Origin of the sequence: Enterococcus canis NBRC 100695, from assembly GCF_001544375.1 — a bacterium.
GTDB lineage: Bacteria > Bacillota > Bacilli > Lactobacillales > Enterococcaceae > Enterococcus_H > Enterococcus_H canis.
Genome location: NZ_BCQJ01000007.1, coordinates 1 through 57396, shown reverse-complemented (window position 1 = coordinate 57396; position 57396 = coordinate 1). Strand labels below are relative to the sequence as shown.

62 protein-coding genes (1 of these 62 only partly in view) are annotated in these 57396 nt (G+C 41.1%); 45 read left to right on the top strand and 17 right to left on the bottom strand.

What is annotated here, in order from left to right; translation table 11 throughout:
- The 19 genes from rplX to ECA01S_RS10525 all read left to right on the top strand — a co-directional run.
- On the top strand, window positions 1-27 hold the final stretch of the coding sequence (gene rplX / locus ECA01S_RS10610) for a 50S ribosomal protein L24 (RefSeq protein ID WP_067395142.1). It extends 285 nt beyond the left edge of the window; the window shows 27 of its 312 coding nt (coding positions 286-312); the start codon falls outside the window, past its left edge; it ends in the stop codon at window positions 25-27.
- 27 nt (window positions 28-54) lie between these two features.
- Window positions 55-594, top strand: a complete 540-nt coding sequence (rplE, locus tag ECA01S_RS10605; RefSeq protein ID WP_067395139.1) for a 50S ribosomal protein L5 — start codon at window positions 55-57, stop codon at window positions 592-594.
- A gap of 18 nt (window positions 595-612) precedes the next feature.
- On the top strand, window positions 613-798 hold the full coding sequence (locus ECA01S_RS10600) for a type Z 30S ribosomal protein S14 (RefSeq protein ID WP_002288673.1): 186 nt from the start codon (window positions 613-615) through the stop codon (window positions 796-798).
- Window positions 799-830: 32 nt separating this feature from the next.
- The gene (rpsH, locus tag ECA01S_RS10595; protein ID WP_067395135.1) at window positions 831-1229 is read left to right on the top strand and encodes a 30S ribosomal protein S8; all 399 of its coding nucleotides are present in this window, start codon (window positions 831-833) and stop codon (window positions 1227-1229) included.
- Between the two features lie 30 nt (window positions 1230-1259).
- Window positions 1260-1796 (top strand): 50S ribosomal protein L6, encoded by a 537-nt coding sequence (rplF, locus tag ECA01S_RS10590; RefSeq protein ID WP_067395132.1) that lies wholly within the window; start codon window positions 1260-1262, stop codon window positions 1794-1796.
- 90 nt (window positions 1797-1886) lie between these two features.
- Window positions 1887-2243, top strand: coding sequence for a 50S ribosomal protein L18 (gene rplR / locus ECA01S_RS10585; RefSeq protein ID WP_082703295.1), 357 nt, complete (start codon window positions 1887-1889; stop codon window positions 2241-2243).
- A gap of 20 nt (window positions 2244-2263) precedes the next feature.
- Window positions 2264-2764, top strand: a complete 501-nt coding sequence (rpsE, locus tag ECA01S_RS10580) for a 30S ribosomal protein S5 (RefSeq protein WP_067395126.1) — start codon at window positions 2264-2266, stop codon at window positions 2762-2764.
- Window positions 2765-2778: 14 nt separating this feature from the next.
- Complete coding sequence (gene rpmD, locus ECA01S_RS10575; RefSeq protein WP_067395123.1) at window positions 2779-2958, top strand: 50S ribosomal protein L30; 180 nt, start codon at window positions 2779-2781, stop codon at window positions 2956-2958.
- A 42-nt stretch (window positions 2959-3000) separates the two neighbouring features.
- Complete coding sequence (gene rplO, locus ECA01S_RS10570) at window positions 3001-3441, top strand: 50S ribosomal protein L15 (protein WP_067395120.1); 441 nt, start codon at window positions 3001-3003, stop codon at window positions 3439-3441.
- Window positions 3441-4739 carry a preprotein translocase subunit SecY gene (gene secY, locus ECA01S_RS10565; RefSeq protein ID WP_067395117.1) on the top strand — a complete coding sequence of 433 codons (1299 nt, stop codon included), beginning with the start codon at window positions 3441-3443 and terminating at the stop codon, window positions 4737-4739. Before rplO ends, secY begins: the two co-directional genes overlap by 1 nt.
- A gap of 56 nt (window positions 4740-4795) precedes the next feature.
- Window positions 4796-5440 carry an adenylate kinase gene (locus ECA01S_RS10560; RefSeq protein ID WP_067395114.1) on the top strand — a complete coding sequence of 215 codons (645 nt, stop codon included), beginning with the start codon at window positions 4796-4798 and terminating at the stop codon, window positions 5438-5440.
- Window positions 5441-5620: 180 nt separating this feature from the next.
- Window positions 5621-5839, top strand: a complete 219-nt coding sequence (infA, locus tag ECA01S_RS10555) for a translation initiation factor IF-1 (RefSeq protein WP_067395111.1) — start codon at window positions 5621-5623, stop codon at window positions 5837-5839.
- A gap of 31 nt (window positions 5840-5870) precedes the next feature.
- Window positions 5871-5987 (top strand): 50S ribosomal protein L36, encoded by a 117-nt coding sequence (gene rpmJ / locus ECA01S_RS13910; protein ID WP_002288710.1) that lies wholly within the window; start codon window positions 5871-5873, stop codon window positions 5985-5987.
- 18 nt (window positions 5988-6005) lie between these two features.
- On the top strand, window positions 6006-6371 hold the full coding sequence (rpsM, locus tag ECA01S_RS10550; RefSeq protein WP_067395108.1) for a 30S ribosomal protein S13: 366 nt from the start codon (window positions 6006-6008) through the stop codon (window positions 6369-6371).
- A gap of 27 nt (window positions 6372-6398) precedes the next feature.
- Complete coding sequence (rpsK, locus tag ECA01S_RS10545) at window positions 6399-6788, top strand: 30S ribosomal protein S11 (protein WP_067395105.1); 390 nt, start codon at window positions 6399-6401, stop codon at window positions 6786-6788.
- Between the two features lie 82 nt (window positions 6789-6870).
- Complete coding sequence (locus ECA01S_RS10540; RefSeq protein WP_067395102.1) at window positions 6871-7809, top strand: DNA-directed RNA polymerase subunit alpha; 939 nt, start codon at window positions 6871-6873, stop codon at window positions 7807-7809.
- A 25-nt stretch (window positions 7810-7834) separates the two neighbouring features.
- Window positions 7835-8215 (top strand): 50S ribosomal protein L17, encoded by a 381-nt coding sequence (rplQ, locus tag ECA01S_RS10535; RefSeq protein WP_067395098.1) that lies wholly within the window; start codon window positions 7835-7837, stop codon window positions 8213-8215.
- Between the two features lie 244 nt (window positions 8216-8459).
- The gene (locus ECA01S_RS10530; protein WP_067395095.1) at window positions 8460-9797 is read left to right on the top strand and encodes a DUF1576 domain-containing protein; all 1338 of its coding nucleotides are present in this window, start codon (window positions 8460-8462) and stop codon (window positions 9795-9797) included.
- A complete protein-coding gene (locus tag ECA01S_RS10525) occupies window positions 9763-10098 on the top strand; it encodes a hypothetical protein (protein WP_067395092.1) in 336 nt (111 codons plus the stop codon). The genes ECA01S_RS10530 and ECA01S_RS10525 overlap by 35 nt, the downstream gene beginning before the upstream one ends.
- Window positions 10099-10224: 126 nt before the next feature.
- On the opposite strand, the gene ECA01S_RS10520 is transcribed toward ECA01S_RS10525, so the two are convergent.
- Window positions 10225-11376, bottom strand: a complete 1152-nt coding sequence (locus tag ECA01S_RS10520) for an ROK family transcriptional regulator (RefSeq protein WP_067395089.1) — start codon at window positions 11374-11376, stop codon at window positions 10225-10227.
- Between the two features lie 158 nt (window positions 11377-11534).
- Between ECA01S_RS10520 and xylA the strand changes: the two genes are divergently transcribed.
- Genes xylA through ECA01S_RS10505 form a run of 3 tightly spaced genes read left to right on the top strand, consistent with a single transcriptional unit; the run spans window position 11535 to window position 14704 of the window.
- Entirely contained in the window at window positions 11535-12842 is a 1308-nt protein-coding gene (gene xylA / locus ECA01S_RS10515; RefSeq protein ID WP_067395086.1) for a xylose isomerase, read from the top strand.
- 22 nt (window positions 12843-12864) lie between these two features.
- Window positions 12865-14382: a xylulokinase gene (xylB, locus tag ECA01S_RS10510; protein ID WP_067395083.1), complete on the top strand. Its 1518-nt coding sequence runs from the start codon at window positions 12865-12867 to the stop codon at window positions 14380-14382.
- On the top strand, window positions 14372-14704 hold the full coding sequence (locus ECA01S_RS10505; protein WP_373277556.1) for a PTS sugar transporter subunit IIB: 333 nt from the start codon (window positions 14372-14374) through the stop codon (window positions 14702-14704). Before xylB ends, ECA01S_RS10505 begins: the two co-directional genes overlap by 11 nt.
- A 57-nt stretch (window positions 14705-14761) precedes the next feature.
- Here the strand turns inward: ECA01S_RS10505 and ECA01S_RS10500 are convergent, their stop codons facing one another.
- Genes ECA01S_RS10500 through ECA01S_RS10490 form a run of 3 tightly spaced genes read right to left on the bottom strand, consistent with a single transcriptional unit; the run spans window position 14762 to window position 18740 of the window.
- Window positions 14762-16321, bottom strand: coding sequence for a response regulator (locus ECA01S_RS10500; RefSeq protein ID WP_067395078.1), 1560 nt, complete (start codon window positions 16319-16321; stop codon window positions 14762-14764).
- 1 nt (window position 16322) lies between these two features.
- Window positions 16323-17753, bottom strand: coding sequence for a sensor histidine kinase (locus ECA01S_RS10495; RefSeq protein WP_067395075.1), 1431 nt, complete (start codon window positions 17751-17753; stop codon window positions 16323-16325).
- Between the two features lie 9 nt (window positions 17754-17762).
- On the bottom strand, window positions 17763-18740 hold the full coding sequence (locus ECA01S_RS10490; protein WP_067395071.1) for an ABC transporter substrate-binding protein: 978 nt from the start codon (window positions 18738-18740) through the stop codon (window positions 17763-17765).
- A gap of 294 nt (window positions 18741-19034) precedes the next feature.
- Between ECA01S_RS10490 and chvE the strand changes: the two genes are divergently transcribed.
- From chvE to truA, 8 genes are all read left to right on the top strand, one after another.
- The gene (gene chvE, locus ECA01S_RS10485; RefSeq protein WP_067395068.1) at window positions 19035-20138 is read left to right on the top strand and encodes a multiple monosaccharide ABC transporter substrate-binding protein; all 1104 of its coding nucleotides are present in this window, start codon (window positions 19035-19037) and stop codon (window positions 20136-20138) included.
- A 123-nt stretch (window positions 20139-20261) separates the two neighbouring features.
- Window positions 20262-21794: a multiple monosaccharide ABC transporter ATP-binding protein gene (mmsA, locus tag ECA01S_RS10480; protein ID WP_067395065.1), complete on the top strand. Its 1533-nt coding sequence runs from the start codon at window positions 20262-20264 to the stop codon at window positions 21792-21794.
- A gap of 1 nt (window position 21795) precedes the next feature.
- Window positions 21796-22998: a multiple monosaccharide ABC transporter permease gene (mmsB, locus tag ECA01S_RS10475; protein WP_067395062.1), complete on the top strand. Its 1203-nt coding sequence runs from the start codon at window positions 21796-21798 to the stop codon at window positions 22996-22998.
- A gap of 12 nt (window positions 22999-23010) precedes the next feature.
- On the top strand, window positions 23011-23343 hold the full coding sequence (locus ECA01S_RS10470) for a PTS sugar transporter subunit IIB (protein WP_067395059.1): 333 nt from the start codon (window positions 23011-23013) through the stop codon (window positions 23341-23343).
- Between the two features lie 411 nt (window positions 23344-23754).
- Complete coding sequence (locus tag ECA01S_RS10465; RefSeq protein WP_067395236.1) at window positions 23755-24594, top strand: energy-coupling factor ABC transporter ATP-binding protein; 840 nt, start codon at window positions 23755-23757, stop codon at window positions 24592-24594.
- Window positions 24570-25433 (top strand): energy-coupling factor ABC transporter ATP-binding protein, encoded by an 864-nt coding sequence (locus ECA01S_RS10460; RefSeq protein WP_067395055.1) that lies wholly within the window; start codon window positions 24570-24572, stop codon window positions 25431-25433. The genes ECA01S_RS10465 and ECA01S_RS10460 overlap by 25 nt, the downstream gene beginning before the upstream one ends.
- Complete coding sequence (locus ECA01S_RS10455; RefSeq protein WP_067395052.1) at window positions 25430-26227, top strand: energy-coupling factor transporter transmembrane component T family protein; 798 nt, start codon at window positions 25430-25432, stop codon at window positions 26225-26227. The genes ECA01S_RS10460 and ECA01S_RS10455 overlap by 4 nt, the downstream gene beginning before the upstream one ends.
- Window positions 26228-26287: 60 nt before the next feature.
- Window positions 26288-27088: a tRNA pseudouridine(38-40) synthase TruA gene (gene truA, locus ECA01S_RS10450; RefSeq protein WP_067395049.1), complete on the top strand. Its 801-nt coding sequence runs from the start codon at window positions 26288-26290 to the stop codon at window positions 27086-27088.
- 113 nt (window positions 27089-27201) lie between these two features.
- Here the strand turns inward: truA and ECA01S_RS10445 are convergent, their stop codons facing one another.
- Genes ECA01S_RS10445 through ECA01S_RS10435 form a run of 3 tightly spaced genes read right to left on the bottom strand, consistent with a single transcriptional unit; the run spans window position 27202 to window position 29026 of the window.
- On the bottom strand, window positions 27202-27582 hold the full coding sequence (locus ECA01S_RS10445; protein ID WP_067395046.1) for a P-II family nitrogen regulator: 381 nt from the start codon (window positions 27580-27582) through the stop codon (window positions 27202-27204).
- Between the two features lie 2 nt (window positions 27583-27584).
- Window positions 27585-28346, bottom strand: a complete 762-nt coding sequence (locus ECA01S_RS10440) for a DUF1538 domain-containing protein (RefSeq protein ID WP_067395044.1) — start codon at window positions 28344-28346, stop codon at window positions 27585-27587.
- The gene (locus ECA01S_RS10435) at window positions 28343-29026 is read right to left on the bottom strand and encodes a DUF1538 domain-containing protein (protein WP_067395041.1); all 684 of its coding nucleotides are present in this window, start codon (window positions 29024-29026) and stop codon (window positions 28343-28345) included. Before ECA01S_RS10435 ends, ECA01S_RS10440 begins: the two co-directional genes overlap by 4 nt.
- Before the next feature lie 110 nt (window positions 29027-29136).
- Between ECA01S_RS10435 and ECA01S_RS10430 the strand changes: the two genes are divergently transcribed.
- Window positions 29137-29784, top strand: coding sequence for an HAD family hydrolase (locus tag ECA01S_RS10430; protein WP_067395037.1), 648 nt, complete (start codon window positions 29137-29139; stop codon window positions 29782-29784).
- Window positions 29785-29869: 85 nt separating this feature from the next.
- Here the strand turns inward: ECA01S_RS10430 and proC are convergent, their stop codons facing one another.
- The gene (proC, locus tag ECA01S_RS10425) at window positions 29870-30646 is read right to left on the bottom strand and encodes a pyrroline-5-carboxylate reductase (protein ID WP_067395034.1); all 777 of its coding nucleotides are present in this window, start codon (window positions 30644-30646) and stop codon (window positions 29870-29872) included.
- Between the two features lie 134 nt (window positions 30647-30780).
- Between proC and mprF the strand changes: the two genes are divergently transcribed.
- From mprF to lysS, 3 genes are read left to right on the top strand one after another with little or no spacing between them, the layout of a single operon-like run.
- Window positions 30781-33354 (top strand): bifunctional lysylphosphatidylglycerol flippase/synthetase MprF, encoded by a 2574-nt coding sequence (gene mprF / locus ECA01S_RS10420; protein WP_067395031.1) that lies wholly within the window; start codon window positions 30781-30783, stop codon window positions 33352-33354.
- Window positions 33355-33356: 2 nt separating this feature from the next.
- Window positions 33357-35324, top strand: a complete 1968-nt coding sequence (locus tag ECA01S_RS10415) for an ABC1 kinase family protein (RefSeq protein WP_067395028.1) — start codon at window positions 33357-33359, stop codon at window positions 35322-35324.
- A 15-nt stretch (window positions 35325-35339) separates the two neighbouring features.
- Window positions 35340-36878 carry a lysine--tRNA ligase gene (gene lysS, locus ECA01S_RS10410; RefSeq protein WP_067395025.1) on the top strand — a complete coding sequence of 513 codons (1539 nt, stop codon included), beginning with the start codon at window positions 35340-35342 and terminating at the stop codon, window positions 36876-36878.
- Between the two features lie 36 nt (window positions 36879-36914).
- Here the strand turns inward: lysS and ECA01S_RS10405 are convergent, their stop codons facing one another.
- A complete protein-coding gene (locus tag ECA01S_RS10405; protein WP_067395022.1) occupies window positions 36915-38390 on the bottom strand; it encodes a helix-turn-helix domain-containing protein in 1476 nt (491 codons plus the stop codon).
- Between the two features lie 201 nt (window positions 38391-38591).
- Window positions 38592-39938 carry a branched-chain amino acid transport system II carrier protein gene (gene brnQ / locus ECA01S_RS10400; RefSeq protein WP_067395019.1) on the bottom strand — a complete coding sequence of 449 codons (1347 nt, stop codon included), beginning with the start codon at window positions 39936-39938 and terminating at the stop codon, window positions 38592-38594.
- A 164-nt stretch (window positions 39939-40102) separates the two neighbouring features.
- On the opposite strand from brnQ, the gene ECA01S_RS10395 reads away from it, so the two are divergent.
- Entirely contained in the window at window positions 40103-40756 is a 654-nt protein-coding gene (locus ECA01S_RS10395; RefSeq protein ID WP_071858981.1) for a TMEM175 family protein, read from the top strand.
- 50 nt (window positions 40757-40806) lie between these two features.
- On the opposite strand, the gene argH is transcribed toward ECA01S_RS10395, so the two are convergent.
- Window positions 40807-42189: an argininosuccinate lyase gene (argH, locus tag ECA01S_RS10390; RefSeq protein WP_067395016.1), complete on the bottom strand. Its 1383-nt coding sequence runs from the start codon at window positions 42187-42189 to the stop codon at window positions 40807-40809.
- A gap of 11 nt (window positions 42190-42200) precedes the next feature.
- Window positions 42201-43412 (bottom strand): argininosuccinate synthase, encoded by a 1212-nt coding sequence (locus ECA01S_RS10385; RefSeq protein ID WP_067395013.1) that lies wholly within the window; start codon window positions 43410-43412, stop codon window positions 42201-42203.
- A 173-nt stretch (window positions 43413-43585) separates the two neighbouring features.
- On the opposite strand from ECA01S_RS10385, the gene ECA01S_RS10380 reads away from it, so the two are divergent.
- From ECA01S_RS10380 to rpsI, 3 genes are all read left to right on the top strand, one after another.
- Window positions 43586-43978, top strand: a complete 393-nt coding sequence (locus ECA01S_RS10380; protein ID WP_067395010.1) for a hypothetical protein — start codon at window positions 43586-43588, stop codon at window positions 43976-43978.
- A gap of 166 nt (window positions 43979-44144) precedes the next feature.
- Window positions 44145-44573 carry a 50S ribosomal protein L13 gene (rplM, locus tag ECA01S_RS10375; protein WP_082703296.1) on the top strand — a complete coding sequence of 143 codons (429 nt, stop codon included), beginning with the start codon at window positions 44145-44147 and terminating at the stop codon, window positions 44571-44573.
- Between the two features lie 15 nt (window positions 44574-44588).
- The gene (rpsI, locus tag ECA01S_RS10370) at window positions 44589-44981 is read left to right on the top strand and encodes a 30S ribosomal protein S9 (RefSeq protein WP_067395005.1); all 393 of its coding nucleotides are present in this window, start codon (window positions 44589-44591) and stop codon (window positions 44979-44981) included.
- A 22-nt stretch (window positions 44982-45003) separates the two neighbouring features.
- Here rpsI and ECA01S_RS10365 read toward each other — a convergent pair whose 3' ends face one another.
- The 5 genes from ECA01S_RS10365 to ECA01S_RS10345 form a co-directional block, all read right to left on the bottom strand.
- Window positions 45004-46299, bottom strand: coding sequence for a site-specific integrase (locus tag ECA01S_RS10365; RefSeq protein WP_067395002.1), 1296 nt, complete (start codon window positions 46297-46299; stop codon window positions 45004-45006).
- Between the two features lie 65 nt (window positions 46300-46364).
- The gene (locus ECA01S_RS10360; protein WP_060815436.1) at window positions 46365-46640 is read right to left on the bottom strand and encodes a helix-turn-helix transcriptional regulator; all 276 of its coding nucleotides are present in this window, start codon (window positions 46638-46640) and stop codon (window positions 46365-46367) included.
- Between the two features lie 39 nt (window positions 46641-46679).
- Window positions 46680-47525, bottom strand: a complete 846-nt coding sequence (locus ECA01S_RS10355; RefSeq protein ID WP_067394999.1) for a rolling circle replication-associated protein — start codon at window positions 47523-47525, stop codon at window positions 46680-46682.
- A 204-nt stretch (window positions 47526-47729) separates the two neighbouring features.
- A complete protein-coding gene (locus ECA01S_RS10350; RefSeq protein ID WP_016173370.1) occupies window positions 47730-48080 on the bottom strand; it encodes a hypothetical protein in 351 nt (116 codons plus the stop codon).
- A gap of 370 nt (window positions 48081-48450) precedes the next feature.
- Window positions 48451-49299 carry a helix-turn-helix domain-containing protein gene (locus ECA01S_RS10345; protein WP_067394997.1) on the bottom strand — a complete coding sequence of 283 codons (849 nt, stop codon included), beginning with the start codon at window positions 49297-49299 and terminating at the stop codon, window positions 48451-48453.
- A 201-nt stretch (window positions 49300-49500) separates the two neighbouring features.
- On the opposite strand from ECA01S_RS10345, the gene ECA01S_RS10340 reads away from it, so the two are divergent.
- The 7 genes from ECA01S_RS10340 to ECA01S_RS10300 all read left to right on the top strand — a co-directional run.
- Window positions 49501-50022 carry a hypothetical protein gene (locus tag ECA01S_RS10340; RefSeq protein WP_016173372.1) on the top strand — a complete coding sequence of 174 codons (522 nt, stop codon included), beginning with the start codon at window positions 49501-49503 and terminating at the stop codon, window positions 50020-50022.
- A complete protein-coding gene (locus tag ECA01S_RS10335) occupies window positions 49985-50692 on the top strand; it encodes an ATP-binding cassette domain-containing protein (protein WP_016173373.1) in 708 nt (235 codons plus the stop codon). The genes ECA01S_RS10340 and ECA01S_RS10335 overlap by 38 nt, the downstream gene beginning before the upstream one ends.
- Window positions 50682-51608: a hypothetical protein gene (locus ECA01S_RS10330; RefSeq protein ID WP_067394994.1), complete on the top strand. Its 927-nt coding sequence runs from the start codon at window positions 50682-50684 to the stop codon at window positions 51606-51608. Before ECA01S_RS10335 ends, ECA01S_RS10330 begins: the two co-directional genes overlap by 11 nt.
- Window positions 51609-51882: 274 nt before the next feature.
- Window positions 51883-52095 carry a hypothetical protein gene (locus ECA01S_RS10325; protein ID WP_016173375.1) on the top strand — a complete coding sequence of 71 codons (213 nt, stop codon included), beginning with the start codon at window positions 51883-51885 and terminating at the stop codon, window positions 52093-52095.
- Window positions 52096-53539: 1444 nt separating this feature from the next.
- The gene (locus tag ECA01S_RS10310; RefSeq protein ID WP_067394991.1) at window positions 53540-55324 is read left to right on the top strand and encodes a retron Ec67 family RNA-directed DNA polymerase/endonuclease; all 1785 of its coding nucleotides are present in this window, start codon (window positions 53540-53542) and stop codon (window positions 55322-55324) included.
- Window positions 55325-55627: 303 nt separating this feature from the next.
- Window positions 55628-56812 carry a hypothetical protein gene (locus ECA01S_RS10305; RefSeq protein WP_244874966.1) on the top strand — a complete coding sequence of 395 codons (1185 nt, stop codon included), beginning with the start codon at window positions 55628-55630 and terminating at the stop codon, window positions 56810-56812.
- A 68-nt stretch (window positions 56813-56880) separates the two neighbouring features.
- Window positions 56881-57396: super-infection exclusion protein B (locus ECA01S_RS10300; RefSeq protein ID WP_067395234.1), on the top strand; the 516-nt coding region annotated here is incomplete at its 3' end.

Here is a 57396-nt window from a genome sequence, read left to right as displayed (position 1 = left end):
AAAACCGGTGAAGTTCTAGATAAATAATAACTAATGGAAGGAGGGGCTTATTCGATGAACCGCCTGAAAGAAAAATATTCTAAAGAAGTAATTCCATCATTAATGGAAAAATTCAACTACAGTTCAGTTATGGAAGCACCAAAAGTTGAAAAGATCGTAATCAACATGGGTGTGGGCGACGCTGTATCTAATGCTAAAAACTTAGATAAAGCAGTTGAAGAATTGACATTGATCACAGGTCAAAAACCAATGATCACCAAAGCTAAAAAATCTATCGCGGGTTTCCGCTTACGTGAAGGTATGCCAATCGGCGCGAAAGTTACTTTACGTGGCGAACGCATGTATGAATTCCTAGACAAATTAGTCACAGTTTCTCTTCCTCGTGTGCGTGACTTCCACGGTGTGAGCAAGAAAGCATTCGACGGACGCGGTAACTACACTTTAGGGATCAAAGAACAGTTGATCTTCCCAGAAGTAGACTATGATTTAGTCGACAAAGTACGCGGAATGGATATCGTTATCGTAACAACAGCTCAAACAGACGAAGAATCTCGCGAATTGTTGTCACAATTAGGCATGCCATTCCAAAAATAAAAAAAGGAGGCGAACTACGTGGCTAAAAAATCAATGATTGCTAAAAACAAACGCCCTGCTAAATTCTCAACACAGGCTTACACTCGTTGCGAACGTTGCGGACGTCCACATTCAGTTTATCGTAAATTTCATCTTTGCCGTATTTGCTTCCGCGAACTTGCCTATAAAGGTCAAATTCCCGGCGTGAAGAAAGCTAGCTGGTAAACAATACTCGCATAAAGGAGGTAAATAGTTCAATGGTCATGACAGATCCAATTGCAGATTTTCTAACACGCATTCGTAATGCCAACATGGTAAAACACGAATCATTAGAAGTACCTGCATCTAAAATCAAACGTGATATCGCTGAAATCTTGAAACGTGAAGGTTTCGTCCGCGATGTTGAATATATCGAAGATGACAAACAAGGCATCATCCGCGTATTCTTGAAATACGGGAAAAATGACGAGCGTGTTATCACAAACTTAAAACGTATCTCTAAACCAGGTCTGCGCGTATACGTGAAAGCAGACGAAGTACCTAAAGTATTGAACGGTTTAGGTATCGCAATGATCTCTACTTCAGAAGGTGTTGTCACTGATAAAGAAGCTAGAGCAAAAAACATCGGCGGCGAAGTACTCGCTTACGTATGGTAATTTTATAACTACACAAGGAGGTGTCTTTCAGTGAGCCGTATTGGGAATAAAATCGTCGTTTTACCTGCAGGTGTTGAAGTAACACAAAACGGAAACGATGTAACAGTTAAAGGACCAAAAGGTGAATTGACACGTACTTTCCCTGCTGAGATCAAGATGAACATCGAAGGCAGCGAAGTAACATTCACTCGTCCAGACGACAGCAAAGAAATGAAAACAATCCACGGCACGACTCGTGCAAACTTCAACAACATGGTTGTTGGTGTTAGCGAAGGGTTCCAAAAAGCTTTGGAATTGATCGGGGTCGGTTACCGTGCGCAATTACAAGGTACTAAACTTGTATTGAACGTTGGGTACTCTCACCCAGTTGAAATCGTAGCACCAGAAGGTATTACGATTGAAGTTCCTGCGAATACACAGGTAATCGTTAAAGGATCTAATAAAGAAGTTGTAGGCGAAGTTGCAGCGAACATTCGTGGCACTCGTCCGCCAGAACCTTATAAAGGTAAAGGTATCCGCTATGTTGGCGAATACGTACGCCGTAAAGAAGGTAAAACTGGTAAATAATAATCGTCGTCAGCACAGGCAAGTGATTGCCTGGCCGCTGTCTGTACGATCTGCGGCCTAAGGGCTAGCACTAATAAAGAGGTGACAATTGTGATTACAAAACCAGATAAAAACAAAACACGTCAAAAGAGACATCGTCGTGTACGTAACAAAATCTCTGGTACTGCTGAGTGCCCACGCTTGAACGTTTTCCGTTCTAACAAAAACATCTACGCACAAGTAATTGATGACGTAGCGGGTGTGACGCTAGCAAGTGCCTCTACCTTGGATAAAGAAATTTCAGGTGGAACAAAATCCGAAACTGCCGCAGCTGTTGGGAAACTAGTAGCAGAACGCGCTGCTGAAAAAGGAATTAAGGAAGTAGTCTTTGACCGTGGTGGATACCTTTACCATGGCCGCGTAGCCGCTTTAGCTGAAGCTGCACGTGAAAATGGACTAGAATTTTAGGAAAAGGAGGACACCATACAATGGCTTATATTGATCCAAAACATTTGGAATTAGAAGACCGCGTTGTTGCCATCAACCGCGTAACAAAAGTTGTTAAAGGTGGACGTCGTCTACGCTTTGCTGCTCTTGTGGTTGTAGGAGACAGAAATGGTCACGTAGGTTTCGGTACTGGTAAAGCGCAAGAAGTACCTGAAGCTATTCGTAAAGCAATCGAAGACGCAAAGAAAAACTTAATCGAAGTACCGATGGTTGGTTCTACCATTCCTCATGAAGTAATCGGTGTATTCGGCGGCGGCCGCATCCTAATGAAACCTGCAGTAGAAGGTTCTGGGGTTGCAGCTGGTGGACCAGTCCGTGCCGTATTGGAATTGGCTGGCGTGGCTGATATCACATCTAAATCATTAGGTTCAAACACACCAATCAACGTTGTTCGCGCAACTGTTGATGGCTTGAAACAGTTGAAACGTGCTGAAGAAGTTGCACAACTTCGCGGCAAATCAGTTGAAGAATTGATCGGATAAGGAGGACAAACAACATGGCTGAATTAAAAATTACTTTAAAACGCAGCGTTATCGGACGTCCTCAAAACCAACGTGATACTGTTAAAGCGTTGGGTCTAGGTAAAGTGAATACAACTGTAGTGAAACCAGCTAATGATGCAATCAAAGGCATGGTTAAAACTGTTTCTCACTTAGTGGACGTTGAAGAAGTTTAAAAACTTTTTTTAAGCAAGAATTGATTAAGGAGGTGCCAACCTATGAAACTTCATGAATTAAAACCTGCAGAAGGTTCTCGTCAAGTACGCAATCGTGTCGGTCGGGGAACTTCATCTGGTAACGGTAAAACTAGTGGTCGCGGTCAAAAAGGGCAAAAAGCTCGTTCTGGCGGTGGTGTACGTCTTGGATTCGAAGGGGGTCAAACGCCTTTATTCCGTCGTTTACCAAAACGCGGCTTTACAAATATCAACCGTAAAGAGTACGCTATCGTGAACTTGGATGTTTTGAATCGTTTTGAAGACGGTGCAGAAGTTACTCCAGTTACATTAGTTGAAGCTGGCTACGTGAAAAACGAAAAAGCTGGAATCAAAGTACTTGCTACTGGTGAATTGAACAAGAAATTAACTGTTAAAGCAGCTAAATTCTCCAAAGCAGCTGAAGAAGCAATCGTTGCTGCTGGTGGTTCAATCGAGGTGATCTAATGTTCAAACTGCTGAAAGAAGCATTCAAAGTCAAAAACATTAGGTCTAAAATTTTGTTTACAGTCTTTATTCTGTTCGTTTTCCGCTTAGGGGCCCAAATTACGGTACCTGGAGTGGATGCGACGGGATTGAGTGGACTAAGTGAATTGCCGTTTTTCAACATGCTGAACATGGTCAGCGGTAGTGCTATGCAAAACTTCTCTGTTTTTGCCATGGGGGTTTCCCCTTACATCACTGCTTCTATCATTATCCAACTCTTGCAGATGGATATCGTGCCGAAGTTTGTTGAATGGTCAAAACAAGGGGAAGTTGGACGGAAGAAATTGAATCAAGCGACACGCTATTTGACCCTGGTCTTAGCGTTTGTGCAATCTTTAGGGATCACCGCTATGTTCAATAATTTCAGCCAGCTCGGTATCGTTGAGAACCCAACTGCTATGACTTATATCGTTATCGGGATCGTTTTGACCGGTGGGACGATGTTTGTTACCTGGTTAGGGGAGCAGATCACTGAGAACGGAATCGGAAATGGTGTTTCTATGATCATCTTTGCTGGGATCATCTCTCGTTTGCCGCAAAGCATCAAAGAGATTTACGAAGATTACTTCGTGAATATCGATCCAAGTGATATCTGGAAATCTGTTATTTTTGTGGTTGTCTTGCTAGTTGCCATTCTTGCGATCATTACGGTCGTAACGTACGTTCAACAAGCAGAACGCAAAATTCCGATCCAATATACTAAACGCGTTGCCGGCGCGCCTACAAGCAGTTACTTACCATTAAAAGTAAATGCCGCTGGGGTTATCCCGGTAATCTTTGCCAGTTCATTGATCGCAACACCAAACGCGATTCTGCAATTTGTTGGTCGTAATTATCAAGGTGAAGGCTGGTATCAAGTGATGCAACAGATCTTCAACTATAATACGATTCCCGGTGCCACGATCTACACTGTGTTGATCGTAGCGTTCACGTTCTTCTACGCGTTCGTTCAAGTGAATCCGGAAAAACTTGCAGAGAACCTGCAAAAACAAGGAAGCTATATTCCAAGTGTTCGTCCAGGAAAAGGCACAGAAGAGTACGTATCCGCATTATTAATGCGTTTAAGTACAGTCGGTTCAATTTTCTTGGGGTTGGTTGCTTTGCTGCCAATCATTGCTCAAATGATTTGGAACTTGCCTCAATCAATCGGTTTAGGCGGAACCAGTCTTTTGATCGTAATCGGGGTAGCCTTGGAATCAGCAAAACAACTAGAAGGTTTAATGCTGAAACGTCAATACGTTGGCTTTATCAATAAGTAAGAAGCGTGTGTTGAGGTTTATGCCTCAGCACCATTCTCACATTAGGAGGGAAAGAGATGAACCTCATTTTAATGGGACTTCCTGGTGCCGGGAAAGGGACGCAAGCTGAAAAAATTATTGATGCTTACGGAATCCCTCATATCTCGACTGGGGATATGTTTCGGGCGGCAATGGCCAACGAAACAGAATTAGGATTAAAAGCTAAATCTTATATGGATCAAGGCGCTTTGGTACCTGACGAAGTGACGAATGGTATCGTGAAGGAACGCTTAGCCGAACCGGACACAGCCAAAGGATTCTTATTAGATGGTTTTCCAAGAACGTTGAACCAAGCAAAAGCGTTAGATGAGATCTTGAGTGAGCTGAACAAAGGGATTGACGCAGTCGTTAATATCCACGTAGCGGAAGAGATCTTAGTGGAACGTTTAGCAGGACGTTTCATGTGTCGCAATTGTGGGGCTACTTACCATAAAATCTTCAATCCACCGACTGAAGAGGGCACATGTGATCGTTGCGGCGGCCACGAGTTCTATCAAAGAGAAGATGATAAACCTGAGACGGTCAAAAATCGCTTGGCAGTCAACATCGAAAGCAGTGCGCCAATCCTTGAGTATTATGAAGCGCAAGGCTTGCTGAAAACGATCGATGGTGATCGTGATATCGATGAGGTCTTTCAAGAAGTGAAAACAATCATTGAATAGTCAGCGCACAACTCTTGAACCGCCAAACTCACTCTTGCGAAGTTAGAACAATTGTGGTAAAATGTTTCAGTCCGACTTCTACTGTTTTCGGACGAGTCGTTTAAGAATTTCAGGTGGGGACAGAGGTTTCCGCCGTTTTATCGTGTGAAAATGCGAAACAAAACCAAGGAGGTACTGTGCGTGGCAAAAGATGATATGATTGAAATCGAAGGTACAGTCGTCGAAACTTTGCCGAATGCAATGTTTAAAGTTGAACTGGAAAACGGACACGTCGTGTTAGCTCACGTATCAGGGAAAATCCGAATGCACTACATTCGTATCTTGCCTGGTGACAAAGTGACAGTTGAACTGTCGCCTTATGATCTAACTCGTGGTCGGATTACTTATCGCTTTAAATAATTGTACTCCGTAAAATCAGGGAGGTATTATCATGAAAGTAAGACCATCAGTAAAACCAATGTGCGAACATTGTAAAGTAATTCGTCGTAAAGGACGCGTTATGGTGATTTGCCCAGCAAATCCAAAACATAAACAACGTCAAGGATAATTGGAGGTGTAACAGCATATGGCTCGTATTGCAGGAGTAGATATTCCTCGTGATAAACGCGTAGTAGTTTCTCTTACTTACATTTACGGTATCGGAAATACTAGTGCGAAACAAATTCTAGCGAACGCTGGCGTTTCTGAAGACGTCCGTGTACGTGACTTAACTAACGAACAAACTGATGCTATCCGTGCGGAAGTGGACAAATTGAAAGTTGAAGGGGATCTTCGTCGCGAAATCAACTTGAACATCAAACGTCTGATGGAAATCGGTTCTTACCGTGGTATCCGTCACCGTCGTGGTTTGCCAGTTCGTGGACAAAATACTAAAAACAACGCGCGCACTCGTAAGGGTCCAGCTCGTACCGTAGCAGGTAAGAAAAAATAATTCCTAAGTGAAGGAGGTTAGAACTTCATGGCAGCAAAAAAAGTTAGTCGTAAACGCCGTGTGAAAAAGAATATTGAATCAGGTGTGGCTCACATTCATTCAACATTCAACAATACAATCATCATGATCACAGACGTACATGGAAATGCAATTTCATGGTCATCTGCTGGTTCATTAGGTTTTAAAGGAAGCAAGAAGTCTACACCATTTGCCGCTCAAATGGCTGCAGAAGCTGCAACAAAAGTCGCAATGGAGCATGGACTTAAAACTGTCGATGTAACAGTAAAAGGCCCTGGTTCAGGACGTGAAGCAGCAATTCGTTCATTACAAGCAACAGGACTTGAAGTGACTGCAATTCGTGACGTGACTCCAGTTCCTCACAATGGATGCCGCCCTCCAAAACGCCGTCGTGTTTAATGAGTGCCACTCATTTTGAGTTGAAAAGGATTTTCGTCATTAAACCAGACGCTTTTCGTTTTGAAAGGGGTATAAGATAAGAATGATTGAATTTGAAAAACCAAGAATCGCCAAAATTGATGAAGATAGAGATTATGGCAAGTTCGTCGTAGAACCACTTGAGAGAGGTTATGGGACTACTTTAGGTAATTCTCTACGTCGTATTTTATTGTCTTCTTTGCCAGGGGCAGCGATCACCAATATTCAAATCGATGGTGTCCTTCATGAATTTTCAACCGTAAAAGGTGTTCGTGAAGATGTGGCGCAAATCATTTTGAATATCAAAGGTCTTGCTTTGAAATTATACGCACAAGAAGAAAAAACCCTTGAAATCGATATTACAGGGCCAGCTACTGTAACTGCCGGCGATATTATCGTAGACAGTGATGTAGAGATCTTAAATAAAGATTTATATCTTTGTACCGTTTCTGAAGGCGCAACCTTCCATGCACGCTTGACTGTTAAACCAGGCCGCGGGTATGTGCAAGCGGACGAAAATAAAACAGAAGATATGCCAATTGGTGTATTGCCTGTTGACTCCATCTATACGCCAGTTCGCCGTGTGAACTACCAAGTGGAAAACACTCGTGTAGGGAACCGTCAGGACTTTGATAAATTAACGATGGAAATCTGGACAGATGGTTCGATCATTCCACAAGAAGCATTAAGTCTTTCTGCTAAAATCCTAACTGAACATTTGGATATCTTCGTAAACTTGACTGATGAAGCGAAAAACGCTGAAATCATGGTAGAGAAAGAAGAAACGCAAAAAGAAAAAATGTTGGAAATGACGATTGAAGAACTTGATTTATCAGTTCGTTCATACAACTGTCTAAAACGAGCAGGAATCAATACTGTTCAAGAATTAACTAATAAATCTGAACCAGAAATGATCAAAGTACGTAACTTAGGACGTAAATCACTTGAAGAAGTGAAGTCTAAATTACACGATCTTGGTTTGGGTCTACGTAAAGACGATTAGTATTTGACGAAGGAGGGAAATCAGCGTGAGTTATCGTAAATTAGGGCGCACATCTAGCCAACGTAAAGCGATGTTGCGTGATTTAACAACTGATCTGATTATCAACGAACGTATCGTGACGACTGAAGCACGTGCTAAAGAAGTTCGTTCAACTACAGAAAAAATGATTACTTTAGGTAAACGTGGCGATTTGCATGCTCGTCGTCAAGCGGCTGCATTCGTACGTAACGAAGTTGCAAGTGTACGTGAAGAAAACGAAGAAGTTGTGATCGAATCTGCATTGCAAAAATTGTTTAACGACTTAGGACCCCGCTATGCGGAACGTCAAGGTGGTTACACTCGCATTTTGAAAACTGAACCACGTCGCGGCGATGCTGCACCGATGGTTGTTATCGAATTTGTTTAAAACTCTATCCCATCACTTTATGTAACTTAGAGTGTTATGATGTTGGAGCCCTCGCTCCGAGTCTAGCTCTGCGCGACTCTCCGGAACTCTCCGGAGAGTACGCACTCATCATAAAGTGTTTTTTATTTCCTGGCGTTCGATAGTCGAACGGCTTTTTTTTATATTCCAAATACATATCGTTATTTGCAGGCCTGTATTGACGTTAGCTTATCCTTTTCTGTATAGTTAAAGAGGAGGTGAATCTATGTCAGAAAGACCTGTTATTTTTTTACACGTTGAGAAGCGTCAGTTACCGCAAAAAGTCAATTACCTGTTTGCGTATAGTGTGGCATTATTTCTAATGACACTGGGCTTGCTAACCGATCCTTTGCCAGAAGTGCTGGCAGGTTTTGGGCGTATTTTAACGTCGCCAAGTCAGTTATTTACTGACTTTATTGCTTTAGGGAATCTTGGTAGTGCTTGTTTTAATAGCGGCTTATTGATGTTGATTAGTATTTTACTGATTCAACGACAACACGTTCATCTGACGGGGCCGTTATATGCGGGGATCTTTACAGTTGCGGGTTATTCTTTCTTTGGCAAGAATCTATATAATTCGATTCCAATTATGCTAGGAGTCTATTTGTATGCGCGCTACATGAAAAAGCCGTTTGCTCATTACTTATTAGTATCGCTATTTGGCAGTGCGTTATCGCCGGTAGTCAGTTTTATTACCTTTGGTCTAGGCTTACCCTTGGCTTGGGGTGTTGCCTTAGGTTATCTCGCCGGTATTTTGATTGGTGCATGCTTACCACTTTTGGCGGCGCAGTTTTTGCACTTTCACCAAGGCTTTACCCTCTATAATGTTGGCTTTACTTCGGGTATTATTGCCATGTTTTTTACCGGTTTTATCCGTATGTGCAGTGTGGAAGTCACTAATCAAAATATTATTTCCTCAGATGCCCATGAATTTCTATTAGTATTGTCGCTATGTGCCTTTTTTGGTATGCTCCTGTTGGGCCTAGCCTTAATGTTTAAGCTTAGGACGCCTTGGCGTAATTTACAGACGATTTTAAACAGTTCGGGAAAGCTGATGACAGACTTTGTTGTGATTGCCGGTCTTGGTCCTACGCTAGTTAATATGGCGCTAATGGGCTTCTTGCTGTTGGGGTACGTCTTAGTTGTCCAAGGCACCTTAAGCGGTCCGGTCATTGGCGCCTTGCTATCAGCAGTGGGGTTTAGTGCGTTTGGGAATCATATCAAAAATAGTTTACCGGTTTTGATTGGTGTTTTTTTGGTTTCGACTTTTACGAGCTTTCACGATGTCAATCAAACAGGGGTTTTAGTAGCTGCAATTTTTGCTACGAGTTTAGCTCCTATCAGCGGGTACTATGGCAGTATTTATGGCGTGATTGCTGGGGTGTTACATATGACGTTGGTTTTCAACGTAGGCTATTTACATGGCGGCTTGAATCTGTATAACAATGGATTCTCTAGCGGTTTTGTCGCTGGCTTTTTAGTCCCATTATTAGATAATTTTACGCAAGTTGGAAGGGAAAAACGAATACGTGGAAAAAGAGATCTCAAGGAAAATCGTGGATGAGCTGCTGACTTATTATTATATGCATGATATTCAGGAAATCAAAATTGGTATTAGTTTCTTGTCAGAGGGGCTATATATCGAGTTACAAGGGGAAACGCCAGCTCCACCAGAAGATATGGCCGAATTCTCAGCTAGCCTACAGGTGCCGCGAGAAGCCTATTTAGAGGAGTATTATTTAGAAATGTTAGGAGATATCCATCATGAACGAGAAAATTATCATGTTTTAGGCTCCTTAATTGATGATGTGGAACTCTTTTTCGATGAACCGATATTTGCGGTGAAGGTATTTCGTCGAGGCTAGCAGTAACCAGGTCAATCAATAGATTTAATCCAAAAACCACCACAGCGAGATCCATAGGATTTGCTGTGGTGGTTTTTTGGGGCTTAAAAAACAGTGTTATTCTTGGCATAAGTTTATCAGTCTTGCTTAGTTCAACTTCAATTTTTGGATATTGAGAAAATTTTGCGCCGATACAGCAAAAGCACCGTAAAGTGTGGCTTTATCTTCTAAGTGGGTGTTACGAACAATAATATCTTTTGAGAAGCGACTCTTTAAGTCTTTGCTGACCATCTCTACCATTGCGGGAATGCGTCGATAAAGAGAACTGTTGATTACGACGATATCAGGATCATAGAGCATGGCAATATTATTGATACCGATACTCAATAACGAGGCATTTCGTCGGAGCAATTGTAAGGCCTCTGGATCTTCCTTTTGGACATAGCTTAGTAAGATCTCTGAGTTGACATAATCAAGTCCCTTTAACGCCGCAAATTCATCATAGGTGACCTTGTTAGAGGCGTATTGCTCTAGACAGCCGTGATTGCCGCAAGGACAGGGCCGACCTTCTGGATAAAGAATAGAGTGACCAATCTCGCCTGCTTGTCCGTGCTTGCCCAATTGCAGACGCCCCGCTTCGACAATACCTGCCCCAATCCCGCTATGGATACTGATGCTAACTAAACTTTGATATTGGGAAGAAAAAGTGTATTCACCTAAAGCTGCTAAGTTCGCTTCATTATGAACAAAAATCGGAAAGTCGTAAAGATTTTGTAGTTCTTTCTGCAGATCTAAATGGTCTAAATCATAATATGGGGTAAAAATTGGCAAGTCGCGATGAACTACCCCGTGGATCGCGATGGTCATTCCCACAATTCCATGTGGGGTATTCGGCTGCAGATCTTGAAAATGGTGGATGGTTTCTTGGATTTGGGCCACGATATTCGCAGATGTTACCGGTATCCGGCGCTTGGAAACAGTTCCTACAACCGTACCGTCAATATAAGCAAGCATTGCTTCGATATAGTTGTAGCCTAAGTCAAACGCAATGACTAAAGCTGCTTGCCGGTTAAAAGTCAGCATGATAGGCTTGCGACCGCCAGCATTAGAAGCATCACCAACTCGAGTCTCTAAAATTAATTCGTCTTCCATTAGTTTTTTCGTGATTGCTGAAACAGAAGCCTTGTTCAAGCCAGTTTTGACAGAAACCTCGGCACGGGAGATTTCCTTTTGATCAATAATTGTTTTGAGAATGTTCGCTTCATTTTGTTCGCGAATCGTATATTTACTTGAGATCATAGCGTGTAGTCCTTTCGTTTGCTCTATTGTCATTGTATTCTAATAAAAATTATTTTGAAAGCGCTTGACAAGTGTTTTTTTCTAGATTATATTATCCTTGTAAGTTAGTTTATCGTACTAATCAACTAAAAACAAGTGAAATTTAGGAGGAAGAAAGAATGAGTTATTTTCCAAAGGTCGACAAAATCAAATTTGAAGGGGTAAAATCGGATAATCCATTCGCATTTCGTCATTACAACCCTGAAGAAGTCATTATGGGCAAAACAATGAAAGAGCATTTACGCTTTGCTGTGGCTTATTGGCATACCATGACCCAAGACGGTTCAGATCCGTTTGGTAAACCTACGAACATCCGCACCTGGGAAGGCAGCACGCCAATGGAAACAGCAAAAAATCGGGTGGAAGCTTTCTTTGAAATCCTAGAAAAATTAGACGTAGAATATTTCTGTTTCCATGATGTTGATATCGCGCCAGAAGGTGAATCTTTAGAGGAATTCTTCCAAAATATTGATGAAATCACAGACCTAATTAAAGAAAAAATGGATCAAACGGGTATTAAGTTATTGTGGAATACAGCAAATATGTTCTCACATCCCCGTTTTGTGAATGGTGCTGCTTCTTCGAATAATGCGGACGTATTCGCATACTCTGCTGCACAAGTGAAAAAAGGCTTGGATGTTAGTAAAAAATTAGGCGGCCAAAACTATGTTTTCTGGGGTGGTCGTGAAGGTTACGAATCATTATTGAATACGGATATGAAATTTGAACAAGATAATATCGCACGTTTGTTCAAAATGGCCGTTGCGTATGGCGAAAAAATTGGTCATAAACCACAGTTCTTGATTGAACCAAAACCAAAAGAACCTTCAAAACATCAATACGACTTCGATGCGGCGACTACGATGGCATTCATTCAAAAATATGATTTAGAAGGTGACTTCAAACTTAATTTAGAAGCTAACCACGCAACGCTAGCTGGTCATACTTTTGAGCATGAATTGAACGTTGCTCGCAGCTATGATGCATTAGGGTCAATCGATGCCAACCAAGGGGATATGTTACTTGGCTGGGATACGGACGAATTCCCAACAAACATCTATGATACAACACTAGCTATGTATGAAATTTTAGAAAATGGCGGTATCGCACCTGGCGGTATCAACTTTGACTCAAAAGTTCGTCGTTCTTCTTTTGAAATGGATGATTTATTGCTGGCACATATTGCTGGTATGGATACTTTCGCTCGGGGCTTGAAAGCAGCAGCAGCTTTGAAAGAAGATCGTTTCTTCGATGATCTTAAAGAAAAACGTTATGCTAGCTACCAAGAAGGCGTTGGCGCAAAAATCGTTGCTAATGAAGAAGATTTAGAATCCTTAACTGAATATGCTTTACAACATGATGATATCAAGAATGAATCTAGTCACTTGGAATTTGTGAAGTCACGTTTGAACGACTATTTAGTGTAATTTGTATACTAGGAGAAGATAGATGGCATATGTATTAGGAATTGATTTAGGAACAAGTTCATTAAAAGGTTTATTGATGAATCAGGCTGGCGATGTTGTAGCGTCAGCTAGCGCGGAATATCCGCTGATTCACCCGAAACCAGGTTATAGCGAACAGGATCCACAAGAATGGTTGAAGGCCTGTGAAATTGTCTTAGACCAGTTACGAAACGATGTTGTCGATTTTACGACTGAACTAGCTGGTATTAGTTTTTCTGGTCAGATGCATAGTCTTGTAGCGTTAGATGAAGAAGAACAAGTTTTACGTAATGCTATTTTATGGAATGATGTTCGCACAACGGCTCAATGCCAAGAGATCATGGATCGTTTTGGCGATGAATTACTAGCTATTACGAAAAATGTTGCCTTGGAAGGCTTCACGTTACCTAAAATTCTATGGCTACAAGAACAAGAACCAGAGATTTGGGCAAAAGTTCGTCATATTTTATTGCCAAAAGATTATTTAGGCTACTGGTTAACCGGGACGATGCACATGGACTACTCTGATGCGGCTGGTACTTTGTTGTTAGATGAAGAAGTAAAAATATGGTCCAACAAAGTTTTACAAGAATTCAAAATCCCGCAAGAAATATTACCAACTTTGATTGATTCAAGTGGTTTTACTGGGGAACTTCGCCCTGAAATCGCGGAACGCTTCGCATTTGAGCAACCAGTAAAAGTCTTTGCTGGCGGAGCAGATAATGCCTGTGCGGCGGTTGGTGCGGGTATTCTAGATAGCGGAACGGGCATGGCCAGTATTGGCACATCAGGTGTCTTTCTTTCTTTTGAAGAAACGGCGGACCAAGATTATCAAGGAAAGCTACACTTATTTAACCATGCGATGAAGGATCGCTTTTATTCGATGGGGGTAACATTGGCTGCCGGGCATAGTCTGAACTGGTTTAAGGACACGTTTGCGCCAAATCAGTCTTTTGAAGATTTACTAAGCGGCATTGACCAGATTACACCGGGAGCAAACGGTCTGCTGTTTACGCCTTATATAGTGGGTGAGCGAACACCGCATGTCGATAGCCAAATTCGAGGCAGTTTTATTGGCATGGATACTAACCACACCTTAAAGCATTTTGCTAAGGCAGTTTTGGAAGGAATCACCTTCTCCTTGAAAGATTCGCAAGTCTTAATGGAAGAAGTAGCTGGCCGGACATTTAAACGCATCGTTTCAGTTGGGGGCGGTGCGAAAAATGCCGATTGGCTTCAGATGCAAGCAGATATATTCAATGCAGAAGTCACTTGTCTGACTGCTGAGCAGGGACCTGGCTTAGGGGCAGCGATGTTAGCAGCAGTTGGGCTAGACTGGTTTGATTCATTAGAAGCCTGTGCGGAAGTTTTTGTGTCATATAAAGAACCCGTTTATCCAATTCCGGAAAATGTCATGGAGTATGAAGATATATACAAACAATATCGAAAAGTTTATCCTGCAACAAAAGATATTTGCCATGCTTTATTGAGTATTGATAGGAGTGAAGATATTGGAATATAAGAATCTTTTATTAATTTGTGCATCGGGAATCACTACGGGTTTACTGGTGAGGAGTATACAAAAAAATATTGAAGCTAGAGATATACCTATACATGTCTACTCAGCGCCTGCAATTATCTCAGAGCAAATAATCAATGATCAAAAAATTGATGGTATCATGATCGGGCCACAAGCTAGATATGAGATAAGTAGACTAGAAGATCTGTTGTCTTTTAAAAAAATTCCTTATAAACTTATTAGTGACGAAAACTATGAGTTATTAAATGGAGCTGGAGTTTTAGAAGAGGGTATGAAAATGTTAAAGATGGAAACTAGTAAATAGCAATGGAAATCAGAGATTTTTAAGAAGCTAGACAGCCTAAACTGTCCAGCTTCTTTTTTAGTTATTCAATTGTTGCCGATATTCTTTTGGTGAGATACCTTGTTTTTTCTTGAATAAAAAACTGAAGTAATTGGGGTCATTGTAGCCAATTTCCATGGCGATTTCCGCTAGTTTTTTATTGGTTTCTTTCAGTAATTCTTTGGCATATTGGAGTCGTTTATCTGTTAGATATTCGATGAAAGTCGTTCCTAGCGACTGAGAGAAAATCGTACTAAAGTGAGCCGGACTGAGGGCTACTTCGTCAGCTACCATGTTGAGAGAAATATCTGGGTCAGTAAAATGTTCATTAATAAAGGCTAATGCTTGGTTGATGACACTTTGATATTTTGCCATGGCGGGATGAATTTTGATTTTCATCAAAGAGCGGATAATCTCTTCTAAAACGAGCTGATAGTAGGAGCGCTGACTGGCGATTGCCACCAATTGTTCCACGTTAGCGAGCTTGGCTTGTAGTTCGGCAGCGACATTGCCTTTTTCGGCTAAGCTTTTCAACTCTGTCAGAATAAAGAAGCGATACATGCGCGTCCGTTCGGGTGTTTCCTGCTCTGTTAAGAGTCGTTGGATAAAGGCATTGGTTTCGTCAGTCCCTAGACTGGCGATTTCTGCGGCTAAATCTAACTTGAAAGGATGGGTAGGGGACAATTCGCCTTCTTTCATGTCATCTTCATAGCTGATAATCTTCTCTGTGCGCAAATTCCCATAGGTGCTGAGAAAATCGCGGGCGATTTCGTAGGAATTGGGAATTTCGCTGACGCGGTCTACTACCGAACCAATGGCGACGGCTAAATCGTCTTGGCTATCCTGCTCTAACTCATGGATCAAAGTTTGTGCTACTTGATAGGCAGTTTCTAAAACAGCTTCTTTAGAGGTATCAAAGATCAAGAATTTGATAAAGCGGGAAGAAACACTGGAAAAAAGTAAGCGATCATCGTCTTGAAACAGAAACTCAAGGTATTCGGTAAAACGTGTATAGTCTTCAAAATTTTGATTGTATTGGTTGTGGGCTAAGAGCACTGTCATTTTTTTACCAATGAAGGATCGTGAAAAAGTCGTGGCTTGTTGCAAAGCTTCTGACATAGAAAGTTCGCCGGAAAACAGGCCATTTAACAGATGGTTTTTCTTCAGCTCTAACACCATTTCTTGTTCAGGTGCTTGGTTAGCTGCTTTTTTCTGTTGGTCCAATAGCTGAACGATTTTTGTCATAGTCTGGGTCAGTTCTTCGTTTTTAATGGGCTTTAATAAGTAATCATCTGCTTGGACTTGGATGGCGACTTTGGCGTATTCAAAGTCATCAAAACCACTAATAAAAACGATGCGGGTCCAGGGCAAGAGTTTGCGGGTCTCTTTGGCTAGTGTTAAGCCATCCATAAAGGGCATTTTAATATCCGTCAAAAGAATGTCGGGGCGAATTTCTGTGATTTCTGCCAACGCCATTTCGCCGTCGCCCGCTTCACCGCTATAACTGATGGGGAGTTGCTCACTTAAAGCTAAAATCTGATTTCGCAAACTGTCGCGAATCAAATGTTCATCTTCTACGATGAAAACCTTATAAGTCACGCTACATTCCTTCTTTCTTTTTTGGGACGGTCAAGGTGATGGTGGTCCCTTTACGATAGGTGCTGTGGACGGCTATTGCGGCGTCTTGACCATAATACAATAGCAATCGCTTATTGACATTATAGAGTCCATAGCCGGTACTAAAATCCGAATCAACGCCTTTAGCCAGTTCTGCTTTGACTTCAGCCAGGCGTTCAGCGGTCATACCGATGCCGTTATCCGTGACAGCAAACTGCATGTTAGCACCTTGACTGGTTCCGATAATTTGGATCAGACCAGCGCGACGCACAAATTTGGTTCCATGGTAAACGGCATTCTCCACCAGCGGCTGCAACACCATCTTCAACAATTGATAGTCCCGCAGTTCGGCATCCACGTCAATGGAATAATCCAGCATTTCCCCATAGCGAATCTTGAGAATCGTCAAATAATCTTGGATGTGTTTTAATTCTCGTTCGACAGGAATCCAGTCCTTCCCTTTGCTTAGAGAAATGCGGAAAAAATCAGAGAGCGCATAGGTCATTTCAGAGGCTTCCTCATATTGTTCTTGTTCAATCAAAGAGACAATGGCGTCTAAACTGTTATAGATAAAATGCGGTGTGATTTGTGCCTGTAAGACCCGCACCTCACTTTGTGCCAGGTGATACTGCTTCAGCGCGTTTTCTTCTAGTAGGCGATTTAGGTCATCAGCCATGGTGTTAAGGCTAACAGTGAGCTGATTCAGCTCCACTGTTGGCGGCGGCTCGATGCGATATAGCAAATGACCGGCGGCTAGTTCTTGAGACATTGTGATGAGCTGGTTTACCGGCTGTTGAATCTGTTCGTTGATAAAATTGCGGTTGCGTCGCACAAAATAGACGATGATGCTGATGATTACCAGCTCTACCAGTGTCAGAATAATCAAGGAGCGAATCATTTCTTGGTTACGGGCACTTGCCATATCAATCTCAACCCGCACAAAGTCAGTTAGGCGGTCAGTGAGCAGGGTCGTCAAAGAATCAATCTCATTCATTATGGCTTCATTTTTGTCGACCGAATTGCCGGCATCAATGTTGGTTAGGATCTGCTGTTGGTAGTCTTGGATTGTATCAATGATGCTGGCGGATACATTTAAGGTACTGATTTCACGAGGTGATTGGATATTTTCACGAATATGGCCAATATCCCGTTGCAGCTCCGTAATAATATTCTCCTCAGAATAATTTTTCACCGGTACCATCCCAAAAACTAAATCCCACATTTCCTCCAAAACCTCTTGGTCGACTTTGGCAACGATTTGATTGGCTTCCTCAATATTGGTTAAGGTTTTTTGATACATATAAATTTGCCGCGTGTACATTAAGACACTGACTGCCAGCGGAATCACGGCCAACAGGAGCATCAATTTGTTCGTTTGGGCAAAAATTTGTTTGATACTCAATGGTGGTTTCATGGCGGCTCCTTAATAGTTTCGTGTTGGGATGCTATCCATATTCTGTTCAGTAAAGACTGATTCGTAGATATAGATTTCTTTTGGCATGCGCTGGTTATTTTCTCCGTAAAAACCAGCAAAGTAGCGATTGATGGTGTTGGCAACGTCAAAGCCCACATCAGGATTACATTCCACAATGCAGTTGACTTGCCCACTACGCAGCTTTTGTACCATATCGTTTTGACCATCAATGGTCACGATGATAATGTCCTTGCCTGGAATTAAGCCGGCCTCTTTGATAGCTTCCATCGCGCCATGAGTCATTTCGTCGTTATGGCTGAATAGAACATCGATCTCATTTAAGTCATGATGTTGGAGATAATCTCTCATTTGGTCCTGGCCCTTCATCCGGATAAAGTCACCATAGATTGTATCCACTACCTGCATCCGCTTATCCCGAGCAATCCATTCGCGAAAACCGGCGGAGCGGAGAATCGTAGGGGAGGCATCGGCTAGGCCTGAAAGCTCTAAAATCCGGATGTCGGGATCATCGCTTTCTTTAAAAAAGTTATTAACGAAAATACCAGCGCGATGCCCTTCGGCTTTGAAGCTGGGACCAATATGCGTTTCGTATAGACTATCATCGCTAATTTGAATCTGACGGTCCACAATAATCACTGGAATCCCGGCTTGTTTAGCTTCCTTTAAGACTGGTTCCCAGCCAGTTTCAGTCAAAGGCGTGAAGACAATCATGTCCACTTTGTAGGCAATAAAGGTCCGAATATCTTGGATTTGGCGTTCTTGATTCATAAACCCATTACGGTATAAAACTTGATAGTGATTTTTTTCCAATTCATTCACGATGGAATGAGTATGAGCTTTGCGCCAGTTGCTTTCTGTACCGGACTGTGAAAAACCAATGATTAGAGGTGGTTCTTCTTCCGTCGTGGATTGAGCACAACCAGTGAAAAAGAGTAAGAGAAGTAAAAGATATTTCAAATATTTCACGAGGAAACCTTCTTTCTACGGGAAACTAAAGCTAATGTAGCCAATCTATTAAAACGCTTGCGGGTCTTTTCTTTCATTATACCGTGGAAAAAGACGAAAACGGCAGCGGACCTAGAAAAAAAGAGTGGAATCGAAAATTTTTCAAGAAAATCGAATAAAATCCAAGTTTTTTTCGCGGCCACCGTTAATTGCGAAAATATTTCTAGATAATTGAATAAAATAATCAATGTTAGCGATTTCAGAAAGCGCTATACTTCGAGATGTAAAGCAATCATACATTATGGAGGGATCAAGATGAAGTTTGGGTTAAAGAAAGCAGCAGTACTAGCGGCAACATTACTAGCAGGTGTCGTGTTGACGGCTTGTGGCGGAGGATCAGATTCTGGTTCAGGTGACGGCGGGGGCGACAAAGGTTATGTGGGAATCGCGATGCCAACGAAATCAGCAGAACGCTGGATCGCCGATGGTAATAACATGGTGGACGAACTGGAAAAATTAGGCTACAAGACAGACTTGCAGTACGGCGAAGATAAAGTTGAAAACCAAGTGGCACAGATTGAAAACATGATCACCAAAGGCGTGGACACTTTAGTTATCGCTTCAATCGACGGCTCGGCTTTGACCGACGTCTTACAAAAAGCTGCCGATGCGGATATCAAAGTCATTGCCTATGACCGCCTATTGATGAACTCAGAACACGTTGACTACTATGCGACTTTTGACAACTTTGGTGTTGGGGTATTGCAGGCTTCTTATATTGAAGACAAATTAGGCTTGAAAGATGGCGAAGGTCCTTTCAACATTGAATTATTCGGGGGCTCACCAGATGATAACAATGCCTTGATTAACTACAACGGGGTAATGTCAATCTTCCAACCGTATATCGATAACGGTAAATTAGTTGTTCCTTCTGGCCAAACCAGCTTTAACCAAATCGCAACATTGCGTTGGGATGGTTCAACAGCCCAAGCGCGGATGGATAACTTATTAAGTGCTAACTACACAGATAAAACTTTAGATGCTGTTTTGTCACCATATGACCCAATCAGTTTGGGTATCATTTCTTCTCTTAAAGGGGTAGGTTATGGTTCAGCTGACAAACCATTACCAATCATTACTGGACAAGATGCAACCATCGCTGGGGTGAAATCTATCATTGCTGGTGAACAAACAGAAACAATCTTTAAAGATACACGAATTTTAGCGAAAAACACGATCGAAATGATCGAAGCCATCAACAATGATGAAGAAGTACCGGTTAATGACACAGAAACTTATGACAACGGCGTAAAAGTTGTGCCAACTTACTTGGCAAATCCAGTTTCTGTTGACAAAGATAACTATAAAGCAGAATTGATCGATACAGACTACTATACAGAAGCAGACTTGAAGGAATAACAGGAGTTGGGTGGGGATCGAAATACTTCGGTCCCTTCCTATCATTCCTATAGACTAAGCAGTTGTTCCGAAGAGCTGCTTAGTCTGTAGGAATCGGTCAGCGGAGAAGAGAGGATGAACAATATGGCAGATTATATTCTGGAAATGAAGGATATCGTCAAGGAATTTTCCGGAGTACGAGCCTTAGACAATGTCAATTTGCGGATTGAACGCGGTGAAATCCACGCGTTGTGCGGTGAAAATGGTGCCGGTAAGTCTACTTTGATGAATGTCTTAAGTGGCTTGTATCCATATGGTAGCTATAGCGGCGATATCATTTATGACGGCGATGTATGTCAGTTTAAAGATTTACGAGACAGCGAGAATAAGGGAATCGTAATTATCCATCAGGAATTGGCGTTAAGTCCGTTTCTTTCTATTAAAGAAAATATTTTCCTCGGAAATGAACAGGCTAAGCATGGCATCATTGACTGGGATATGACGGAAAAGAAAACGGATAATTTATTGAAGACGGTGGGACTGCGTATCAATCCCAATACCTTAGTATCGCAAATTGGGGTTGGTCAACAACAGTTGGTGGAAATTGCCAAAGCCTTTTCGAAATCGGTTCGGCTATTGATTTTGGATGAACCAACCGCCGCCTTGAATGAAGAAGAAAGTGCCAATCTTTTGGAATTAATCAAAGAATTCAAGCATCAAGGAATTACTTCTATTATTATTTCTCATAAATTAAATGAAATCGTTAGTGTCGCTGATCGCATCACGATTTTGCGGGATGGCCAAACGATTGAAACGCTTGAAAACGATGATATCAATGAAGAACGTATTATTCGCGGCATGGTGGGTCGGGACCTAACAAACCGTTATCCAGAACGGCATCCTAATATTGGTGAGGTCTACTTTGAGGTCAAAGACTGGACGGTTCATCATCCGGTGGACAATACCCGTATTATGAATGACAACATCAATGTGAAGATTCGTCGGGGTGAAATTATTGGTATCGCTGGTTTGATGGGCGCAGGACGTACTGAATTTGCCATGAGTGTTTTTGGTCATTCTTATGGTAGTAATATCTCAGGCCAAGTCTTTAAAGAAGGGAAAGAAATTTCCGTTAAAGATGTGCCGACAGCGATTCATAATGGCTTAGCGTATGTTTCTGAGGACCGTAAGGCATTAGGTTTAAACTTATTGATGGATATTCGCGAAAACACGACTATTGCTAGCCTTGGCAAAATCAGTCATGGTGGCGTCTTAGACAAAGAAAAAGAAGTAACGATAGCAGAGGAATATCGGAAGAAGATGCGCACGAAAACCAGCTCTATCTTCCAAAATGTCGGTAGTCTTAGTGGCGGAAATCAGCAGAAGGTCGTCTTATCAAAATGGTTGATGACCCAACCAGATATTCTCTTCTTAGACGAACCAACGCGCGGAATTGACGTTGGCGCTAAATATGAGATTTATACGATCATCGAAGAAATGGCGGCCAGTGGTAAAGCCGTCTGCATCATCTCTTCGGAATTACCGGAGATTTTAGGGATGTGTGACCGAATCTATACAATGAATGAAGGTCGCATGACTGGGGAAGTTATGCGAGAAGATGCTAATCAAGAAATTCTTATGAACTTGATGACCATGGAAGAAGAGGGTGTGGTATAACATGGAAAATACAGACAAATTAACACAAGAGAAAAAAGGTATCAGCCTAAAAGACAAGGCGATGGATATTTTCAGCCGCTATAGTATGGTAATCATTTTAGTGGTACTACTGATTGCGTTTCAGGTAATGACCGATGGGATTTTCTGGCGGCCGTTGAATATTACGAACTTAGTGTTGCAAAATAGTCATATTTTAGTCTTGGCTGCGGGGATGTTGTTAGTCGTATTACTTGGACACGTTGACTTGTCAGTTGGTTCAGTGATGGCCTTTGTCGGAGCGATTGCCGGCATGTTGATGGTAAACAATGGGCTAAGTCCATGGCTAGCAGTGCCATTATGTTTAGTAATCGGTGCTCTGATCGGTGCTTGGCAAGGTTTCTGGGTTGCTTATGTGGGGATTCCAGCCTTTATCGTCACGTTAGCGGGTCTCTTGATGTTCCGTGGGTTAACTCAAGTCGTTTTAGGCGGCCAATCATTGGCACCATTTCCAAGTGCCTTCCAAAAAATCTCAACAGGTTACCTGCCTGACTTCATTGGTGGCGACCATCTGCACTTATTGACCATGGTTTTAGGGATTGCGATTGCGGCAGTCTTAGTAATTGGTCAATGGCGTACGCGGGAACGTCGGAAAAAGAACTTGTTTGAAGTCGAATCTATGAATGCTTTCTTATTTAAAGCTATTTTCACAGGTATTGTCGTGATTGGTGTGACCTATATCTTTGCTGCTTACCAAGGTTATCCAGTTATCTTGATCATCTTAGGGGTGATTGTCGCAGCTTACGGTTTCTTAACGAATAAAACAGTTGCTGGTCGTCAAATCTACGCTACAGGTGGTAATCGTAAAGCCGCAGAATTATCTGGGATCAAAACGAAAAAAATTACGTTCTGGGTATTCGTTAACATGGGTGCCATGGCTGCATTAGCCGGCTTAATCTTAGCGGCTCGTTTGAACGCAGCTACCCCACAAGCCGGAACTTCCATGGAATTGGATGCCATGGCGGCGGTTTACTTCGGTGGCGCCTCAACTTCTGGTGGTATCGGAACTATCATGGGTGCTATCGTCGGTGGTTTGGTAATGGGTGTTCTGAATAACGGGATGTCTATCTTAGGCGTTGGGGTCGATTGGCAACAAGCGATTAAGGGCTTGATCTTACTACTAGCCGTTGTCCTAGATATCTACAACAAGAAGAAGAAAATTTCTTAAGAGGTGAAGATGATGACAGATGATTCTCAAAAAACAATCCTCTTGATCTGTACGGCAGGTATCACCACTGGTCTCTTAGTAAAAAACGTACAGCAGGCGGCGGATGAAAAAAATCTAGACGTGCATGTCTATTCGGCGCCGGCCATCGTAGCGGAGCAGATTATTCAAAATCAGCATGTGGATGCCTTGATGATTGGGCCACAATCAAAATACGAAGTGGCACGTTTGCAAGATTTCCTCAATTACAAAGCTGTTCCCTTCAAGTTGATCTCAAAAGAGGACTACGAAACGTTAGATGGCGAAGCAGTGTTGAAAGACAGCTTGCGTCTACTAGCCGAAAACTGACCAACTCGACCCAAACTTCGTCCTCCTCTGGACGAGTTGGTGAAGATTTGCATAAAAAGCCCCCAATGCTTTAGTAAAAACCGTAGCGACCTAATAGTTGCTGCGGTTTTTATGCGCGTAAATAGGAATGAAAAGAGGTGGAAAAGCTAGCTGTAACTTTCAATTTTGCCAACAGAATGCCTTTTATTAGCGGTCTAAATGAGGTATGATAGTAAGGACTTCAAAATACGAGGCCTTATTACCCCAACGCTGAAAGATCTCGGATCGATTAAGTGTTTTTTTCAGCCTAAAATAGAATGTCTTGACACATTATTTTCTCTGAAAAAAGGACGAAGAAGCAAGGATATTTGAAGAGTAGGGCTTTTTTTGTTACTGTTAGCAGGAATGAAAGAAATGGATGAGGGAATTAGCATGAAACCAATAATCGAATTAAAAGATATTCGCTTTCGTTATCAGCCGGAAGAGCCGGAGTTGGCACTCCATGATGTCTCTTTTACCATTGAACAGGGCGAGTGGATCGCTATTATCGGACATAATGGTTCTGGTAAATCCACTTTAGCGAAAACAATTAACGGCTTATTATTACCAGAAGCCGGGACCATCAAAGTCGGTGGCAAAGAATTGAATGAAACCAACGTTTGGGATATCCGCCGCATGGTGGGGATGGTGTTCCAAAATCCCGATAACCAATTCGTTGGCTCTACAGTAGAAGATGACGTCGCTTTTGGGATGGAAAATCAAGGAATTCCCCGGGAAGAAATGCTAGTGCGGGTCCAAGATGCCTTAGAGCGGGTTCGTATGAGTGATTTTGCGACTCGAGAACCAGCCCGCCTATCAGGTGGTCAAAAGCAACGGGTAGCGATTGCTGGGGTGGTGGCGTTGCGTCCCGACATCATCATTTTGGATGAAGCCACTAGTATGCTGGATCCGGAAGGCCGGGCAGAAGTAATCGACACCATTCAGAAAATCAAAGAAGAAAGTAATTTGACGGTCATTTCAATCACTCATGATATTGATGAGGCGGCCAATGCCAATCGCATCTTGGTGATGCGCCAAGGTCAGTTAGTCGGCCAAGGTACACCTAAGGAAATCTTTTCAGCTGGCGAAAAGCTGATTGAATTGGGCCTAGATCTGCCATTTCCAGAAAAGCTGAAGATTGCGCTAAAAGAACGTGGGATTCAAGTTCCCAATGAATATTTGACAGAAGAAGGGATGGTGGATTGGTTATGGACATCCGTTTTGAACAAGTAGATTTTACCTATCAACCTAACACCCCTTTTGAACAACGGGCTTTGTTTGAAATCGATATGGAAATCAAAGACGGCTCCTATACCGCCATCGTAGGGCATACTGGCAGTGGTAAGTCGACATTGCTGCAACACTTGAATGCCTTGGTGAAACCTACTAAAGGTAATGTGTATATTGGTGATCGGCAAATTACACCAGAAACCGATAATAAGAATTTAAAACCGATTCGTAAAAAAGTCGGCATTGTCTTTCAGTTTCCAGAAGCGCAGCTTTTTGAGGAAACCGTAGCAAAAGATATCGCCTTTGGACCTAAGAATTTTGGGGCTACTGAGGAAGAAGGCCGGGCTTTGGCAGAGAAAATGCTAGGGCAAGTTGGGCTAGATGAAAGTTATCTTGACCGTTCACCTTTTGATCTTTCCGGTGGTCAAATGCGCCGAGTGGCTATCGCCGGTGTTTTAGCGATGGAACCAGAAGTCTTAGTCTTAGATGAGCCGACAGCGGGCCTTGATCCCCAAGGTCGTAAGGAAATGATGGAAATGTTTTGGCGTCTCCATGAAGCGGGTATGACCATCGTCTTAGTGACCCATTTAATGGATGATGTGGCTAATTTTGCCGACTATGTCCTTGTTTTAGAAAAGGGTCGTATCGTAAAAAAAGGCACCCCGCAAGAAGTCTTTGCTGATATTCCGTGGTTGAAGGAAAAACAGCTGGGTGTGCCAACAGCCGCAAACTTTGCAGAAAAGTTGCTGGCCAAAGGCTTCCAGCTAGATGTTTTACCCTTAACAGCTGACGCGCTAGCTGACGCCATCGTAGCGCAACAGGAAGCGGGTGAGCGGCTATGATGAATAAATTGATCTTTGGTCGCTACATCCCTGGTGACTCATTGATTCACCGGTTAGATCCACGGGCTAAATTATTAGCCAGCTTTTACTTTATCGGGATCATCTTCTTGGCCAATAATTGGCAAACCTATGCCATGTTGTTTGTCTTTACCATGGTAGCAGTTGCTCTTTCTAAAATCAGTATCAAGTTCTTTATACGCGGCTTGCGACCACTCTTGTGGTTGATTCTTTTCACCGTGGCTTTGCAGATTCTCTTTACCCGCGGGGGTGAGGTCATTTGGGAGTGGGGTATCATCAGCATCACTCAATTTGGGCTGGTAAATGGTGCCTTTATCTTCTGTCGTTTCGTCTTGATTATCTTCATGTCGACACTCTTGACCTTAACGACACCGCCTTTGGATTTGTCAGACGCCATTGAGTATATTCTGCGACCCTTAAAAGTGGTCCGGTTCCCCGTCCATGAAATCTCCCTAATGTTATCGATTGCCTTGCGTTTTGTGCCGACACTGATGGATGAAACCGAGAAAATCATGAATGCGCAACGGGCGCGGGGGGTAGACTTTGGTGAAGGCAATCTGATTCAAAAAATGAAGGCTGTCGTACCGCTGTTGATTCCATTATTTGTCAGCAGTTTCAACCGGGCAGAAGATTTGGCAACGGCCATGGAAGCCCGCGGTTATCAAGGCGGCGAAGGCCGCTCTAAGTATCGTATCTTAGAATGGCACGGCCGTGATACGATCGTGGTGTTGGTTTATGCTTGCTTAACAGTCGCCTTAGTGTGGCTTAGAAATTAGAAATCAAGAATCGTGATCAAGCTGGTCTTGATCACGTTCTTTTTATGAGGAGGAAATGACATGCCCCGCTATAAAGCAATCATTGCCTATGATGGCACCTTGTTTCATGGCTTTCAGCGCCAGCCCAATGGCCGTACCGTCCAAGAAGAGCTGGAGAAAACTCTGACCCGCATGAACCATGGCGAGGTGATTCAAGTCCATGGCTCCGGTCGTACCGACGCCCATGTTCATGCGGCTGGTCAAGTAATCCACTTTGATTACCCAGAGACCCGGGATTTGGAACGAATGCGTTACGCGCTAGATACTCAATCACCTGAGGATATTGCCGTCAAAAGTGTGACCATCGAAGACGAAACCTTTCATGCTCGCTACTTTGTTACTGGTAAAACCTATCAGTTTATCGTAGATATCGGCAAGCCCCGTAATCCCTTTACTCGTAACTATGCCAGCTTTTATCCCTATCCCTTGACAATCGAGCGGATCCAGCAGGCCTTACCACATTTCCTAGGGACCCATGACTTTACCACTTTTTGTGCATCGGGTAGTTCGATTGAAGACAAAGTCCGCACGATCTGGCAGGCAGACCTTGAATATGATGAAAGCCAGCAGCGCTTGATTTTTACTTTTCGGGGTGACGGCTTTTTGTATAAGATGATTCGGATTATGGTGGGCACCTTGTTGAAAATCGGGAATGGGCGTATGGACCCAGACAGTATCCCACTTATTTTGGAGCAAAAGAATCGCAACCTAGCGGGACCTACAGCTAGTCCAGAAGGTTTGTATTTGATGGAAGTAGAATATGATCCGGACCGTTTGGCGGAAAAACTAGCCCGCTATGGGAAGCAAGAAGCATCAGAATAAAAAAGAAAAAAGTGGGACATAACTCAAAAAGTTATGTCCCACTTTTTTCCTATCCGAATACACGGTGGAAGCAGAAACAACAGCTATACGCATACAGTTACTGCTTATTTGCTTTAGGCTTTATTTTCATCTAACAGATCATCCAGTTCCACCACTTGGCTATATTGATCGATTTTAGTGATGCCAATGACTTTGGCTAAATCAATGACAAAGGCAATACCATTGCCGGCTTGCCCAATCTTTAGACCGTCACCAATGACTTTCAGCATCGTATTGGTGAGACTCTCTGGCACTAGCGTCAAAACGATATCCTTTTCAGGTTCAATCTCTAGACCTAAAAAGCGGCCAACATCATGGACGCCAGAGCCGCGGCCATGTAAAATCGTGCCACCACTAGCGCCAGCCTCCTTGGTTAAGTCAACGACATCACCGCCATTGCCGCCATCCACGATGGTGACGATTAATTCTAAATTCAATGCTACTGGTCTATTCATAATTACTCCCCTCTTAACTGTTGACGCGCTTTTGCGTCGCGTTCATCTTTCTTTTTATAAATGTAGCCTAAAGCCATGGTAGATAATATCGGTGTTAAGGCAATCATGGCGACAACGCCGAAACCATCAATCATGGGATCACGCCCTTCGATTTGCGCGGCAATTGAGACACACATGGACAAGATAAAAGTCGAACACATCGGTCCGGTGGCAACACCGCCATTATCAAAGGCCATGGCTAAAAACATTTTGTCGACTTTGCGTCCCAATATAAAAACAAGCAGGTAGCCAGGTATCAGGAAATAATACAGTGAAAAGCCGGCTAACAAACGCCACATGGACAAGGCGACGGCCACGCCAATCCCAATCGCCACAACCGCCAAGAGGACCTTGGAGCGAATCCGTCCTTCGCTGATTTCTTCCACCTGTTTAACCATTACATGAATTGCGGGTTCGGCAAAGCCGACTAAAAAGCCCATCACAAAACCAATTGGAATCAGAATATAGTTATGTTCCAAGGCTGCGATTGCTGCCCCTAGGTGTCGGCCAACGGGTACATAGGCAATGTTGACGCCGTGAAGAAATAAAATCAAGCCTACTAACGTGATAGCGAAACCAATCATAATCTTCAAAAAGCGGCGTTTTCGCAATTTAAAACTGGTAAAGTTCAAAATAACAAAAATCAAGACAATCGGGGCGACTGCTAAAACGACTTCCCAAACGACGGTGCCAAAACCGGCAAAGATCTCCTGCAAAAGATTCACTGGAAGATCACCCCTAACAACATGACTGCTAAAACAGGACCCAGTGAGGCTACGCCCACCATCCCAAAGCTGTCATTTTCATTTTTCCGCTGTTTGATCATACTCGTGACCCCAATTGCTAACGAAAGCATAAAGGGTACCGTGATGGGACCCGTTGTAACGCCACCAGCATCAAAGGCGATGGGCATAAATTCAGGACTGGTTAAAAACGAGGCGATAAAGACCACGCCGTAGCCAATCAGCATCATGTAATAATACGACATCCGAAAAACAATCCGTAAGAGGGCAATTGCTAGAAAGATCCCGGTACCGACACTTACGACCCCAATCAAGAGGGTCCGGGTAATGGCACCTTCTGAGATCTCGTTGACTTGCTGCGCCAAGACTTGGACTGAAGGCTCGGCAATGGTAATCACGATTCCAATCGCAAAGCCTAAGCCGATAATGATCCCCAAGTTTTTCTTTTTAACCATAAATTTTCCGACTAAATCACCAACCTCCATCATGGAATGGTCTGCCCCAAACAGGAACAGCGTCATTCCCACGACCATGATCGCAGCCCCCACTAGAAAGCTGATCATATCGTCCCGAGATAATGGCGCGAAAATAAAGGTCATTAAAATAATGAGCACCGTCATTGGCGCGATGGAAACAAAGACATCTTGAAAATTTTTCCGCATACATCCTCCTCCTTCTATTATTAAGTATACCGAAAAAACCGTTTTCTGGCGAATCGCTTTCAGATCGTCATTCGTTAGCAGTTGTGATAGGATGGACGAGAGGTGATTCGATGAAAGCAGTGATTTTTGATATGGATGGGGTTTTAGTTGATTCGGAATATACATTTTTACAATCCAAAACCGAGCTACTACGAGATGCGGGCTACCCCCAGGATATTTCTTATCAATATCAATTTATGGGGACAACGTTTGAATTTATGTGGCAAAAAATGAAAGAAGAACTAGGTTTGCCAGCTAGTGTGGCTACCTATATTGAAGAAATGAATCGTCGTCGTGAGGTCATGATGGCCCGTGACGGCATCAAGCCGATTCAGCATGCTCAAGACCTAGTCAAGCGTTTAAATGCAGCGGGTATTCCTTTGGCGGTGGCCTCGTCATCACCTAAAAAGGAGATTTTACGCGCCTTGACTGAACTGGGTCTAGTAACGGATTTTCAGTATTTGGTGAGTGGTGAAGAGGTGGCACATTCCAAGCCGGCACCAGATGTTTTTCTAGCTGCTGCCCAGCAATTAGGGATTGCACCAGCCGATTGTTTAGTCTTTGAAGATACGCGTAATGGCAGTTTAGCAGCTAAGGCAGCTGGCATGTACTGCATTGGTTTTGCTAATCCCGACTATCCAGCACAAGATTTAAGTGCGGCCGATCAAGTCGTAACCAGCTTTAAAGAGTTAAAGGTGGTTGACTTAGTAGAGCTTTAAAACTTGCTGTGGACCTTACCTAAAAAATAAACGACCTTCATCTGGCAAGGCGGCAGTGCCGTCAGCTGATGGAGGTCGTTTTTTATTATTGCATTTCTTGATCTTTTGCGATAGTGGCGCTAACCGCATCAATCACAGTGGCCACCAAGCCAGAACGTTCTAAGGAGACCACGCCAGCCACGGTGGTACCACCAGGAGAAGAGACCTTATCCACCAAATCCCAAGGGGAATCGGTTCCTGCTAAGACCATCTTACCACTGCCTAAGACTGCATGAGCCGCGATTTCAGTCGCGGTTTTTTTAGGGAGACCATGTAAGACAGCGGCACGGGCTAATGCGTCAATGAACATATAGACAAAAGCTGGGGCGCTGCCGGCGATGCCAATAAACGTGCTGAAATCTTTTTCAGCTAGCGGATAGACGCGGCCCACACTTTCAAAGATACCAGTTACGGTAGCGAGTTGTTGTGGGGCCACCGTTTCATCGCCACAAATTGCCGCCGTACCTTCACCGACTACCGCATTGACGTTAGGCATTACGCGAATATAGGCAAACTGGGGGGCAGCTGCTTTTAGCTGCCCTAAGGTAACCCCAGCGGCAATCGACACCATCAAAGCCTGTGCAGATGCTAAACTACCTAACACCTGTGGAATAATGGCGGGCTTCACTGCTAAAATCACGATATCACAGTTTGCGGCTAATTCTTCATGGGACGCGGCGGCATGGACGGGACGCGTCGCCGCATATTCCTGACTACGGGCAAAAGAAGAGCCGGAAATCCAGATATCGGCGGGGCCTTTTGCTAATAAGCCATCAATAATGGCACTGGCCATATTGCCGGTACCAATAAATCCAATTTTCATAAAATTCCTCCTAAGTTCAAGCTTATTTGTTTAGCATAGCCACAAATGTAGCAGAAGACAAGCAGAAGGCATGGTTTTAGTGGAAATAAATGGCGCTTTCCGCTACCATTAAGGTGAGTTGAGGGAGAGAACAGATGATGAAAACAATTAAAAAAATCGCGACGTGGTATCAACAGCATAGTCTCTTGGTAAAGGTGATTTTTTTCGCCTCGATCATGGTCTTTGTGGTGAACCAAGTCGCCCATATTGCCGCAGATATTAGCTGGTCGGATGTGAAAAGCACGTTTGCGGAGCAAGGTTGGGGCCACCTCTTGTTAATGGCGCTGATGGGCGCTTTAGCGGTCACCCCCATGATGTTATATGACTATGTCGCCTTGCGAGTCTTTGAAGAGCAGGGACGCAGTCCATTACCTAGAAAAACGTTTTTCTTGTCAGCCTGGATTACCAATACCATTAATAATCTGGCGGGTTTTGGTGGTTTGGTAGCGGCAACTTTGCGGGGCAATTACTATGGTGGGGAAGTGCCTCAAAAGAAGGTGGTTGCGACTGTCTCCAAAATCGCACTTTTTCTATTAAGCGGTCTATCTTTACTGTGCCTTTTAGCCCTAGGTTTCTTGTATACCGGGCAAGCGACGGCAGCTAGCCAATACACGCTATGGCTGTGGGGCGGAGCGGCTTATGCGCCATTATTACTGTTGTTTATCCAATTTCGCCAAAAGGGCTTGTTTGCCGATTTTCTGCCAAAGGGTCGGTGGTTGTTATTATTTGCCTCTTTAGGGCAATGGTTGGGGGCTTTTTTAAGTTTTGCCGCTATTGGCACCTTAATGGGCAACGGCCAAGCACTCCGGGGGATTTTCCCCTTGTTTGTGGCGGCATCCTTAATTGGGATGCTGACGATGGTCCCTGGGGGCGCCGGCACCTTTGATGTCTTAATGATTGTCGGCCTAAGCCAATTAGGGATTCGCCAAGATGTGGCAGTGGTCTGGCTCCTGTTTTACCGCATCTTTTACTATTTATTGCCATTTTTCAGTGGCTTACTATTGTTTCTGCACCAAACCAGTATCCGTCTGAATCGTCTTTTAGATAATCTGCCGCGGCTTTTTACGCAGAAAACCGCCCATGCTTTATTAGTCACCGCTTTATATCTGGCGGGAATCACCATGGTGTTATTATCGGCGGTCACTAATTTATCGACTTTGAGTCAGGTTTTTGCTTGGCTGACTTCCTACACTTTTAATTTTTTGGATCAGACGCTGAATATTATGGTGGGAATTTTACTCTTAGGTCTCGCGCGGGGCATTGCTGCTAAAGTCAAAAAGGCCTATTGGCCCACCGTTTTAGTACTAGCTTTTAGTATTGGCAACACGATTTTACATACCCGTTCATGGCAGCTGATTTTGCTGTACAGCGTCCTTTTGATTGCAGTCTTTTATTCGCGTAAAGAGTTGTATCGAGAAAAATTTGTCTACTCCTGGGGTGCCCTCTTAGTGGATGGTCTGCTGTTTGGCTTTCTCTTGATTTTATACGGTATTGCTGGCTATCAGAAAAATAACCAATGGGCCGGTAAAATGCTGCTGTTCTTTCCCTCAGATACTGTTTGGTTCTCGGGGTTGATTGGCATCGGTCTTTCCGCGTTAGTGCTAGTGACGCTGTATCAATATTTAACTACCACTGATGAGGTTCTAGGCAATTTTTACGAACCAAGTCGGGTAGCAAGCTTGATTGAACGCTTTGGCGGGACCCGTACTAGTCAATGGTTGACCTTGAAGGATCGTTATTGTTTTTATTACCGGGTCGCTGGTCGCGATCAAGTCTTAATCCCTTATCAGGTAAAAGCCAACAAATGCTTTGTTTTAGGCGATCCTCTAGGCTATACGGCTGATTTTCAAGCCGCTACCTTGGCCTTTTTAAAACAGGCTGACCGTTTAGGCTATCAGCCCGTTTTCTATCAAAGCTCGGAAAGCTACGTCGTACAAGTTCATGATCTAGGCTATCATTTTATGAAAATCGGGACCTTGGGTTACTTGGATCATCGCAGTCCTAAAGCGGATCAGTTCCGCCTTTCTACTGAGAATACCCAAAATCGACAATTAGCCAATCAAGGCTATCAATTCCAGTGGTACCCACAAATTCCCAGTGAATTGATGCCGATCTTACATCAAGTTTCGCTAGCTTATTTGGCTGGCGGTCGGGAAAAGCAGTTTAGTTATAGCCGTTTCCAAGCTAATTATCTTAAAGGGCAAGCCGTTGGTGTCATGCGCTCGCCGGAAAATCAGGTGATTGGCTTTATCACGCCGCGCTTGTGGCAAAATGAAGCAGGTATTGACTTACTGCGGCTAGTACCCACAGCGCCAGCCGGAGCGACTGACTTTCTACTGACCCATTTCTTTGCCGAAATGCAAAATAAAGCCCGAATCGAGGTGGGAACGGCTCCCTTAGCGACAGTCGGCAACAATGAATTTGCCTTTATCCACGAACGATTTGCCCGGATTTTCTACCGGTTTAGTGAACAATTCTATGGTTGGCAAGACCAATATCAGCAGATTGTGCCTTATGTGACGGAATGGGAGTCCTTATATTTGGCGTATCCCAAACATAGCAGTATTCTATTTGTATTCATTCAATTAGTTTTATTGATTGGTCGTGGCGGTAGTGAGCGCCATTCGCTCGTCGCAACGGCCATCAGCGAACTGGGAAGGGAGGGGTGAAGATGAAAAAAGAGGAGCCAGCGACAACACCTTCTGAAAAAGACTTGGCAGAGCCGATTGAAGCGTCTGAGCCAGCTGTCTCAGCTGAGGCAAAAGTAACGCCAGCGAACAACGAGGCAGTTGCAGACACAACCGCTGCAGCCACTACTGAGGAGGAAGCTGCCACTGAAACCACAGCGAAACCGCAGCTAACAGATGCTGAATCGGAGTCAAAAGAGGCACCTAAAGCTGAAAGAACGGCATCGGCGCCTGAAGCAACGACATCAGCTAAGCCCAAAAAGGAGAGTCAACGTTTCCGCGAAATCATGCGGATCATGCGCCAATATAAAATCTTGCCACGGTTAGCCCGTCAAAAAGAGCCGGAACAAGTCCGGAAAGGCTTGGAAGCATTAGGACCAACCTTTATTAAGATCGGTCAAATGTTATCGGTACGAACGGATATCATGTCACCAGAATTTGTGCAAGAATTACAAAAACTGCAAGACAACGTGGCAGTGGATCCACCAGCAGTGGCTAGACAGACGATGGTGCAGGAATTAGGGCGCCCGATTGAGGATGTCTTTCAACAATTTAACGATGTTCCTTTTGCCTCGGCTTCCATTGGTCAGACACACGAAGCGGTGTTAATCAGTGGTGAGCGGGTGGCAGTGAAACTACAACACCCCTCTATCCAAGAAGACATTCGGCTGGACCTATCGCTCTTGAAACGGGCGTTGCCACTGTTAAAAATCGTGCCAGATGGTAATGTAGTTGATGCTAAGGCGGTCGTGGCCGAGGTGGAGCGCTCTTTACTTAGCGAAGTAGACTATGCTCACGAGGCCGCTAATGGCCGTAAGTTTTATGAAGCTAATAATAATTGGGAAATCATTGAAACACCCTATATCTATGAAGAATATTGTACTAGCCGTTTACTCGTGATGGAATTTAAAAAGGGCCGGCCCTTGAATCAATATTTAAGCCATTTAGCGGATGAAGATCCTAAGATTAAACAACAGTTGGGCGATGTATTAGTTCGCAACTTTATTAAGCAGGTGTTTGTTGACGGGTTCTTTCATGCTGATCCCCACCCAGGGAATCTTTTGATTCGCTCGGCTGATCCGTTAAAACGCAATGGCAAAGACCATCCAGACCTATTGTCGTTAGCTTTTCGCAAAGGCCGTGAAAAGCCGGTACCTTACCGCCTAGTCTATCTTGATTTTGGCATGATGGGTCGCTTAGATCAGCAGATGGTTACCAAACTAAGCCAAGTCATTACGAGCCTTTATTTCAAAAATATGCGGGATACTGGAGCGGCTATCTTAGCTATTTGTCAGCGAACCGGTCCAGTAGATGAAGAAAACTTTATCGGTGAATTGGCGACTTTTTTAGAGGAATACTATAATTTGCCGATTGGCCAGATGGACTTTCAACTGATGTTTATGCGCATGATCGATATTTGTAGCCGTAATAATCTCCGTATGGATTCAGCTGTCACCATGCTGATTAAAGCATTTGCTACTTTGGAAGGGGTCGTGGAGCAGTTGGATCCCGAATTATCCATGGTTCAAGTAGCGATTCCCTTTGCCCAAATGTATTTACAAGAAAAATTTGACTGGCAGTCCTTCGTCCGTGATGTCGGCTGGCAAGCGTTAGCCACCGGTAAATCATTGCCGAAGCTCCCTGAACGAGCCGTGTCGGCTTTAGACACCTTTAATGCCGGTCAGGCGCGTTTGAATATCGAGGTCAAGCAGAAGGATGAGTTGTTTGACGGAGCGGAACGTTTAGTGAACCGCTTAGTCGCCGGCTTAGTTTTAGCGGCGGTGATTATGGGTTCCTCTATGCTAGTGGAGTTTAGTCCAGACCCCACCAGTCGTTTTGCGACTAAATTAGGACTGTTTGGTTATGGTATCTCACTTTTAACCATTATTGGTTTGGTGGGACGGGCTTTATGGAAACGTTGGCAGAACTGGCGTAAACGCCGCCGCTTTTAAGAAGGAGGAGACGCGATGCATTGGGCATTTGAAGCAGCACAAAAAATCATTTCACGACAACCAGACGCAGAGCACTATACTTGTGCCTCAGGGGTTAGTCCCTCAGGCTATGTTCATGTTGGAAACTTCCGCGAAATCGCCACGACTTTTTTCGTGACAGAGGCCTTGAAGGCTTTAGGCAAAGAGCCGCGATTTATCCTATCTTGGGACGACTACGACCGTTTACGGAAAATCCCTCACAACGTCACGGGTGTCGATCCTGATGCCATTGGCCTGCCTTATACGAAAATCCCTAGTCCAGATCAACAGGCGGCGTCTTACGGGGCTTATTTTGAAGCCCAATTTGAAGCGGGCTTACGGAAATTAGGGATTCAACCAGCATACATTTATGAGACGCAGTGTTATGAAGGCGGGGTGTATGATGAGGCCTTGAAACATATCATGGACGAGCGCTTGGCGATTTATGATATTATTGCCCGTTTCCGGACAGAGGCGCCGGACGCGGCGGAGCGGGCCGCCTATTACCCCATCTCACTCTACTGTGATACCTGCGGTCATGACAGTACCGTGATTGAAGACTATGATTCAGAAACATCTTCTATTCACTATCATTGTACCCGTGGCCATAGCGGTACGCAGCAAATCGGTCAGGGGCAACGCATTAAACTCCATTGGAAGGTTGATTGGCCAATGCGGTGGCGTTATGAACAAGTTCAATTTGAGCCAGGTGGTAAGGATCACTCTTCTAAAAATGGCAGCTTCGATGTCGCCAAAGCCATTGCCAAGGAGCTATTTGATTACGAGGCACCGGTCTACGAGCCGTATGATTTTGTAAATATCAAAGGGTCACATGCGAAGATGTCTAGCTCTGTCGGCAATATTTTAACGTTAGACGAGCTGTTATCTGTGTATACTCCAGAAGTCGTCCTTTATTTGTACGCTAAATACCAACCGCGAGCGACCTTTGATTTAGGCTTAGATGAAGATGTTTTGCGTAATTATGCCGCCTATGAACAACTGCGGCAACAGGTGGCGGCAGGTCAAGCAGATGAAAACTTGACCCAGACCTTCCAATTAACCGGCGGTGACGGAGCAGCTAGTCTGAGCTTTAGTCATGTGGTAAGTCTGCTGAGCTTGACCGGCAATGACCAGACTGCCGTCGCCGAGCTTTTGACAAAAGAAGGCCAAGCTGAAGCAGAAATTCAAGAATTATTACCAAGAGCCGCCTATTGGCTAACCCACTATGCACCAGAGCGGGTGGCTACGATTCGGGAAACCTTTGATCAGACAACCTATGATACCTTAACGCCGGCCGTCAAAACGGAGCTCCATCAATTTGTAGACTTGTTAGCACAGGCACCGGAGGACTTAATGCAGGCGGTCTATGATTTGTTCCCAGAAACCGATAAAAAAGCCAAGCGTGAGGCTCAAAAAGCCTTGTTCCAAGCAATTTATCAGTTGGTTTTAGGCAGCACGAGTGGACCGCGTATCAATTTGTTGGTTTCATTAGTTGGCCCTGAACGTTTGACCCGTTTATTAGTTCCATCAGCATAAAAAAACTCCCTGATCGTACCAGATCAGGGAGTCTTTTTATGAAACTCGCGTCTTTTCTAAATAAAGGCGACGGAGCCGTTGATATAGGCGGGTCAATTCTTCTTCCCCGTAATCCAATTCCCAGAAGAAGGTTGGGACGTCTTTTAAAGCCATCATGGCAGAAGAAGTGATCAATAGATCATAATCCTCTTTAGGAAAGTAATCCTTTAATTGAATGAAAGGCAGACTACGGACAAATTGGACGACTGGAGACAGAATCAGTTGATTTTGTTCCATTGTAATAGCAACTGATAGTGGTTCAGGTTGAATAAGATCGTTATAGATCGGTAAGACTAAACGAGTGTACAAATCGATCATCACTTGTTGAGAATCTTGGAAGAACAAGTATTGTGGTGATGCTAATTGTTGTTCAAAGAACTCAGCGACTCGCTCCCGCACTTGTCGGTAAGCATGAGAGTGGGTGTCTTTTGGTAAGAATTCGCGTAAATGAGGGAAAGGCCGCTCAAAAACATAGAAAGGGAAGCTGAGATTCAACAAATTCCCTAGTAGAGTTTGACTATCAAAATGTTCCTTTTGAAAATGGAACAAGCTTTCTTCAGCAAAGCGCAGGAATTTTTGATTGAAATTCAGCACGGGATTGTCTAGCAATGAAAATTTCTGAATCGTTTGCGCAACCATCGCTTTACCAGATTCCGTGTAGAAGGGGGCAAAGTGACCTAGTAGGAACAAGTAGCTGGCTTCTCCTTGGACTTCTTTACCACTTAAAGCATACTCACTTTCCAGCCAGTCGAATTGGTAAGCCGGATTGTGCTTCAAGACGAAGTCAAATTTACGACTGTAAGCAACATGGTGACCTTGCGTCATGCGCAAATGGAAGACCGCCAGAAAATAATCCAATTCCTTTTCACCAAAGTATGTTTGGGACAAAGGTAAAACCGTGGCAACTTTTTGCTTCAATTGTTGCGGAATGGCAATATCTAAGGCAAATGGCCAGCTGCTGCCTCGTGTGCCTAACCAAGTAAGATAGAAGAGGGTGAAACGGATCATCCGTTCATCCCCTTTGATGCCTAAGGGATTATAGGTTAAGCGCAAATGATATGTTTTAAGATAGTTGGACAGCTTTTGCAGTTTGCGGCCAACTGTGGAACGACTTGTATCGAAAACTTCGCAAAAATCTTCAATGGTTTTGTCAGGGTGTTCCAACAAATAGGTAATCAATCGAAAAGGGACTGCTTGTTGTAACAAAGCATAGCGATAACTGTCAACCGTTACGTGTAATAGCGTAGTGTCGACTTTCCCGTTGCGTTTCAAGATAGAAGACTGAGTAGGCGCAATTTGTTGTAACTCTTCATCAATATCGGCCAATAGGAGCATAGCTTTTTGATAGGTCATCCCTTGTTTTTCAGCCAGTTCGCTGATGGAATGGATGCCGGTTTCGTATGTATGTAAAAGGCGGAACAGGCGGAATTTATGTTGCATGGATGTATCCATCATTAGTTCTTCGTATTGCATAGGGGCCTCCTTAATAATCACAGGTGTTTTTGTTTTGCTAGCTATGATTATAGTCACGAAACGCAAAGCTTTCTAGAGATTTTGCCCAATTTAAGCTATCGTATTTTAAGAAAAAAATATGATTTTATGAAAAAATAACGCTCCGATTTCAATAACAAATAAAAAAAGTTCCGCCTAAGAAGACGGAACTACCACAATCATTTATACAGCTTGTTTCTTCCATAAAGACCACAGCCAACCTACCACTAAACCTAAGAGTGCTGGTGTGACCCAGCCCATGCCAATACCGAAGAACGGCAGCCAAGCGGCAGCTTTTGCCAAAATCGCTTGAGCCCAGGCGGTCTCTTTAATGAAGGCGGGGGCTGCGTTTAACGCATCCAATAACGCCGCAAAGAGGGTGAAGAAGGTGGTCATACGGTAAACGCTAGCGCGGTGGCGGAACAAGGGACTTAATAAGACTAAAATCATTAAAGTCATAGCCAGCGGGTATAAGAACATCAGGACCGGCAAAGAAAACTGGATGATGTTCGTCAAGCCCACATTGGCGAATAGACAGGGTAGAATACTCGCAATCGCAATATACATCGCGTAAGAGCCTTGCGGAAAGACTTCCACAAAGGTTTCGGCAAATGCGGTAATCAAGCCAATCGCTGTCTTGAAGCAAGCAACGATTACAATCAGTGCTAAAAGAATACTACCAAAATTACCAAGATAATGGTTGGCAATTTGAGCTAAGGCAATACCGCCATTTTCTGAAAGCGGAAAGCCACCTAAACTCATGGTCCCCATGTAAGCTAACAGGGTGTAGATGATGCCCATCAAAATCACACTCACAGCGCCAGACTTAATGGTATCTCGGGCAATTTCACTAGGCTTTTCCACCCCCATATTGCGAATGGTAGTGACAATAATGATACCAAATGCCAGTGAAGCCAACGCATCCAAGGTATTGTAGCCTTCTGTGAAGCCCTTGAAGAAAGCATCCTGCTGATAAACCGCTTGAATCGGCGCATCACCAACCGCCCCTAGTGGTTTCCAGAAAGCCAAGACCATCAGGATCGCCAACAAAAAGAGAAAGAGGGGATTTAAAAATTTTCCGACATAGCCCAGCAGTTGCGATGGCTTACGAGAAAAGGCCCAGGCTGCCGCGAAAAATAGTACTGAAAATAGTGCTAAAACCAAGGTTTGCTGCGAATCATCAATAAAAGGTGCTAGGCCAATCTCAAAAGAGGTGGTGGCCAACCGAGGTAAAGCGAAAAAAGGCCCAATCGTTAAATATAATAAGAGCGTAAACAGTTTGCCATAAGGCTTGTTGATTCGTTGCGCCAATTCATAAACCCCATTACTTCGGGAAATACCAATGGCAATTACTCCTAGAAAAGGTAGCCCAATACCAGTCACTAAAAAGCCTAAATTAGCCGCAAAGACATTTGCACCAGCTTCTTGCCCTAAATGGACTGGAAAGATTAGGTTGCCTGCCCCGAAAAAGAGGCCGAATAACATAGAACCAACATATAGATAGTCTTTTAGTTGCAATTTTTTTGTCATAACACACCAGCTTCCTTCTGAAAGTTATCTTTAAAATAGCAGAAGGTGGAAAGAATAACAATTCATTTTCAAAAAAATAGCTGAATTTTCTGAAAAAGCTTACCAGGTTCGTTCATTTTATCCACTTTTTAAAAATCGTGGTAAACTAGAGAAGAGGTGAGAACATGACCAAAAACCGTTTAGAAGCCTTTACAGATGGTGTCGTTGCCATTGTAATTACGCTGTTAGTTTTAGATATCGAATTTCCGGATATTCCCAGTCTTAGTGCTGTTTGGGATATTCGTCATACCTTACTAGCCTATATAGTCAGTTTCATTTTTGTCGCCGTGATCTGGGTCAATCACCACCGGGTCTTTCAAATGGCAGAGAAAATCAATTACCGCGTTGTTTGGGCCAATATTTTCTGGCTGTTCTGGCTGACCTTGTGTCCGGCCACTACGAGTTGGGTAGGCCAGTTTCCTACTGAAGTTTGGCCAGAATTTTTCTATGTTGTTGTCTATACCATGTGGAGCTTTTCCTTTGGGGTACTTTGTAAGCAAGTGGTCAAAGCCAATGGTCCAGATGCTTATGTTAGCCGCGTGCTGAGGCGCGACCGCCGCAGTCAAATCTCAATGGTAGTCAATTTGGTTTTGATTATGGGCCTCTTTTTCTATCCGCCAATTGCCTTAATCGGTCGTTTTGTTATCTCAGGACTGTGGGTCTTTTCTTACCGCGATGCCAACAAGTGGTACCACCGCATCTTTGGCGGTGAGTACGTGCCCATTGAACACGATCATGGGCATGGCGACCCTTCCGATACGCAAAATGAAAAACTGTAACGTTGTCTAACGCCACGAATTTTGGCGAGAGATACGTTACAGTTTTTCTGTTATTGGGCGGTTGCTAATTGTTCTTTGGCCAGTGCCAGTTGCCAGCGGACCTGATCAAAGCCGGTGCCACCTAATGAATGCCGCCGCGCCACGGCTGTTTTCGAAGCCAGCGCTGGATAGATGTCTTCATCAATCAAGGGACTGATGGCTTGGTACTCAGCTAAGGGCACGTCCTGTAGGTAAATACCACGTTTGGTACAGGCAAGCACTAATTTTCCTACGACCTCATGCGCTTCTCTAAATGGCATGCCTTTTGCTGCCAAATAGTCCGCCAATTCGGTGGCGTTGGAAAAGTCCTGTTCAGTTGCTTGCGCCATCTGTTCCTGGTGGACGGTCATGGTGCTTAACATCCCGGCCATAACCTCAAGGCTCGTAATCACTGTTTTAGCGGTATCAAACATACCCTCTTTATCTTCCTGCAAGTCCTTGTTGTAAGCTAGCGGTAGTCCCTTTAATACCGTTAATAGCCCCAAGAGATTGCCATAGACTCGACCACTTTTGCCGCGGATCAGCTCCGCCATATCAGGATTTTTCTTTTGCGGCATAATGGAACTACCTGTAGCATAAGCATCACTTAGCTCAATAAACTGAAACTCATGACTACACCATAAAATCAATTCCTCACAAAAACGCGAAAGGTGCATCATCAGCAACGAACTATTACTTAAAAATTCCACGATAAAGTCCCGGTCACTGACGGCATCCAAGCTGTTGGGATAAACGGCGGCAAAGCCTAACAACTCAGCACTGCGCTGACGATCAATCGGAAAAGTCGTGCCCGCTAAGGCAGCGGCGCCTAAAGGGGAAATATCCACCCGCGTAAGACTTTCGCTAAAGCGCTGACTATCTCGCGTCAACATGCCATAATAAGCCAGCAAATGATGGGCAAAAGAAACAGGCTGGGCATGCTGCAGGTGAGTATAACCAGGCATAATCGTTTCTACATGCTCATCCGCCAGATTAACCAGCACCTGTCGTAAGGCCTGTAGCTTGGCTAAGACCGTTTGAAGCGTCTGTTTCAAATATAAATGCATGTCGGTGGCCACCTGGTCATTCCGACTACGGGCGGTATGCAGCTTTCCCGCTACCGACCCGATTTCTGCAAATAATAGACTTTCGATATTTAAATGGATATCTTCATTCTCCAGAGAAAATGCTAAGGTGCCTGCTGCTAGTTTTGCTGCCACCACCTGTAAGCCCGCTGCGATTTCCGCTGCTTCTGCGGTCGTTAAGATGCCTGTTTCGCCTAGCATTTGGACATGAGCCAAACTGCCGGCGATGTCTTCTTGGACCAACTGCTGATCAAAGGAGATCGAAGCCCCGAAAGAATCGACCCAAGCCTCACTAGTTTCCTCAAAACGACCACCCCATAATTTTGCCATAGGTTTACTCCTTACTGTAAGTGGGCAGGCTGCTTCAGCGCTGCTGCCACTTCCGCATTGACTTTCGTTGGTAGTCCCCACAACTTGATAAAACCAACTGCGGCTTGTTGATCAAACGTGTCCGCCGACGTATAGGTCGCTAGTTCCTCATTGTAAAGACTATTGGCAGACTTCCGCCCTTGCACAACCGCTTGCCCTTTAAAGAGCTTCACCCGCACTACGCCATTGACTACTGCTTGCGTCGTTTTCAAAAAGGCAATCAACGCATCGGTAATCGGGTTGAACCATAAGCCATCGTAAATCACTTGGGCCAACTGCTGTTCAATCAAAGGCTTAAAATGGGCCACTTCCCGGACAAAGGTTAAGTCTTCTAATTCTTTGTGGGCAGTCATTAAGGTAATCGCTCCCGGACACTCATAAATTTCGCGGGACTTGATGCCCACTAGGCGATTTTCCACATGATCGATCCGCCCAATGCCATGCTTTCCGGCCAGCGTATTTAAGGTTAGAATCAACTCTGCTAAAGGTAGAACTTCGCCATCCAGCGCCACGGGCACACCTTGTTCAAAGGTTAGTTCAATAATATCAGGGGTATTAGGTGTTTTTTCGATAGGTGTCGTTAAATCATAGGCTCCTTCTGGCGGTGTTGCCCAGGGATCCTCCAATATGCCACATTCATTGGCCCGACCCCATAAATTTTGATCCACCGAATAAGGATTATCCAAATCAGCCGGGATCGGAATCGCATGTTCCAGTGCGTATTGAATCTCTTCTTCCCGGGACCACTGCCATTCCCGCACCGGTGCTAAAATTTCCAAATGCGGGTCTAAGGCATTGATGGCTACTTCAAAACGCACTTGGTCGTTTCCTTTACCAGTACAACCATGGGCAATCGCATCGGCGCCAACTGTATGAGCCAACTCCACCAGCTTTTTCGCAATCAAGGGCCGCGAAAGGGCGGAAACCAATGGATATTTCTGTTCGTAAAAAGTATGACCTTGTAAGGCAATCAAGGCAAAATCTTGGGCAAATTCTTCCTTGGCATCAATCGTATAGGAAGCACTTGCCCCCACAGTTAGCGCCTTTTCTTTTACGAAAGCCAGATCTTTGCCCTCGCCGACATCTAGGCAACAAGCAATGACTTCATATCCTGCAGACACGAGCCATTTGATAGCCACCGATGTATCTAAACCGCCTGAATAGGCCAATACGACTTTTTTCATATAAATTCCTCCTGAATCGAATGATTGAGTCCATACTAGCATCCTTATATTCAAAAATCAACTATTTTATAAATAAATATACATAAAATAGCTAAAATAAATATTTTTATACAGTTTTGCCTGTGACTGTTTTTAATGCTGATTCCCGTTATAATAGAAAAGAGGTGATTTCCATGACACAAACTGAATGGCTGGTTCACCGCCACCAGCAAACTTTTTACGGCGAATGGCGTCTAGTGAGCGCTTTGCATGAATATACTGATATCCAAGAAATCAAAAGTGAATTGGCACTTTCAGCCGATTATTGGCTTTGGCGCGGAGCATTTACAGCTAACGTTAAGGAACATTACAGTCTGTTTGTTGGCACAGAAACCCCCAGTGACATCGCCAAAGTTTTGCCCGCAGGTGATTACCACCAACGCCTTTTTCAAGCGGCAACAGAAGAAGCCCTGCAGCAGCAAGTCATCACTACCCTCCAGCAATTAGATGCGCCGCCCACAGAAATCTGTGAGCACCGCTGGTTAGACCAGCAATGGCAAAGTGATTTATACCTGCCAAAAGCCTAAAACCACCTAGAAAAACTTTCAGAAAATGAATAAAAACATTGACTTTACAGTTTTCAGGCGGTATTATGTTAGATGGTATTGTTTGCCCCACAAGAGCCCCGGAAACTCAAGTGTCAGTCAAACATCGAAACGAAAATTGGAGGAAATGAACGTGCGTACAACATATATGGCCAAATCAGGCGAAGTAGAACGTAAATGGTATGTAGTAGACGCTACTGATGTCCCACTAGGACGTCTTTCAACAGTAGTAGCTTCTGTCCTACGTGGAAAAAATAAACCAACATTCACACCACATGTGGATACTGGTGATTTTGTGATCGTAATCAACGCTGATAAAGTGAAATTAACAGGTAACAAAGCATCTGATAAAATTTACTACCGTCACTCAAACTTCCCTGGTGGATTGAAACAAGTTTCAGCAGGTGAATTGCGTGCTAAAAATTCTCGTCGCTTGATCGAAACTTCTGTAAAAGGCATGCTTCCTAAAACAACTTTAGGCCGCAAACAATTTACTAAGTTGAACGTCTACGGTGGAGCAGAACATCCACACGCAGCACAACAACCAGAAGTTTTAGACATCACAAACTTAATCTAATAGGAGGGAATTTCATTGGCACAAGTACAATATATCGGCACTGGCCGTCGTAAAAATGCAGTAGCTCGTGTACGCTTAGTACCAGGTACTGGTAAAATTACTGTAAACAAAAAAGACGTTGAAGAATACATCCCACACGCTGACTTGCGTGAAGTAATCAACCAACCTTTCGGCGTAACTGAAACAAAAGGCGCTTACGATGTTTTCGTAAACGTAAACGGCGGAGGCTACGCTGGACAATCAGGCGCGATCCGTCATGGTATCGCTCGTGCATTGTTAGAAGTAGATCCTGATTTCCGTCTAGCATTAAAACGCGCTGGCCTACTTACACGTGACGCTCGTATGGTGGAACGTAAAAAACCAGGTCTTAAAAAAGCTCGTAAAGCATCTCAATTTTCAAAACGTTAAAAACAGCTTCATATCAGTACTTTCAGGCGTTTCGCAATTCATTTTGCGAAGCGTCTTTTTTTGAGTTGACACCATTGTTGACACCATTCCGGTCTGACTCTTTTTGAGACAATTTACGATAGGCAATTTCACCAATGGGCATTTGAATGACGTTTGGTGTATTTACATAAGTTCTTGTGATATTGGTATCGCTGTGAGTCAAGGCTTCAGAAATTTGTTCCAGAGCGACACCAGCTTGTTTGGCTAAAGTTGCCCCAGTATGTCGTAACTTATGTGGGGTCGCATGGGTAAGGTGTTTATGTCGTCGCTCAATGGATTTCATACGGTAATTTAAATAATCTGTATGAAGCCGTTGATTGATATTCCCTTTATCATCAAAGAAGGTAAAGAGAAGCTGTTCTTCAGTTTGTTCGATTTCAAACTGAGCTAGTTCTGCTTTTTGCTGGACTTTCCACTGTTGAAGTAATTGCTTTAGTTCATTTGGAATATGAAAAATTGTCGTTTTATTCCCTTTTGTGCTTTTTTCATTGCCAAATTTATCCAAGGCTTTACCAATCGTAATCTGGGAAGTAGTGAAATTCACGTTCTTCCATTTGATAGCGTAAGTTTCTGATTTTCGATCAGATAAAAAGAAGGTAGTCAGAAATAATACATAGTCCTGTAAAGTCAATTGCCCACTTTCATAATCACTTTGGACGGCAGTTAGCCATTCTTGAAGTTGTTCAAAGGAAAGGTACAAGTCTTCTTCTTTTTTAGCTTCTTGCAGTTGGTTTTTCTTAGTAGCGTTGATCCGTTTGAGCGATTTTTCTAGTTTATTCCGTTCGATGTATTCAAGCTCTTCTGCCCAATCAAAAATAGAATTAACGTAGCTACGTAGTATTTTGAAGTTTGCGTATTCGGCAGCCTTTTGAGTCATAATTTTTAGAACAAAGGCTTTGTTTTGATTCAGATAGTTCAATGTGTATTTTCCAAACATTGGTAAGATATGAAGTCGAAAAATATCTTTTGTATTCGCGATTGTGACAGGAGTAGGAGACTTTGTGTTTCGAGAAGTTAAGCCAGCTGTATAAGCATCAATCCAGATATCTTCATAGAAATCTTTGAACAGTGCTTCGCCACCTAGTTCAAAAGCATTCTTTTCTTTGTTTTCCCGTAGCTCTTTAATTTTGGCATAAAAATCAATTTCTGCTTCTTTTGCCTCCTTTCTAGTTTTGAAAGTTTTGGAATAAAGTTTGTTTACACCTATCATCTCTTGGATATCTTGTGGATAGTAAAGCCGTAAACGGTAAGTCTCATTTTCTGTTTTGCTAATTGCCATAGTATTTCCCTCCGAATTTGCGAGCCGAAATCAAATACTATATATGGAGTATAACGATGTCGGAATTATTTTGCTAGGCTTGCTAGCCATTGATCAATGGCGATACGGTCAAATCTATTTGAACCGTGGATTTGAATGAAGGGCAAGCCATCTTTAATCCAGCCATCTAACGTATTATTGGAAACTTGTAAATAGTTACAAGTCTGCTTCTTATTCATATAGCGGTGTTGCAGGTTTTCCTGTGTCTTAATTTTTTCGATTTCAGTTGTGATTAAATCAGATAGTTGAGTAGAAATGATGCCCATCTGATCATCGCTGAGTAAAATTTTCATTTCGGTCATATTCTCACTTCCTTTGAATTTTGCGTAGGGAATAATGAATTATTTTTTTATCTTGGTATAGCGAACAGAGCTTTCTTGAAAATCCATCACTTGTTCAGGATTCCCACCTTCATTTATCGCACTATAAAATATCGGACGTCTTACAAGATACTCATTGGTATAAAGTACGTCTTGATTGGTGGTATCAAAAGGTTGATCCACGAGTTGCTTTGTGACGCTGGGTACTTTGAGATTGCGCGACTTGAAGAACGCTTTTTTCTTATGCTCTTTCAAATCCAAGTCTTTATCGAAATATTTACTGATATAGCGCCCGCGATTTTCGATACTATCCACATCAATCTTGTTGATTTTGACAAATCCATGTCCCCAGATGGTAGTAAGGCGATTGATAGAGATAAAAGGAAAGTCAAACAGGATGATGTGGTAATGGATGGCGCCTCGTTCTTGTTTTTCCCACGTGGCAAGGTATTTTAGCTTAGATTTTTTTGTGTGATAGAGTTCGTAGTTTAGTCGTTTGATAAATTTATTAAATTCATTATTCGCATAGGCAATGTCTTGAATGTTTTCTCTGAAAGTGAGGGTTAAAAATTTTGTCTGATTGTCAAAGTTCATATCCACGAGTCGAGCAATTTCAAATCGCATATTTTGATAGTGTTTTTGTTTTCGTTTTAAGCTGTCGTATTGTCCTTGAGCAGATAATTCATCATAGTTTTTTCTCTTGTCAGTGATGGTGTTTTCTTCTTCATAAAGCCAAGCTAATTCTTTCTTTCGTTTTGGATTGGTTTTATTTTCGTCTGCTTTTTGTTTCGGAGTAATGATTGCTTCATAATCATAAATTTCAAGGTACGTGGGAGTTTCAATGATTTTCTGATTATAAGCCTTCAAAAATCATCACTCCTTGTTGTTTATTCAATTGTCAATGAGCCGTTTATTTTCTCTAGATGTTGTTCTATAAATCAAGTTAAGGGGAAGTCCTGCAAAGCAGTCCTTCCAGCCTATGTGTTTATTGGGCGGTCTTAACGGACAGAAGCGGCTCTATGGCGCTGCCTCGCCGTTTCGTCCTAACCACCCAACAAACCCATAGGAAAATTAGTTTTGCGTAGTGGGGCCTTGTTTTTTCGGAATCAAAGTTGCCGCATCTGCCGTGGCTGATAAACCATAGCTGACAAATTGACCGTTAGAGCGACCCCAAGGTGCAATCACTAAATTGGCAAATGTAACCATGGCTAAACCTTGTTGGGTAAGTTCTTCTGGAGTAATCACAGGAGTTTCAGATTTGACTTTGACACTGATTTTTTCGTATCGGAGTTTTGGTAGGATACATTCATAACTCCAACCTAAAAGTTCTCCGTCTTTTTGCCAGCGAGTAACATTGACGACTTGGTATTCTTTTTCGAGTTTTTCTTTTGGTAAGGTAAGATCGTTGATTTTAATTGGCATAATAGCCCTCCTTAGTTATATGTTGAAGGTTTTCATAGAATGTTGGTAGCTACCTTTCTTTTCTTCCTTCGTTAATAAAAACAATCTAAATTTGCTTTTTGATACTGATTTATTCATTTTTCATCAAAAACTTAGATAGCTATCTAGCTGATCTTCAACATTGATACAATTTGATAGGGCAATCTTTTGAAAAATATAAAAGAGACGTTTGAACGATTTCAGCTTTGTTATGCTGGTTCGTTCAAACGTCTTTTGTTTGAGTATTTGATAATTCTTGAAAAATTAGGGTTTTCGAAAAGCTCCATGAGTATTTTAGTATCAGGATATAGAATGATTCTCAATTTTTTTGTTAGTAGATAATTTCTGATAGTTAAGCAAAGCTAACAATTTCTTTTTCCAATTCGAGCACTAGATTGTCATGCCCAACTAAATTTAACAATAGCATGCCATTTTCAACTTGCTGCTTATCATTCGAACATATACCTAAACGAACTGTCGAAATTCCAATGAAATCTACTCTATTTAATTTTTTTGATAAGTTCAAGGCTTCTGTAAGAATTTCCTGACTTTCCAAGAAGTAATGATTCTGCATATAAATATAAGCAAGATTGATAAGTAAAGTAGTGTGCAATACATCAATATTTGTATAAAACTCATATTTTTGTAAAGCTTGTCTCAATTTGGGTACTAGCTCCAGGATCGTGGGGAATTCTAAATGATATAAGATTGCGTTTATCAATCGAATATCATCATAGGTCCAGATGTCTATTTTAGATAATCGATTCCAAACCAATGATACCAATTCCTTTGTTGTAGCGTCGATTTGATTAGGACAATCAGTTTCTAGTTTTGAGAGTGCAGACAGTACAAAATGAATTTCTCTAATTTTATTATCTTCTACTGTCTTTAGAAATTTTTCGCAACGAACTTGTAAATTCCTGACTTTCTTGATTTCAGCAGTAGAAACAATAGTGTAATACTCATTGATAATGTCGTTTCTGCTGCTATGTTGAAATTCATTACAAATATATTGAAATTCATCCCAAGAAACATTTACCTGATCAAGAAGATACTGCATTGATTCAAAACTTGTATTTTGATTGTCATTTTCAATACGTGACAATGTTGTCCTATTTATTTGATTGTGACAGACGTCCTTTTGAGACAGGCCTTTACCGGTTCGAATTGTTTTATATACTTTACCAAAATCCCATCTCATAATATTTCCTCCCTGATAATGTGTGCATCCATGCAACCAAATAATAAACTGGATAAATGCCATTGTAAAATAAATTTGTAAAAATAATTAGAGAGGAGAAAGGTAATGGGTTTATTAGAAGGTATCCAGCAATTAGTTCTTTGGCTTGTAGGTGCAAGTCTGGATAATTGATGTGGCATTTTATTAAAGGAGGAAAATTAAATGAAATTAAGTGGAAAGATGTTAATGGGATTAGTGATGTTGTCGGGAACTGTAATGGCTCCTCTATCGTCTCAAGCGGCTGAGAATGAAACACAAGAATGTGGAAAAACAATAGTTACTAGTAAAAATGTAGAAGTACCTCCAACTGAAATTCAAGATTTAATTACTAACTTTACTGAACAGAAAGAACAAAATATTGATCAAAAAATGCGAGCAGGTCGAACAGTAACTTTTAAACGTGGGTCCGCACTGATGTGGTCGAAAGATATAATTAGTTTTAATTACAGTGGAGGAAAAGTTACTAGTAGTAGTGGTCGACAAGAAGTGGGATGGATTTTTCCAAATATTGTTAGGAAAAATGGAATTACCCGTTATAGTACCTCTAGTTCGACACACAAATGGCGTGGAGAAAAAACTATTGGTGCTGGCGTAGTATCACCATGGGGAGACGTTACAATTTATAACTACGATTTTACTGACTATTATGGTGTCCATGGTAATGGCTCAAGTAGTTGGTATTGATACAGGGAGTAATGAACCTATGTTGAAATTGAGTGGTTTTTCGAAGAGCTTTGGAAACAAGGCTCTTTTTCAAAATGTTTACATGGATTTTTATCAAAATAGAATTTACTATATTTACGGAGAAAATGGAATTGGTAAAACTACATTGTTTCGATGTATTTTAGGGCAAGAAAAATTTGAAGGGGAAATTTATAAAGCAGACTCTAATCAATTCTGTATTTTTGACGATACGCCTTTTTTTTCAAATCTGACGGGGTTAGATAATATAATTTTCTTTACTAAAAATATGAAGATAAAACATCAGATTGAAAATTTAGATGTTCAATATCTAAATAATGAATTGCTATGTAAGTCAAAAGTAGCCACCTATTCCCTAGGAGAGCGGAAAATGTTAGCATTACTACTTGCAAGATTGTTAAACTCTAAGATTCTCTTGCTTGATGAAGTGCTAAATGGACTAGATCAAAGCAATCGTGTTGTCCTTTTTAAAACGATAGAATTCCTAAAAAAGCAGGGATCACTCATTATTATGAGTGGACATGAAAAATTGTATCTAGATATTTGTAATGAAAAGCTATGGGTGAAAAATAAGACTATAGAAGTGGTACCTGATAAAAAAGTTCGGAGTTTATTTGCTAACGTAAAAGAGGGTGATTTGTTTGTTGAGTGAATTACACTACCAATGGAAAGCTAGAGTTTATCTGATTTTTTTAGGAATTTCGATATTTTTAGTTGTAATGATGTATCTATCACAGAGAAACTTTTTAACTAGCAACTTGAGTAGTTTTTATCAAGCGATAGAAGATGCAAATGCAAACGGAGAAGATATTAAAGGTTTGCTAGAAGGTAGTTTTAAAATAGATCAACTGCAAAATATGGAAGTAATTAATAATCCACTAAAATACTATTTCATGTCCTATCAAGCTAGTTTAGTAGCAATGTTTCCGAAAAATGGAGTCAATCAACTATTATCATCGTCATTTTTTATCATTTTTCCGTGTATGAGTGGAGTTTATGGGGCTATTATCGCAAATGCTGAAGTAAAGTATGGAACACAAAAAGTTCATCGAACAATTATGTCGCAATGGCAAATCAATCGCTCTAAATTAATAGCCAGTGCAGTGTCTATTTTCAGTATATTATTTATTTCGATAATGGCTTTTATTATGATACAATTGTTGACTTCTTTAACCTTTCCGATGAAAGTTGATACTATTGTGAACCTGGATAATCTCAGAAAAATTTCCTATTTAAGTAATGCTTTATATCAGATTCTGTTTATTTTTGGAATTAGCTTACTTTATTTTATTGTTACTTTTTATTTAACTTTAGTGACAAAAAATATTTTGATAAGCATATTTGTGTTAAGCGCGTATAATTTATTTTTACCAATTTTAGGAAGATTCGATTTTAAGAATATCGTACTCAACATTTATCTAAAAGTTTTTAATACAAATGCATCTACTTTTAATATAGCTACTGGTAGTGTTATATCTCTTACATCGTGGATAGTAATTATTCCTTTTGTTTTGTTAGTGTTCTATATCCTTATTATGGAAGTAGTACTGCTTCGCAAAGAAAAATAAAAAATATGGAAAGATGGAATGGCATGTTGTTTTTTAAAAGAAATTTGCACATATTAATGCTAGTAATAACACTTGTTTGCTTCTTCATAGCCTATCAACTTATGTTTTCTGGAATAGCGATGATTCTCTTTGTTGGTATTCCAGCCGTACTAACAGGATGGTTATTTGCAAATAAAAATTGTGCATCTGACTAAAGAAATTTGACTAAAAAATCGGTATTGCACATGTTTCAATCATTTTTTATTCAATCTAAAAGAAAGCTGATGGAGGAGAGATGTTAGAGACAGCTTCTAATTTAATAATTATTCCAATTTTAGTATGTATGTTTGTAGCTATTGATAGAGATAAGTGGATATCATGGAATAAAAATAAACGAATTTTTTTCTTTATAAGTTGGTTAGTTATGGCCGCAATTTTAATAGGTAATAATCTTTATATCTTTGTTTTAGGATCAATTATTTTATTTTTCACTGAGTTCTACTTGTAATTAATTGTTTTGATTTTAAAAATATGTAGGGACTCTTTTTGTCTAGCTTAAATAAAAAACAGATGTTGTATTGCTTGGGCAAGAATATTGTTTGACGGCGTTGGTTATTATGAATGCCACATAATTTGTTAAACAGTAATTATGAAAAATTGGGTAAAGTTTTTTTGATTAACTCAAGGAGTGATGTTGTAGGTGACTATTTATTTAAATAGTGAACTTTAGGTATTCCAACTTGGGCAATTAGCGCGCTTCTAATCGGTATTGGATGAACTCACTTAAGAAAATGCCTTATCCAAAAAATGAGATACTAGCAAAAATAGTTGTAGGATTTTATTTTATGATGCAAAAGAATGCAGGTGCTGCAAAATATTCAACTAAATAACTAAAAGATGGTGACTTATTGATGCGTTTCTTAAGACTATTTCTAAAGGAACATCCTTTCTTTAGTTTTCTAATACTCTTGGGAATATCAAATATTATTGGGATAATAATTGCTAAGCTTCGAGATGAAAAAATAAGTAAAGCAGGTATTTATACTATAATTTTTACGAGTATCTTGGGATTTATCTTAGTATACAAATCAACTAAAAGTAATAAATAGGTGACTTGAAATATCTAGAATTCTCTTTATTGAATTTCTAGATATTTCTTTAATCCAAAAGTTACTTTGTTAGAAAATCGAGTTGAAATGCTAGATAACGAAATGAAAATTTTAGTAGAACCCTAGAGGTTTAAAGGAAATGAAGAAAAAATTTCTGAGGTAATGATTCAGTATACTGAATATAAAGATGATATTGAAGAATGAAAATTAAATATATTTGCTTAATTCGTTATTTAATTATTGAGAATAGAGAGTGATATGGGATATATGAGTAAAGAATTTAAAAATAAAGTTAAAAAAATTCTATCTGTCATGATTGTAAGTGGCATTATATTAGCAGGCTTCTCAATTTATTTAATTATAAAACGGAAGTATTTAATTGGAATATTGAGTGGGTTGTTTTCGATATGCTTTATTATTGGATGGATTTGTGTGTTAGGCGATTTAAGCCAGGATAACAAGTAGAAATAAGTAGTGAAGTATTTTTTCTAAAACATTAGCGTACTGCGGGCGTCTTTTTCAGATAGTAGCTAAATGTGAATACTAGAGATCACTTTTATTTCTGTTATCAGATTCTATATGTGATGGTGTATATTTTCAAACTTATAAAAACAGCATCTGAAGATAAACTGATAAATTGTTTAGAGAATTATCAGCTATTGACTTTTGATGGGGTCTCAAATAAAATTTTAATAGTGTGTGGCTAGATTTTGTACTTGTGTTTCGCAAGTTTTGACAAAATTGCTAGGGAGAATAGCCTTAGTAATCCGCAATTTATGATCCTTTTTCTACGCAGTGGGCCTAATGAGTAGCCACGCACGATTCTTTTTGTAGGAGGATACTATGGCTAGTTTCACTGATATTAAGACTCAAGATGATTTATTCAAATTATTGAATATTCCTAAAAAAAATATGACATATTTACTTTATAACAAGGAAGAAAAGGGTCCAGAGAATGCTTATCATACATTTAGCATACTCAAAAAAAATGGTGATAAGAGAGAAATAGATGCTCCTAATGATGAGTTGAAATTTGTGCAAAAACGTCTAGCTATTTTGTTATGGGCTAATCAAAAAAAATCATGGAGATTAAATAATACTAAACCTAATATTTCACATGGTTTTGAAGAAAGTAAAAGTATCATTACTAATGCTAAAATACATAGAAATAAAAAAATAGTGCTAAATTTAGATTTGGAAGATTTTTTTCCAAGTATTCATTTTGGCCGAGTGAAAGGCTTTTTTGAAAAGAATAAAAATTTTAAAGTTCCAAAGGAAGTTGCTCTAGTTATTGCTCGTTTAGTTTGTTATAAAGGAAGATTGCCCCAAGGAGCACCTACGTCACCAATAATTTCTAATTTAATATGTAGAATATTGGATTTTAGGCTTTTGAAGTTAGCTAAAAAATATAGATTAGACTATACAAGGTATGCGGATGATTTAACTTTTTCAACGAATAGTTCTTCGTTTGTTGATGAAGAACAGTTTTTTTTAGATAAACTTGAGAAAGAAATAATTCGTGCTGGATTCAAAATAAATGCTAAAAAAACTAGACTGCAGTTTAGTAATTCACGCCAAGAAGTTACTGGTCTAACTGTGAATAAAAAGCTGAATGTATCCAAAGAGTTTTATAAAAATACCCGAGCGATGGCCCATAAACTCTATACAACTGGAGAATTTCTGATAGATGGTGAGAGTGGCACTATAAATCAACTAGAAGGTAGATTTGCATTTATAAACCAATTAGATAAGTATAACAATGGTTTAGAGTATGAAATTTCGTTAAACAAAAATAATATAGAGTACCAAAAATTTCTTTTATCAACTATAAAAGTAGAAAATAATCATCAAATAATGTTACTAAATTTAAACTCAAGAGAAAAAGAATATCAAAAATTTTTGTACTACAAATATTTTTATGGTAATGAGATCCCCACCATAGTAACTGAAGGAAAAACAGATATAAGGTATTTAAAAGCAGCATTGAAAAAAATGTATAAGGATTATCCTATCCTAATTGAAAAGAATGGAAATGACTATAAATTTAAGGTGCATTTTTTGAAAAGAGTCAATAAAAAGGGAAATAAAGATATCTCTAGATTAAAGTATTTTTTTAATTTACCCATTGACGGTGCTGATGCTATGAAAAATTTGTATAATTTTTTTAGTGATAAGAACAATAAATTATACCCTAATTATCTTGAATATTTCAATTTTTTAAGTACAAGTAAACCTAGTAATCCAACGTTTTTCATTTTTGATAATGAACTTAATAATGATAAAAAACCATTGAGGGGATTTATTAATTACATTAACGAAAAGAAAAATATGCAATCATTAAAAGATAATGGATCATTAAGAGTTACAGAAAACTTATATGTATTAACAAATCAATTAATTGGCAAAGCCGAAGAAAACGAGATAGAGGATTTGTTTGATAAAAAAACGTTAGAACACAAAATTGGAGGAAAATCTTTTTCAAAGAAAAGCATATCTGAAAAGAATAATTTCTATGGAAAAGAGATTTTTTCGAAATATGTGCTAGATAATTTTGAAAATATAGATTTTGAAAATTTTCGCCCTATGTTAAATAATTTAAGTAGAATAATCTCCGATTATGGTAAATAAAAGTATATATAACATAGTAAATTTTGTATTCAACTGTAACCATCGTGGTTCAAATTGGTTTAACTATTGTCCACAGAAATCCTTTTTAATTGATTTTGATGTAATATGGATACTCCTAACTCCTTGATATAAAAGGAGTTTTATAGATTGAGAGTCTAAAAAATACGCTTGCTTCTTCTTTGAAAATTAATATATAGGAAAAATGTTAAGTAAAGAACGCTAGGGTATATAAATATTTTTACTGAGGTAAAAATAAAATTGGTTATTTTATTCGGCGTTTACAGTTATTCTAGTGTATTCATGATGGAAATTTTACCGAAAACACTGGTAAATATAGGAATCGAAGGGGAGTATATAATTATAGAACCTTTACAAAAAGTTTCGTTCATATTGCTTTCGCAAGAATCTGCTGAAGCAAAACAAATTATTCATCAATTAGTTAATTCAAGATTCAAACAGCAGGAGGAACTTAGCATTTCTATAATACCATTCTTATCCTCGGTCTGTGATGGCTGGTTATCATTCTTTCAATCACAAAATATAGACATGGAACTTTCTTTTATTGAAAATATTTCTTTCGATAAACTTGTAAAGTCAACACGAGTCAGTTATAAATTATATTCGGATAAAAAGCAAAATAAAATTAATAATAAGCTTCAAGATGATGGATTGAAAAGGCTATATTTATTAAAAACGGAATACAATTTTATACAAAGAAAATTTGTTGAGTTATTTGGGCAGAGAGATTTAGGCGTATTTACATTGGATGGTATTCCTTATGGAAATACAAGTCAACTTAGTATCTATTTAGAAAAAATAATAGATTTTAATTCTGCGACATCATTAACTAATTTACAAAAGAATTCAGCTCTTTTTTTGACTAAGTACTCTGAATGTATAGCATCATTGATTAATTGTGTGGTGACTCCGTCCTTTCAAAGTGGTATCGATAAAAAGAAGACCTTAATTTTAGAATTAAATAGACTTAGTCATCATGATTATTTTTTTTATGACGAACAAAGAAAAAATCTATTGGGTGGTTGTTTACCTACAAATACTCAATTATTTTTATTCAATATACTTTGTCAAAATAATTTTGTAAATAAGGTGCTACCTATTGTTTTTCAGACGTCCGGAGCATTGTATTTCAGATCAAAATTACAAACTTACCTTGTTAGTGTTAATTGCTTATCTTTAATACTAAAAAGGTATTCATACAATATTAATAAAAATCAAATTAGTAATATAAAAAATATAATTGAAGAAAAGGAGAGAATCTTCACTTTTGAAAACAAGTTGAGAAATAATATATTTCACTACGACATTCAGGATGTTCCAATATCTATATTTAATGATTCGCTTCATTATTTTGAAGAAATGCTAGAATATTGTACTATGATAGATTTTAATTCTTTGATATCAATAATAGATCAGTCGTTCTTAATGATTGATCAGATCATTAGAGATTTGATTAAATATGAACTTTGATGTAATGGAATAATTTATATTAAAAATAGTATTTAGGGTATAGTGAGATCAGGGGGATTGATTTGAGAGTGAACTTAAATATCGTAGATATATTGAATCTACCAATTAAAATATTATCAGCACTGTCCTTATCAAGTGGTTTAATGCTTCTCTTACCAATTGAATTTCTAAAAAAACTTCATCTAACATTTTTTGTTAATAAATACGGATTCATAATTGGATTAGTTTTCATTGTGTCGTCAGCTATTTTAACTGTTACTTTAATTATCCAAATATTTAACTTCTTATTGAAAAAAAAGAATATAAAACAATTTTATAAAACTGCTGAAAAACGACTAAGAAAGTTAAGTCCATATGAGATATGTATTGTATTAAGTTTATTTGAAAATGAAAATTATACGAATTTGTTACCTATCAATGATGGAGCTGTAAGAAAAATTGAAAGTGAAATGATTATAGGAAAAGCAACTAATCAATATATGGTATCCAACTTAAATACTGCTAAATTTCCGTATTTATTACAACCTTGGGTAGTTGATGAATTGAAAGAAAAGGAGGCTCTTTTAGCTTATTTTGAAAGTACT

What these genes read in the sequence shown, in the direction of transcription:
- rplE (WP_067395139.1), top strand. Translation starts at nt 55, where the DNA reads ATGAACCGCCTGAAAGAAAAATATTCTAAAGAAGTAATTCCATCATTA.
- rpsH (WP_067395135.1), top strand. Translation starts at nt 831, where the DNA reads ATGGTCATGACAGATCCAATTGCAGATTTTCTAACACGCATTCGTAAT.
- rpsE (WP_067395126.1), top strand. Translation starts at nt 2,264, where the DNA reads ATGGCTTATATTGATCCAAAACATTTGGAATTAGAAGACCGCGTTGTT.
- rpmD (WP_067395123.1), top strand. Translation starts at nt 2,779, where the DNA reads ATGGCTGAATTAAAAATTACTTTAAAACGCAGCGTTATCGGACGTCCT.
- rplO (WP_067395120.1), top strand. Translation starts at nt 3,001, where the DNA reads ATGAAACTTCATGAATTAAAACCTGCAGAAGGTTCTCGTCAAGTACGC.
- secY (WP_067395117.1), top strand. Translation starts at nt 3,441, where the DNA reads ATGTTCAAACTGCTGAAAGAAGCATTCAAAGTCAAAAACATTAGGTCT.
- ECA01S_RS10560 (WP_067395114.1), top strand. Translation starts at nt 4,796, where the DNA reads ATGAACCTCATTTTAATGGGACTTCCTGGTGCCGGGAAAGGGACGCAA.
- rpmJ (WP_002288710.1), top strand. Translation starts at nt 5,871, where the DNA reads ATGAAAGTAAGACCATCAGTAAAACCAATGTGCGAACATTGTAAAGTA.
- rpsM (WP_067395108.1), top strand. Translation starts at nt 6,006, where the DNA reads ATGGCTCGTATTGCAGGAGTAGATATTCCTCGTGATAAACGCGTAGTA.
- rpsK (WP_067395105.1), top strand. Translation starts at nt 6,399, where the DNA reads ATGGCAGCAAAAAAAGTTAGTCGTAAACGCCGTGTGAAAAAGAATATT.
- ECA01S_RS10540 (WP_067395102.1), top strand. Translation starts at nt 6,871, where the DNA reads ATGATTGAATTTGAAAAACCAAGAATCGCCAAAATTGATGAAGATAGA.
- ECA01S_RS10530 (WP_067395095.1), top strand. Translation starts at nt 8,460, where the DNA reads ATGTCAGAAAGACCTGTTATTTTTTTACACGTTGAGAAGCGTCAGTTA.
- ECA01S_RS10520 (WP_067395089.1), bottom strand. Translation starts at nt 11,376, where the DNA reads ATGATCTCAAGTAAATATACGATTCGCGAACAAAATGAAGCGAACATT.
- xylA (WP_067395086.1), top strand. Translation starts at nt 11,535, where the DNA reads ATGAGTTATTTTCCAAAGGTCGACAAAATCAAATTTGAAGGGGTAAAA.
- xylB (WP_067395083.1), top strand. Translation starts at nt 12,865, where the DNA reads ATGGCATATGTATTAGGAATTGATTTAGGAACAAGTTCATTAAAAGGT.
- ECA01S_RS10495 (WP_067395075.1), bottom strand. Translation starts at nt 17,753, where the DNA reads ATGAAACCACCATTGAGTATCAAACAAATTTTTGCCCAAACGAACAAA.
- chvE (WP_067395068.1), top strand. Translation starts at nt 19,035, where the DNA reads ATGAAGTTTGGGTTAAAGAAAGCAGCAGTACTAGCGGCAACATTACTA.
- mmsA (WP_067395065.1), top strand. Translation starts at nt 20,262, where the DNA reads ATGGCAGATTATATTCTGGAAATGAAGGATATCGTCAAGGAATTTTCC.
- mmsB (WP_067395062.1), top strand. Translation starts at nt 21,796, where the DNA reads ATGGAAAATACAGACAAATTAACACAAGAGAAAAAAGGTATCAGCCTA.
- ECA01S_RS10470 (WP_067395059.1), top strand. Translation starts at nt 23,011, where the DNA reads ATGACAGATGATTCTCAAAAAACAATCCTCTTGATCTGTACGGCAGGT.
- ECA01S_RS10465 (WP_067395236.1), top strand. Translation starts at nt 23,755, where the DNA reads ATGAAACCAATAATCGAATTAAAAGATATTCGCTTTCGTTATCAGCCG.
- ECA01S_RS10460 (WP_067395055.1), top strand. Translation starts at nt 24,570, where the DNA reads ATGGACATCCGTTTTGAACAAGTAGATTTTACCTATCAACCTAACACC.
- ECA01S_RS10455 (WP_067395052.1), top strand. Translation starts at nt 25,430, where the DNA reads ATGATGAATAAATTGATCTTTGGTCGCTACATCCCTGGTGACTCATTG.
- truA (WP_067395049.1), top strand. Translation starts at nt 26,288, where the DNA reads ATGCCCCGCTATAAAGCAATCATTGCCTATGATGGCACCTTGTTTCAT.
- ECA01S_RS10445 (WP_067395046.1), bottom strand. Translation starts at nt 27,582, where the DNA reads ATGAATAGACCAGTAGCATTGAATTTAGAATTAATCGTCACCATCGTG.
- ECA01S_RS10435 (WP_067395041.1), bottom strand. Translation starts at nt 29,026, where the DNA reads ATGCGGAAAAATTTTCAAGATGTCTTTGTTTCCATCGCGCCAATGACG.
- ECA01S_RS10430 (WP_067395037.1), top strand. Translation starts at nt 29,137, where the DNA reads ATGAAAGCAGTGATTTTTGATATGGATGGGGTTTTAGTTGATTCGGAA.
- proC (WP_067395034.1), bottom strand. Translation starts at nt 30,646, where the DNA reads ATGAAAATTGGATTTATTGGTACCGGCAATATGGCCAGTGCCATTATT.
- mprF (WP_067395031.1), top strand. Translation starts at nt 30,781, where the DNA reads ATGATGAAAACAATTAAAAAAATCGCGACGTGGTATCAACAGCATAGT.
- ECA01S_RS10415 (WP_067395028.1), top strand. Translation starts at nt 33,357, where the DNA reads ATGAAAAAAGAGGAGCCAGCGACAACACCTTCTGAAAAAGACTTGGCA.
- lysS (WP_067395025.1), top strand. Translation starts at nt 35,340, where the DNA reads ATGCATTGGGCATTTGAAGCAGCACAAAAAATCATTTCACGACAACCA.
- ECA01S_RS10405 (WP_067395022.1), bottom strand. Translation starts at nt 38,390, where the DNA reads ATGCAATACGAAGAACTAATGATGGATACATCCATGCAACATAAATTC.
- brnQ (WP_067395019.1), bottom strand. Translation starts at nt 39,938, where the DNA reads ATGACAAAAAAATTGCAACTAAAAGACTATCTATATGTTGGTTCTATG.
- ECA01S_RS10395 (WP_071858981.1), top strand. Translation starts at nt 40,103, where the DNA reads ATGACCAAAAACCGTTTAGAAGCCTTTACAGATGGTGTCGTTGCCATT.
- argH (WP_067395016.1), bottom strand. Translation starts at nt 42,189, where the DNA reads ATGGCAAAATTATGGGGTGGTCGTTTTGAGGAAACTAGTGAGGCTTGG.
- ECA01S_RS10385 (WP_067395013.1), bottom strand. Translation starts at nt 43,412, where the DNA reads ATGAAAAAAGTCGTATTGGCCTATTCAGGCGGTTTAGATACATCGGTG.
- ECA01S_RS10380 (WP_067395010.1), top strand. Translation starts at nt 43,586, where the DNA reads ATGACACAAACTGAATGGCTGGTTCACCGCCACCAGCAAACTTTTTAC.
- rplM (WP_082703296.1), top strand. Translation starts at nt 44,145, where the DNA reads ATGGCCAAATCAGGCGAAGTAGAACGTAAATGGTATGTAGTAGACGCT.
- ECA01S_RS10365 (WP_067395002.1), bottom strand. Translation starts at nt 46,299, where the DNA reads ATGGCAATTAGCAAAACAGAAAATGAGACTTACCGTTTACGGCTTTAC.
- ECA01S_RS10360 (WP_060815436.1), bottom strand. Translation starts at nt 46,640, where the DNA reads ATGACCGAAATGAAAATTTTACTCAGCGATGATCAGATGGGCATCATT.
- ECA01S_RS10350 (WP_016173370.1), bottom strand. Translation starts at nt 48,080, where the DNA reads ATGCCAATTAAAATCAACGATCTTACCTTACCAAAAGAAAAACTCGAA.
- ECA01S_RS10345 (WP_067394997.1), bottom strand. Translation starts at nt 49,299, where the DNA reads ATGAGATGGGATTTTGGTAAAGTATATAAAACAATTCGAACCGGTAAA.
- ECA01S_RS10340 (WP_016173372.1), top strand. Translation starts at nt 49,501, where the DNA reads ATGAAATTAAGTGGAAAGATGTTAATGGGATTAGTGATGTTGTCGGGA.
- ECA01S_RS10335 (WP_016173373.1), top strand. Translation starts at nt 49,985, where the DNA reads ATGGTGTCCATGGTAATGGCTCAAGTAGTTGGTATTGATACAGGGAGT.
- ECA01S_RS10325 (WP_016173375.1), top strand. Translation starts at nt 51,883, where the DNA reads ATGTTAGAGACAGCTTCTAATTTAATAATTATTCCAATTTTAGTATGT.
- ECA01S_RS10310 (WP_067394991.1), top strand. Translation starts at nt 53,540, where the DNA reads ATGGCTAGTTTCACTGATATTAAGACTCAAGATGATTTATTCAAATTA.
- ECA01S_RS10305 (WP_244874966.1), top strand. Translation starts at nt 55,628, where the DNA reads ATGGAAATTTTACCGAAAACACTGGTAAATATAGGAATCGAAGGGGAG.